Here is a 57,671-nt window from a genome sequence, read left to right as displayed (position 1 = left end):
TTTCGGCCAGGGGACACGTAACACGCCCTGGCAGTGGCGGACCACATGGGGCATGTTCCAGACCGACGGCTACGATGACTTCGTTAAGTGGCTGATGGCACAGGACGAGTTTGAACCAACAGCTGCTGCCGAGATTGCTCAGATCGATGTAGAGAAAATCTACAAGGCGGCTGAGTGGATGGCGAAACCACGTGAAGATGGGTCTCGCCCTAAGACGTCCATCATGATCGAGAAGGGCTTCTACTGGTCCAATAACACTGGTAACACCAATGCGATTTCTTCGCTTGGTATTATCTGTGGCTGTGGTGGTCGTCCGGGTCAGGTTATTGGCCGTGCTGGTGGTCACCAGCGTGGTGGCCTGAAGGGTGGGTCTTACCCACGCAACAAGTCTCCTGAAAAGCTGCCGGGCCGTCGGCGCCGTGCAATGGATACGGACCGGTATCTGATGAGTGGACACACCCGCTTTGCTCATGTGATTGGTAACACTTGGATCCAGTCCATGTGTGGGTCCCAGTCTCTTGCAGCGAAGTTTGAGGAGTTGACTGTTCAGAACCCGCATCAGGTGCGTTCCTACGACAAGCAAGCGATCATCAATACGCTGAAGAAGCGTGTCGATAGCGGTGGCATGGTTGTTGTGAACCAGGACATCTACCTCGTAGATCCGATTGGCGCACGTTTCGCAGACATCGTGTTCCCGGCTGCTGGTTGGGGCGAAGACACATTCACCCGTGCAAACGGTGAGCGTCGTCTGCGGCTGTATCCAAAATTTTACGATGCACCGGGTGAAGCGAAACCGGATTGGTGGATTGTTGCGAACCTTGCGAAGAAGATGGGCTTTAAGGGCTACGATTGGAAGAACTCCAACGAAGTGCTTGAAGAAGCGGCTCGATTCTCCCGTGGCAGCCGCAAAGACTTCTTTATGCTGAAGGTTGCTGCGCAGAAGGAAGGCAAGACACTTCACGAAAAGTTTGCCGAGTTCGGCACGGACGGTATTCAGGGTCCGGTTGTTATGCTTGAAGATGGCACCCTGCAGGGGACCAAGCGTCTGCATGACACAACCCGTGAGCTGTCCGAGACTGGTCCAAGTGGTTCCAATCGCTACAACAAGAAGCTCACTCACTTCAACTCTCAAACGGGTAAGTGCAACATCCAAAAGAGCCCATGGAGCCTGTTCTCCGATTACTGGGCATGGATGAAGCCTAAGGATGATGAGCTTTGGGTGACTTCCGGTCGTATCAACGAGCGTTGGCAGTCCGGTTATGATGACCGCCGTCGTCCTTACATCGTGCAGCGCTGGCCTGAGAACTGGGTTGAAATTCATCCAGATGACGCCAAAGAGCGCGGTATCGAGAACGGTGACTACGTGATGCTCTACTCTGACCGTATTCCGGTGCAGACAGACACCACTGTGGGCATTGAGGGCGATGACTTCACCTTCACCAAACTGATGGAAGCCGGCCATATCGAGTTGACCGAAGCAGCGATTACTGCGGTAGCCATTGTTACCCCGGCGCTGAAGAAGGGTATGCTTTACATGGACTTCCTGCACACTGCACAGCCAGCGAACGCTTTGTCTGGCCGTGTGGTGGACTGGATCAGCGGGAACTACAACTACAAGATGGGTGTTGGCCGGATCAAGAAGATCGGCACAAGCCCATACAAGGATAGTTTCCGGTCCATGTCTTTCGCACGTCGCGATATTGCATAGGAACACACGAGCTGGCGGGGGTTGAACCCCGCCAGTACTTTTCTTTGTCTGTGCCAAGGGGCTTATCCAAGCCGCTTCCAGTTTTAGTTTTTGCGTACTGTTGCCTGAGAACTGGTCTCCACTTTCCGGGAACACGCTTGAGGAGAAGAGCCAATCATGACGGTTTCCACCAGGCATCTGGATCAGGACTTTGTGAGCGAACCAAGCGAAGCGAGCGATAAGCTCGTGAAGATCCTTTGTGAGTTGCTTGCAAATGGCGAAGAGCGAGAAAAGTGTTTATCCGCTCAGATACTGGGGAAATTTGGTACTTCGGCTGCTCAGGCAGCGCTTGCCAGCGCGCTGCGGGATGAGGGTGAAGATGTTCGCAGTGATGCGATTGAGTCTTTGATCCGCGCGGACAAGGGGTTGGATGCTGATGTGCTGTTGTGGAGCCTGCTGAATGATCCTGTGCTGGAGGTGAAGCTTTCTGCGATTGACGGGCTTGCCCTTGTGGGCGGTGCGGTTGCTGAGGAATGGCTGACAAAGCTCGTTAAGGACCGCTGCGAGGATGAGGTGGCGTGGGATGGCTACGGGGCTGAGTGGGATGATTGGCTGGATGTGCAGCGTAAAGCTATTCTGGCGCTGGGCACGCTGAAGTGTGAAGCCTCGGCTGCCGCTTTGCTGGAGGCCGCGCGCGATCCGTTTGGTCAGGAGGTCTGGCCCGAAGTGACTGTGGCGCTTTCCGAGATGGGGGCCGCTGGTTTGCTTGAGCTGGCCACACTCGCAACAGATGCGTCGGCTCGGGTGCGGGAACACACTGCGCGTGCGCTTTCTACTGTACAGGATGAGCGTGTTGGCGAGATTTTGCGCGTTCTGTTTGCGGATGCGGATCCGGATGTGCGTGTTGCTGCTGCGGAAGTGCTGATGGCACGTGGTGAAGAAGCGGATCTGGCTGTGCTGCTTGCTGACAGTGCGCCGCAAATGCGTCGGTTGGCGCTAAAGGCTCTGGGTAAACTCTCGTTCTCAAAACTGGAGAAAGTGGCGTTTGAGGATGAGGAAGACACCTTGCGCGTGATGGCACTTGAGCGGATGGCTGCTGGTGAGATCGCCAAGCCGGAGGCACTGATTGAGCGTATTGAGCGATCCTTGCGTAGTGCAAGCGATGTGTTTGTTGCAGCGCTGATCCCTGTGCTTGCTAAGATCGAGAATGAGACAACGGAGACGTTGCTGACCGAGATTGCGACGCACCGCAAGGAAGAACCTGTTCTGAAAGCCTTCATTGTGCTGCATGGTGAGAAGCCGTGCGTTGAAGGGCTGGCTATCTTGCAAGAGCAGGTGACGAGTGCAGAACAGGAAATCCGTCTTGCTGCACTGAACTCGCTTGCCAAGCTCTCTGACGGGGAAGGGGATATTGCGGACAATGCGGCTGTGCAGTTGGTCTGGGCTGTTTCCGGCAAGCTGATGCCTGAAGCGCATGAGCAGGATATTCTGGACAGTGCAAAGGAGAAGGATCCCTCTGACCTTGGTGATAACGGTAAGGGAGAGGACAAGCCACCGCGCGTTCAGATCGACCGCGAAGGCAACGTGATTGAACCTCAGGCTGCCCCTGTTGAAGCGGTCGCGGAAGAGGAGGTTGTTGTAGAAGAGCGTTCTACTGAGGAGCTGGTGGCCAGTGTGACTGCCGGTGCGGAGCCTGCTGTTGCTGATGAGGTGCCGGACGGGGCGATTGAGCGTGTGGAAGATCTGCCTGACAACGTTGTTGCCTTCCCAGGTTCCACGCTTGGTGCGATCCTGAACACCGATGAGGAAATCGAGAAACTGGCGGAAGAGCCGGTGGAGCTGGGCAAGCAAGACATGCGTTTTCTTGAGCTTGCGAATGATCTAATCGAGAAGAAGCGGGTTGTGCCGGGGCGTCCGGATGATCCGGCATTGGACATTCGGTTGCTGGCTCTGCGCATCTGTGGGGATGCAAAGCGTCCAGAGTTGATTGATGCGCTGATTTCTGCACTGTCTGATCGTCAAATGCAGGTGCGTTTTGCAGCCAGTCAGAGCCTTGTCCATCTGGTTGATAATGGGTTGGAGCTTTCTGAAGAGGCAATCGCGCGTATTCTGGCCTTGCCGCCTGAGAACGATGTTGCTGTGCGTGCGATGCGTGTTGAGCTGCTTGGTACCTCGTACAACCCTGAGGCTGAAGCTGTTGTGATTGCTGCGCTTAATGACAAGACCGATGCTGTTTCTGCCTCAGCTCTGAAAATTTTGGCCGGAAAGCCTGAGGCTAACATCGATGTATGTAGCTATCTGAAGAGCACGCGACGTGGTTTACGTGTAGCCGCGATGGAGCTTGTGAGTGCGGATGCAGATGTGAATGCATTGGGTGAGATCTTCGAGGCTGCGCAGATGGAAAACGGTGTCCTTATTCCGAGGGCTGCGTTGTGCCTGCGCTGCTATGCTCAGGAAAGTGTTCTTGGCGCGTTGGAGCAATGGCTGGATGGAAATCTTTCGCGTAAGCTGGCTGCTCTTGAGGTGTTTAACAAATACTTGGCTTAAGGGTTCTCTTCTGAAGCAAGACGGGGCCTTATCTCGTGGTCTTTATCTGTTGTTGCATACGGTATAAGAAAACCTGCCAGCCTGTGTTGGCAGGTTTTTTGAGACAGGGGACATTATGCGATCAAAGACGCTTTCTACCGGCTACAAGATGCCAATGATCGGCCTTGGGACGGTGGGCTTTGCAGAGGGTGAGACCTATCCTGCGGTTCGTGCAGCGTCGAAGGCTGGGTATCGCCATTTCGATTGTGCGTTCATGTACGGCAATGAAGCTGAGATTGGTCAGGCGATCGCAGATGTGATGAAGGAAGACGGCATCAAGCGCAGTGACCTCTTTATCACCTCCAAGCTTTGGAACAGCTTTCATAAACCTGAGGATGTGAGAGAGGGACTCGAGAAGTCTCTTGCTGACTTGCAGGTGGATTATCTGGACCTCTACCTGATGCATTGGCCGGTGGCTTTGAGGAAAGGTGTGCTGAAGCCTCGAAGTGCTGAGGATTATCTCACGCTGGATGAGGTGCCCCTGATGGATACATGGCGGGCGCTGGAAGACTGTTTTGATGATGGTTCGGTAAACACGATTGGTGTTGCCAATTTTAGTACCCAGAAGCTGGATAGTCTTATTATGGAGGCGAGGGTTGCGCCGGCAGTCAATCAGGTTGAGCTGCATCCCTTCTTCCAGCAGAACGATCTACGCTCCTATTGCCTGCATAACAACATCGCACTGACCGCGTTTTTCCCTCTTGCACGGGGGGTGCCTGCTGACTTGTCTGAGTCAAAGAGGACAGATGTGGTTCTGACCCATCCTGTGATTGAGGAAATTGCCGAGAAGCATGGTGCCACACCAGCTCAGGTAGCTTTGAAATGGTCAATTCAGAACGGTATTATTGTGGTGCCGAAGTCCAGTAATCCAGGACGTTTAGCGGAGAACATCGCTACGCTTGAGTATGATCTTGATGAGCATGACATGGCGCGTATTGCGCAGTTGGATAGGAAGCGCCGTCGGGCGACCGGGGCTTCCAACTATTTCCTGCCTGGGAGCCCTTACACCTGGGAAAATCTCTGGGACGAACCGCGTCCCGAGTAGTGGCATTGTGATCTTAAATCCGGAAGTGCCGCGTGCTGTTGGATGCGGCTCTGTCTGTTCTGCAAGTTTGCAGGTGGGGTCAGAACAGGAGCTGGTTGTACGCCTCTTTCTTTTCCTGCCAGGCTGCGATGCTGAGCATCATCTGGCGTCCCATTTCCAGTCTGGTTTCGAATGTGGCACTTGCGATGTGGGGTGTGAGTGTTGTGAAGGGGGATGTGATCAACTGATCCGGCACGTTGGGTTCATCGGGAAAGACATCAAGCGCGGCTGCGCCAAGTTTTCTGCTTTCAATGGCTGTGATCAGGTCCTGCATGTTGACCAGTGAACCACGGGCGACGTTGATGAGTAAGCCGTTAGGGCCCAGTGCCTCCATGACCTCGAGATCGATCGCGTTTTCTGTCTCAGGACTGCCCGGTGCCGCGACGAGGAATACATCGGTGTCTTTAGCCAATTCCAGAGATGTGGCGCGGCTTTGCTCGTTCTGCATGGGGGCGGCATTGTGGTCGCAATACAAGACGGTCATCCCAAATGTGCCGCCCAGAATCTCCGCAGTCTTTTTGCCTATACGCCCGTAGCCAAAGATGCCAAGTGTCTTGCCGCGCAGGCTGTACCCCATGCCGAGCTTTTGCGTGCGCCAGTCTCCGCTGCGAATAAATCGGTCGCCCTCGGCAATCCGGCGCGAGGAGGCCAGTGCGAGGCCGACGGCATGGTCGGCTACGGCTTCAGTGAGAGCGTCCGGTGTGGTTGTGATGATGATGTTACGCCCACGTGCCTGTGCCAGATCAATCTTGTCGAAGCCAGCCCCATAGACGGCGATGAGCTCAAGGTTTGGCAGGGTCGCCATCAGCTCGCCCGAGAGCCCGAAATCCCCCTTGGTGGCGACAATACGAATATCTGGCAGAACTCGGGCCATAAGAGCATCATTCTGCTGAAGCTCCCAATAACGCGCAACCGAGAAGCGGTTTTCCAGCTGCTCGTTTATTTCGTCGGGCGCATAAGGGGTCAGTTGTAAAACATCAATCATTGAACGGTCATCTGCAGATTGCTTGAGTGCATTCGCCAAGAGTGCCTCAACTTGCAGAAGTTCGCCAGTAGAGAGTTGTTACTCTCCAACAGTTGCCTTTGCCCGTATGCGCTGTAATCCAGCAGGTCTTATGTAAAAGTGAAAATCAGATAAAGCACGCCTACCAGAATGCTGGTTACGATCAAAGTACCGCCAAAGTCGGTTGCTGCACCTTGAATAGTTTTGACAGGAAGTCGACGCATAATATTCCCCCCTATACCGTGTAGAGACTTTGAATCTCTACCTGAAATATTAGTTAGAAGACCTGTAAATAAGTAGACTACATAATGTCGCAGTTACGTAATAGGACACGGTTGTTTGTTTATACAAGACTGTTTGTGTTTGGTTTAACCCTATGAATTTAATGGTTAATTTTAATGGATGTTGTTGTGAGGTCGGGCTGGGTTCGGCTTAGGGTAGCAAGCTTGTTAGGTTAGGGTGGTTGTTGTAAGTCAATAGTATCCAACTGGCTGCAAACAGCTGAGAAAAACAAAAATAATTGGAGTGTGAGCGGTGGCCCGTCCAGCAAACCTCTCGAATGCGGTTTACGACAAGATGAAAGAAGCTGTCGATTCCGGAGAATTCCCTGAAGGGTTAAAGCTTCCCACTGAAAGTGCGCTTTGTGAGCGGTACGGTGTTTCGCGTCCTGTCGTGCGCGGCGCCATGGAGCGCTTGCGAAAAGACGGCTACATCAAAACGGTGCGCGGCTCTGGCAGCTTTGTCATTAAAGAGCACGTCACCCCAACCCCGTTTGCCCCCACACTGGGCAAGTTTGAGATTTCCGGTATTGGCGATGTAATTCAATGCCAAGAAACACGCATGGTGTTTGAAGGCGAGATGGCGGCCCTTGCTGCGGAACGCTGGACGGATGAGGAGATGACGGAGCTGGATGCGGCGCTCGCGCAGATCCACCGCGACGGGTTGGATTCTGTCAGTACGGTTGATGGTGACATGCGGTTCCACTGTGCTGTGATCCGTGCGGCCAAGAATGACTATGCGGCGGCTGTTTATGATCTCATGAAGCCACAGATTTTGGTGGGCATGAACATGAGTAAGGGGCTGTACCCGCTTTTACCGGAGTTTGCTCACCGGCATGGTATTGAAGAGCACAAGGCAATTCGGGATGCGATCAAGGCGCGGGACGCGGAAGCGGCGCGCCGCGAAATGCGCAACCATATCGGCTTCTTTGGTGATCAGTTCAAATAAGGGCGTTCGCTAGTATCTGTGCGAGGGGGCTCCCCCATATCTGCCTGTTAGATGCCGCAGACAGTATGCGTCACTTTGGGGCAGCTGCGTTAGTTTCCAGCGCTCAGAGCTGTTGTTATGATGCAGGAAGATTCGGATGCTTGGAATGGAATGATCTTTAGTTAGCTGACCACTCTCCGATTTATTATGGCAATTTACAATTATCCACCTACGTTTATATTTGTCGACCTTATTGAAAATATTAGGGATTTAAGAGGAGAGATCGTTTGATTGGCTGGTGATGCTGATTGCATGCTGGCGGTAAAATCGGAATGGTGTCCCCTGAGTGGAATAGAGTTTGTGCCAGAGGTTGGAATGTTTCAGGAAATCACTATCGGGTCATTGCCAAAAGGGCAGCGGAACACACTCTGTGATGTTCCGGGTGTCAAGGTTGGGCATGTGACGCTTGCCGATGGAGACTGCCAGACTGGCGTTACTGCAATCACCACGCGCGACGAGAATGCGTTTGAGGTGAGAACGCGTGCTGCCTCCCATGTGTTTAACGGGTTTGGCAAAAGCATCGGGTTGGTGCAGGTGGAGGAACTGGGCGAGCTGGAAACGCCGATCCTGCTGACGAATACGCTTAGCGTTGGTGCGGTGAGTGAAGGATTGATCCGGCACACGCTTGAGCAAACGCCGGAAATCGATTTGATGAAGGCTACGATTAATCCGGTGGTGTTTGAATGCAATGATGCCTTCCTGAATAAGATCAGTGCGTTAAAGGTGAGACCGCATCATGCCGAGGAGGCGATTGATGCCGTGTCGGAAGAGTTTGCGCAAGGTGCTGTTGGTGCCGGACGCGGCATGTCCTGTTATGGGTTGAAGGGCGGTATTGGCAGTGCTTCTCGCCAGGTGAAGGTTGGCAAGCGCGTCTATCATGTGGGTGCGCTGGTGCTTGCCAACATGGGCCGCCTGCCCGATTTGGTTCTGGGTGGCCAACATGTTGGGCCGCAGATTGAACAGCAGTTGGTCAGTGATGAAAGCGGGCCGGAGAAGGGCTCGATCATCATGATTATCGGCAGCGATCTGCCGTTGAGTGAACGGCAGCTGAAGCGGGTTGCCGCGCGCACATCTGTAGGACTTGTACGAACAGGTTCATTTCTTGGTCACGGAAGTGGCGATATAGCTTTGGCATTCACAACCGCGGACCCTGTCGACACAAAGAGCAGAAAACGCACTCATTCGGTGGAACAAGTGGATGAGCGGCGAATTGACAGGGTGTTTAGAGCGGCTGCAGAAGCTACAGAAGAAGCCATTGTCAATTCAATGTTGAATGCGGAACGTGTAACGGGTCGCGATGGCAATACCCGTTATGCACTGGGAGAGTTTGGCGATTTAATGGGGGATGCAAATGAATAAGCAGGAAATCAAGCTCCTTGATGAAGCTTTTGCCTTGCCGGAAGATACTAAGTGGTCCTCTTTTGGAGAAGGCCATGCCAACGAAACATGGTTGGGAGAACTAGACGGCGAGGAGTCTGTTGTGCTTCGTCGTCATAACCCAAACAAGACCGAGGCGCAGATCCTTTCGGAATTCAAATGTCTGGATTTGCTTCAGAATATCGTTGGCTATGAGGTTCCGAAGGCACTTTACGGTGTTAATCAGGAGCGCGTTACTGAAGTGGAGGGTGCGCACTACTCTCTCTTTGAGCTGATTGAAGGTGAGACACCTGCGCTGGATAAGGTTGAGACCTGCAGGCAAGCCGGTCAGGCCTTGGCAAACGTGCACATCAAGCTTTGGGAGGAGCGGGATGTGTTTCGGTTTTCGGAGAACGAGCGTCCGGGTGTGAGCAAACAGACCCTAAAGTCCGGGACAGGCCTGCTGGCGGCGCTTTCCGAGCTGGAAGCCTCCAAGAGCATTGATGCAAAGTACCTGAGCACCGCATATTGGGCGGATGTGGACAGGGCTCTGGATGAGGTGCTGGGTAAGCTTGGAAGCCTGAATGAGACCAAGCATCTGATCCATGGTGATTATGGTCCGGGGAACACTCTGATCAACAAAAGCACTGGCGAGTTGGTTGGCCTTCTGGATTGGGATGAATGCCGCTGGGATTTGCCGGTCTACGATGTGGTTGGTGTCTATCCGTTCCTCTGCGAGATCGACCAGTCTCTGGGTGAGGCCTTTGTTGAGGCTTACTTTGCGGGGCTGAATGGGTCATCTCATCCGCTGGCTTCTCGTGAAAGCGAGACGCGGGATTTGATCGGCGCTGTCCAGTATGTGACGACTTACAAAGAGTTTGAGCTGATGGTGGACAACCATCTAGATGAGCCGGAGTATCTGGCGCAGCTGCTTGAGCAGCTGGCCTGACCATAAAACTCATTCTCTCACGGAGCGTTTTACCCGTGAGAGAAGCTTGGGCCTGCCTCGGACCATTTGATGTTGTTTTTGCCCAGATAGTTCAGGGCTTTCCGAATATCCTCAAAGAGCTGTTCGACAGAATCGTGGGAAACGCCGTGGCGCACCATGATGCGCTGGACGATTGTGTCCTGCATGTCCGCTGGCAGAGGATATGAGGCGATTTGCCATCCGCTCATGCGCACCCGCTCTGACAAATCGTAGAGCGTGTAGTGGGCTTTCTTCGGTTCTTTCAGACGGTAGCACACGCAGGGCAGGGCTCCTTTGCCGTCGTAAAGGACCTCCAGTTCTGGCAGTTTAGAGAGTTTCTTGGCCAGATAGTGCGCGTTTTCTGCGCAGGCCAATTGGATGGCTCTGTAGCCTACGTAACCCAATCTCATGAAATTGTAGTACTGGATGATGATCTGCCCGCCGGGGCGAGAGAAGTTGAGGGCAAACGTGGGCATGTTGCCGCCCAGATAGTCAACGTTGAACACCAGATCAGCTGGCAGCTCTTTCTTATCGCGCCAGATTACCCAGCCAACACCCAGAGGGGCGAGGCCAAATTTGTGGCCGGAAGCGTTGATGGATTTTACGCGGTCAAGGCGGAAATCCCACACCAACTCGGGGTGCAGGAAGGGGGCAACGAAGCCACCGGATGCCGCATCCACATGGACGGGGATGTCTAGTCCGGTTTCGAACTGGATCTTGTCGAGCTCCTGACAGACTTCCTTGACTGGTTCGTACACGCCGGTGAATGTTACGCCAAGGGTTGGGACCACGCAGATTGTGTTCTCATCCACGTAGTCTTTCAACTGCTCGGGCTGCATGTGGAGCGAGCCCTCGGTGAGCGGGATCTGGCGCAGTTCGACGTCGAAGTACTTGGCAAACTTATGCCAGCACACCTGGACGGGGCCGCAGACAATATTGGGTTTATCGTGATGCTTGCCTGCCTTCTTCTGGCGGTCTCTCCACGCCCATTTGAGGGCGAGGCCACCCAGCATGGCAGCTTCTGACGAACCGGTGGTGGAACAGCCAATTGTATCTTCAGCTTCCGGAGAGTTCCAAAGACTGGCGATTATGTGGACGCAACGGGCCTCAATTTCTGCCGTTTGCGGGTATTCATCCTTATCGATCATGTTTTTATCGATGCAATCGGCCATGAGTGTGTGGACTTCGTCTTCCACCCATGTGGTGCAGAACGTGGCGAGGTTCTGTCGTGCGTTGCCGTCCAGGTACAGCTCGTCCCGGACAAGGTTGTATGCTTCTTCCGGGCTCATTCCGGTTTCGGGAATGTGGTCTTTGGCAAGGCCCTGTATAGCGTGTGTTGTGGTGTAAACGTCAGGGCTTTTGCTGGAACTCTTCTTCCACAGTGGCATGGGGTGCTCCGAAATTGATTGGCTGGCGCAACCCTAGCGACAGTGCCTGAATTCCACGTAAGTTTTACAAATTCAATTTGGAGTGTCCTGTTGACCTTTTTAAGAAAACGGGGGCGTTTCAGCTCAGCTTCGTTTATTACTCAAGTTCGTTTGAGGAAGTTATTACAGGTGGTCTGGAATGGATTGGTCTCCCCAACAAGATGATGCCCTGACTGAAGTTGCGCGCTGGATGCGCTCACATGGCCCGCAGGTGTTTCGTTTGTTTGGTTACGCTGGTACCGGCAAGACCACTCTGGCGCGTCATCTGGCAGAAGGGTTTGACGGCGAGGTTGCCTTTGGCGCCTTTACCGGCAAGGCCGCGCATGTGCTGCGGCAGAAGGGCTGTGAAGATGCTTCCACCATCCACTCGTTGATCTACCGCCCCAAGGGCACCAAGAAAGACGATGATGATGAGGATGAAAGCCCGCAGTTTGCAATCAACCGCGATAGCCCTGCGGCAAAGGTTGATCTGATCATCATTGATGAATGTTCGATGGTGGATGAAGAGCTGGGCCGCGATTTGCTTTCCTTTGGCAAGAAGGTGCTGGTGCTGGGTGATCCTGCTCAGCTGCCGCCTGTGCGTGGGGGTGGCTTCTTCACGGAGGCAGAGCCGGATCTCATGCTCACCGAAGTTCACCGGCAGGCGAAAGACAATCCGATCGTGCGTATGTCCATGGATATTCGTGACGGTCAGGAGTTGGATTTCGGCCAGTATGGCGACAGCTCCGTGATTTCGCGCCGGGACATCGACAAGGAACGCATCCTTGCCTCTGATCAGGTGCTGGTAGGGACCAACAAGACGCGCCGGCTCTATAACAGCCGTATCCGCGACCTTAAGGGTATCACGACGCAGATGCCTTCTGTTGGCGATAAGCTGGTCTGCCTGCGCAACGATAAAACCAAGGGCCTGCTGAATGGTGGCTTGTGGGAGGTTTCCCGCCTGCGTCCGCCACGCGGTAACACGCTGCGCTTTGATGTAATGTCAGAGGATGATCTCTCCAAGAAGGCGATTAGGGTGAAGGTGCTGCCTGCGATGTTTGAGGAAGGTAGCGAGCAACTCCCTTATGCCATCCGCCGCCGCGCCGACGAGTTCGACTACGGCTATGCCCTGACCGTACATAAATCTCAGGGTTCTCAGTGGGATGACGTGGTGCTCTTCGACGAGAGCTGGGCCTTCCGCGAGCACAAGACACGATGGCTGTATACGGCTGTAACCCGTGCCGCGCAGAAGATTACGGTTGTTCGGTGACGGGAGCCTGTCTCCGGCTTTAAGCTGCAGAAGTCAGGGTGCTTTGGGCCCATAGTAGCTGCAATCGGTGCACACGTATTCGCAAGTGCGGTATGGCGATTGGTGACTATACCTGCCATTCGCCTGAGTGTAGGGCTCTCAATGTTTTACGTTCATCCTAGTTCTGATTGTGCGTGTTTCCAACAGACCTGAGGTGTAGACGGTAACCCATTAAAGCGCGGTCAAGGTATCCTATTGAAACAAAGCCGTCGTTCAAATCAGGTTTCCTTATGGAGTTTGGTTCCAGTGTACCGTCTTATCAATCCAGCTTCTCGAACTCCTGATTCATTTTTGCCGGAAACAATAGCTGATCCATCACCGTGCTTTGGTCGATATAGTTTTGGAAGTGCACCGCACAGTTTGTTCCGTCAGACAGGAGCACCGCATATTGGGCAGGGTCTTCATAACATGCCTGTTGGCCACTGCGCCCACGCAAAAATGGCTCAACTCGGTGCTGGTTACCGGAAATCGTGGCGCATGGGTAACCGCCCCAGCTACCCGCTGAAGTTATATGGCAATGACCGGCTACTATCTGGATGATTTCTGCTTTACTATCATGTAATACAGCCAATAACTTTTCCGGCTCCGACAGCCGGTAGGTGTCTACGGGCATTTGCAAAGCACATGGATTGTGATGCAATAAAATGATTACCTTCAGGCCTGCCGACTTGGCTTCAGCTAGGCGCTCCACCACCCAGGTGAGGCGTTTGTCGCAAAATCCGCCACGTGTCTTTCCCGGTTCGGAGCTATCGAGCATTAGGACACGATGTCCCTTGATATCCTCATAGCCTTCGATGAATCCATTTTCATCCTGCATAGGCTCCTTAGCACAACGTATATAGACATCGCGATCATCATGATTTCCTAATAGAACTCTCTGGGGCAGGTCGATCCGTGAGCGCAGGTTATCAAAGAGCTCATACGCCTTGACATCGGATTTCTCCGTAAGATCCCCTGCAAAGACACACAGGTCTGCATCCATGTGAAATGCCTGGACACTATCAAGCGCTGCATCAAAGCGGGGTGCTGTGTCCAATCCTCGTTTCACCTCGCCCCTTGGTAATAGGTGAATATCACTCATCACGATGAGCTTCAAAAGACGGTCACTATAAGTACTCATTGAGGAGTCCATTTCTGAAATGTCGAAATATCACTTATATATTTCAAATATTTAGTCTGGTGCAAGCTAGATTAATGAGCTAGTATCGAGATCTTCAATGGGCTCTGCAAACCCACCTCGCGTCCTGCTAATGTAATCACATAGATCCATGAGAAGCCGCCTATTAAGGTACATAGAATATCCTTTTCGCTGATAGCTCCAACCTTTGATAGAACAGATCAAACCGCAGCTCATGCCCCTCCCCGATAGGTTCATGATTTGAATGACACTGTATTTTAGTTTTGGTCAAACGGAGATGAGATATTACTTATATTGGTATCTTGAGTGAGTAACGTAATATTGCTTTGCAAGATAAAGTTCCTGAGCGTACGGGAGTCTCCGTTTTCGTAATTATTTATTATAAATTATAAAAATACTGAAGTAATTGGCAAGCCAATCTCTATATTATATTAAAGATAATTCTAATTAACAGTATTGAATAAGATTTATTGGCTTTGATTTGAGCGGAATTACTGCGTCATATACTAGCCTTTTTTGTAACTTAGCTGGTTCTTTGAGATAACTACCATGGATAACGGGCTAACGAAGAGGTCCGAATCCTTCTGCTTTGTGAGCAAGACTAAATAAAATCCAGGCAGGGAAGCATCTCCGCTTCCCATCAAAAACTAAGAAAAACAATGGATGCCACGAGGACTTCTTATTCTCCAAAACGGGGAAAGGTTGCGGGCTTTCTGAACTCGGAAAAGCTTGTCTGGCCCATCTCCATGTTTGGAACAGCCGTTGGTGCGGGCATATTGTTCTTGCCTATTCAGGCGGGGCTACAGGGAATTTGGCCGCTGATTATTATCGCCGTCCTTGCAGCTCCTTTAACTTATTACCCCCATTTAGCCTTTGGTCGCTTTGCCTTATCCTCGATAAACAAAGCTGCTGATTTCTCTGGCGTGCTGCAAGAGCATTTCGGTGCCAAAGTAAGTTTAGTGATTACCCTGTTTTATTTCTTTTCTTTGTACCCATACATATTGGTCTATGGCCCCTCCATGACCAATACGATTGACGATATTCTGGTAACACAATTGGGAAGCAGCCCCTTAGTCCGCTGGCAGCTTTCAGGCATAATCCTGCTTATAATGTTTGCTCCAACTTTCTTTGGCCTCAGGTATGTTCTGGAGGCCTTTAAGGTTTTGGTTTTCCCGCTCATTCTGGTTCTATTCGGTATCTCTATTTACCTCATTCCGCAGTGGTCCTTATCTGCGGTAGAGATTGGAAGTATGCCTAGCGCTGGAACTATCGTGGATCAGGTTTATAGGACGCTGCCGATAATGGTGTTCGCTTTATTTTATGCTCCGGCGATCCCGATAATGGCGTATGTGCTGCGGCATACCCACGGAGATAAGGCGGAGGAAGTATCTGATCGAACGCTGAAATTCTCCTCGATAATGCTGTTTGCATTTATGATGTTTTTCGTCCTGAGCTGCGTGCTAGCGACTTCACCCGAACAACTCGCTTTGGCAAAATCGCAAAATATTACCATTCTCAGCTTTCTCGCAAATACCCTCGATTTACCTGTTATTTCAGTGGTCGGCCCAATTATTACTATCACGGCAATTTATTCCTCGTTCCTCGCCTTCTATCTTGGCTCAAAGGAAGCCTTGACCGGGCTTTTGAAAGTGGGATCACCAGAGGTGGTCAATCTTGTTGGAGAGAGGAAAATCAGTGCTGTCTTGTTTGTTTTCTTCTTTGGAACAATATGGCTCGCGGCAATCATTGAACTGCCCTTAATTGGTGTAATTGGGGATCTGTTTGCGCCTTTCATTGCTATCATTTTATTCCTGCTGCCGATGTATGCCATTAGAACTGTCCCAGCCTTGGCCAAATACAGAGGTGCGCTGTCCAACATCTTCGTAACCATTGCCGGGCTTGTTACGGTTTCGGCGATCCTGAGGAACTTCTTTTAAACTGAAGCTGTGGGCGTTTTCCTTCACCACGCCGCGCTATTTCCTCATAATCTTTCCCTGTGCGTATTCCTCTATCGCACCTAGTTTTGCCCGCATTGCAGACCTACTGTGAGTACTCTGTTTTAACATAATCAAGAGTGCTGAATGTCTGATCTGACCTCTGTTGCTTCTTCCTCCGCTTCTGCAAAAGCGGGTGCGGTGCCTGCGGATATTGCATTGCGGATTTCCCAGCGAATTGCTGGAGAGATTGGCTGTGCGCCGGGGCAGGTGAATTCTGCGGTGCAGTTGCTGGATGACGGGTCTACGGTTCCGTTTATTGCGCGTTACCGCAAAGAGGCGACAGGTGGGTTGGACGATACGCAGCTGCGTACGTTGGAAGAGCGCCTGATCTATATGCGTGAGATGGAAGATCGCCGCAAAGCGATTGTGAAATCTATCGAGGAGCAGGGCAAGCTTACCGACGAGCTGGCAAAGCAGATTGCTGGTGCGGATAACAAAGCGACACTTGAAGACCTCTATCTGCCTTACAAAAAGAAACGCCGCACCAAGGCGCAGATTGCCCGTGAGGCTGGCATTGAGCTATTGGCGGATTTGCTGCTGGGTGATCCAAACAAGACACCTGAAAGCGCAGCTGCCAGTTTTATCGATGCGGAGAAGGGCTTTGCGGATACCAAGGCTGTTCTGGATGGCGCACGCCAGATCTTGATGGAGCGGTTCTCGGAAAATGCTCAGCTGGTTGGTAAACTGCGGAACTATGTGGCCCGTCAGGGGGCTGTGAAAGCGGAAGTTGTTGCTGGCAAGGAGCAGGAAGGGGCGAAGTTCTCTGACTATTTTGGCTATTCCGAGAACTGGAAGAACATTCCAAGTCACCGCGCGCTGGCGCTGTTGCGTGGGCGGAACGAGGGCGTTCTGGCGCTGGACCTTAAGGTGGATGAGGATGACGTTTCCGCCGTTAAGCCGGTTGAGCAGATGATTGCAGATGCGGCTGGGATTGAGAATAAGGGCCGTCCTGCTGATAAGTGGCTTTCTGATGTGTGTCGTTGGACATGGAAAGTGAAGATTGGCCTTCACGTTGAGCTGGATTTGATGAGCGAGCTGCGTGACAAGGCGGAAGAAGAGGCCATCAAAGTCTTCGCTCGGAATCTGAAGGATTTGTTGCTGGCGGCGCCTGCTGGCCCGCGTGCAACGCTGGGTCTGGATCCGGGTATTCGGACCGGCGTGAAGGTGGCTGTAGTGGATGCGACCGGCAAGCTGGTGGATACGGCGACGATCTACCCCTTCCAGCCACGCAATGACATTCAGGGCTCGCTTGCGACACTGCGGGCTTTGGTAGCCAAGCATGGTGTGAGCCTGATTGCGATTGGCAATGGGACTGCCAGCCGTGAGACGGATCGCCTAGCGGCGGATCTGCTCAAGGACATTCCGGCTGAGCATCGCCCGACTAAGGTGATGGTGAATGAGGCGGGTGCGTCGGTTTACTCTGCCTCTGCACTGGCGGCGAAGGAAATGCCGGACATTGATGTGTCGCTGCGCGGGGCGGCATCCATTGCGCGGCGCTTGCAGGATCCGTTGGCGGAACTGGTGAAGATTGAGCCGAAGTCAATTGGCGTCGGGCAGTATCAGCATGATGTGAACCAGACCAAGCTGGTGCGTTCGCTGGAAGGTGTGGTGGAAGATGCGGTGAACGCGGTTGGGGTTGACCTCAACACCGCATCAGCACCGTTGCTTGCACATATCTCCGGCCTGACGGAGAGCCTTGCGAAGGCGGTGGTTGAGTATCGGGACACGGTTGGTGTGTTCAAGAACCGCAAACAGTTGCTGAAGGTTTCCCGGCTTGGGCCAAAGGCATTTGAGCAGTGTGCGGGGTTCCTGCGAATTGCGGATGGTGACAATCCGCTGGATGCGTCCTCTGTTCACCCAGAAGCGTATCCTCTGGCTAAAAAAATCATTAAGGCGTGTGGGCGTGATATCCGTGAGATCATGGGTTCCAATATGCTTGGCTCTTTGGACCCGAAAGAGTTCACCGATGAGAAGTTTGGTCTGCCGACTGTGAAGGACATCTTCTCCGAGCTTGAAAAGCCGGGGCGTGATCCACGGCCTGAGTTCAAGACCGCCTCCTTCCAGGATGGTGTTGAGACCATGCAGGATCTTAAGCCCGGTATGATGCTGGAAGGGACGGTTACCAACGTGACCAACTTCGGTGCCTTCGTGGATATCGGCGTGCATCAGGACGGTCTAGTGCATGTGTCCCAGCTGGCGGATCGCTTTGTGGATGATCCGCATACGGTGGTGAAGGCGGGTGATATTGTGAAGGTGCGGGTTGTTGAGGTGGACATTGCCCGCAAACGCATTGGTCTGACCATGCGCAAGGACAGTGCGGATGCGCGCGAAAGTGCGCGGGAACGTCAGGCAGATCGTGGTGGCAACCGCAATCAGGGTGGTCGTCCGGGTGGCGGCAATCGCTCGAATGGCGGAAACCGTGGTGGTGGTCCTCGTGGTAGCAAGAAGCCAGCGGATACCAGCTCTGGTTCAAACAATGCGATGGCGGCGGCATTGGCAGCGGCGTTTAACAAGCCGAAGCGATAAGCTCGTATCCGATACAATTTCAGGGAGTTCGCCAGTCGTGCTGGCGGGCTCCTTTTTGTTTTCAGGCACCACATTAAGAGACTGGTAGGTCTTACCGAGACAACTGATTGTGTTTTGCTGCCAAACTGGCCAACAATCAAGCTGCATAGGGTTCTTTTCAGGAAGCTTTGGATGAGCAGCTTTTCCAGATCAGCGCGTGAAAAACGCATTTTCTTTCAGGCTGAAGATAAGGCGCGGCGTTGTATTGATCTGGTTATGGATCTTCCCGATAGCATTATCGAGAGCATCTTTATCGAGTTTGATGCAGCGCGCATTGCGCGGCAGGCGCGGCAGGCTGATGAGAATGTGCAGGCGTTCCACCGCGATCTTCCGCTTCACGGTGTGACTGTTTCTATTAAGGACATGGTTGATGAGCAAGGCGTAGTGACCAGCGCCGGCGCTGCCTTCCTGCGGGAGCGGTCGCCGGCCTGTGAGGATGCCAAGATTGTTTCTCAGTTGCGTGCTGCGGGGGCTGTGCCGTTTGGACGAACCAATTTGAGTGAGATGTCCTATACCGGCCTTGGGATAAACCCGCATTATGGGACGCCGCCGAACGTGAGTGATCCGCTGCGCATTCCCGGCGGTTCTAGTTCCGGTGGGGCGGTGAGTGTTGGGCTGGGTTTGTGCGATGCTGCGATTGGCACCGACACAGGTGGGTCAGTTCGTATTCCGGCAGCGCTTAACGGGCTTTATGGCTTTAAGCCAACGCGTGCGAGCATTTCAACCAGAGGACTTTTCTCGCTTTCTCCATCGTTTGACACGCTTGGTCCGATTGCGCGTTCGCTTGATATGTGCGCACGGATGTATGCGGTGCTTTCCGGCCAATGCCCGGCACCTCGCCGGATTAAGAGCCTTGATGGATTGCATGTGGGGCTTGTGGCTTCCCCAATGGCTGTCGGTCTGGATACGCAGGTCAGTGTGGATTTTGACCGGTCACTTCAGGCCATTCGGGATGCGGGCGGTATTATTGCGCCGGTCTCAGAGCCGGTTCTGTCGCATAGTGCAACCTTTTTCGGCACCATTTTTGGCTATGAGACCATGGCTCTGATTGGTGGCTATCTGGAAGGCCTTCGAGAGACGTGTGATCCTTATGTGCTTGACTGTATTCTTAAATCTGCGGAGGTAACCAGTAAAGACGTAGAGGAAGCCCGTTCTAAACGGGCAGAGGCCATACGTGCGTTCAAAGAGATGGCCTGCAAGTTCGATGTTTTGATTGCACCGACCGTTCCCGTCGTTGCGCCTCTATTTGATGATGCGCGTGATAATCCAGGTAAATTTGGTCCCCGCCTTTCGCAAAACACCAGTGCCGTGAACTGGGTAGATGGATGTGCTGCGACCATTCCGATGAACGCGCATGGCACGCCGGGAACAGGATTGATGTTGTTTGGACAGGCCGGAACGGATTGGCATGTGCTTGAAATGGCCAGCCTCATTGACAAGGTGATCTCTCCTGCGCGACTAAAGCACTGATAAACGCAGGAGAAGAGCCGCTGTGACCAGCGCAAAGAAGATTATTATTTACATTGATGCCGATGCTTGCCCCGTTAAAGACGAGGTTTACAAGGTTGCTGACCGCTATCGCCTGAAGGTGTTTGTAGTCGCCAACAGTTTCATCAATACGCCTCGGGATATGGATATTGAGCGGGTGATTGTGCCGGAAGGCCCTGATGTTGCTGATGACTGGATTGCAGACCGGGCTGTGCCGGGTGACATTGTTGTCACGCAGGATATCCCGCTGGCTGACCGGGTGGTGAAAGCAGGGGCGATCGCGCTGTCTCCAAAAGGAAAAGTGTTTGACGAGGCATCCATCGGAATGGCCTTGGCAACGCGTAACCTGATGGAAGACCTACGCAGCTTCGGTGAGCAGACCTCCGGTCCGCGACCATTCTCCCCCAAAGACCGTTCTCAGTTTCTGCAGAAGATCGACCAGATTATCCAACAGCTGAAACGTCAGGGATTTGCCGTGTAGCGTTTGGGATATCGGAGCACTGACGTGGTGCTGGTGTTCCGGGGTGTAAGTCAGTCAGGTTGCGCTGTGCAGCTCTGGATCCCGCATCGCGTTGCGCTTGTGCGGGATGACGGGGAGGGTGAGTGTGTAAAAAACTTATCCCCCTTGTGTTTTCTGGGCTTATCTTGGTTTTCGTGCCCACGCAATCGGGCAGGGGTGGACCGTCCATCCCTCGGCGTGGGTGGGGTTGGGCTACCGGCGCGAGGTAACGTATTGTGTCGGGAGGTCCGGTGAAGCGTCCCCTTTTGAGACCGCAGTGGTATAGGGGAAATGAGATCGTTCCGAAGGGCGTCCGGCGGTGGCAGGAAACTGCCAATGGCACAGCAATGTGTCAGTCACGTCTGTTCGAGAAGGAACCCGCGCGTTCATGATAAAAGACCCGGGCGAGGCGAGTAGCTGATGCCGAAGAAACTAATTTAACAAGTAGCGCAGGCAGAGCCTGTTCGCCTTGCTCCACCCGTCTTACGGGATTACCGCTTCAACACTGCATGGGAGACCATGTGGTGGTATTTGTGTTTGTTGAAACGGGACGTGTACCATAAAAAAACGGGCCCGAAGGCCCGTTTCAAATTCTGGTATGTGAGGCTTATTCGCCGCCGCGGTTGTCGCGGAAGCTTTTGCCGCCACCGGGTTTGCCCTCGCCGCGTCCACGACCACGACCTTCGCCACCACGGTAGCCACCGCCACCGCCGCCTTCACGACGACCACGGCCACGACCACCTTCGCCGCGTCCGCCTTCACCACGGTAACCGCCGCCACCGCCGCTACGGTGATTGCGTCTGCCACCCGGACGACCGCTGCTGCTGCGTTCTGGATTACCTTCAATACGGGTGATGGTGATTGATTTTTCACCAGTGCCGTTTTCTTTGACGGTTTCCAAGAAGGCATCTGCGAGTTTTGCGTCGAGCTCGAAGCGGCTGTCTGCATCAAAGATGCGGATGGAGCCGATGTCTTTCTTGGTGATGTGACCTGCACGGCAGATCATTGGCAGCAACCAACGTGGTTCAGCGTTGTGCTTGCGACCGACGTTGAGGCGGAACCAAACACCATTGTCGAAGTTCTTGCGTGGCTGGCGCTCTTTATCTTCGTTGAAGTTGGCGCTGGATGCCAGCAGTTCTTCCGGTGCAGGCAGACCCTGATGGATCTGACGCATGTAAGCTGCTGCGATCTGTTCTGGAGAGAACTTCTCGAGAAGCTCTTTCACCATATCCAGATCTTCTTCGCTCGGTGCTTCCTGCAGATCGGAGGACGCAAGGATGCGCTCGCGGTCTTTGTCGCGGATCTGCTGTGCAGTCGGAGCTGGGCCCCACTCTGCCTTCACCTTTGCAAAGCTCAGGAGGCGGGATGCAGTGCGACGGCGGGTGTGTGGGACAACCAGCGTACACACGCCTTTACGGCCTGCGCGACCAGTACGGCCAGAACGGTGCAGCAATGTTTCTGCGTTGTTTGGCAGGTCTGCGTGGATCACCAGATCCAGGTTTGGCAAGTCGATACCGCGTGCTGCGACGTCGGTCGCCACACAAACGCGGGCACGGCCATTACGCATGGCACCGAGGGCGTGGTTACGTTCGGCCTGACTCAGCTCACCGGACAGGGCAACCACTGCGAAGCCACGGTTGCCGAGGCGTGCGGAGAGGTGTTTGACCATCTCGCGGGTGCCGCAGAAAATGATGGTGTTCTGTGCTTCGTAGAAACGCAGGACGTTGATGATCGCGTTTTCGCGGTCGTTGGGAGCGACCTGCATGGCGCGATATTCAATATCGGTATGCTGCTCGCGGTTGGTGACTGTTGAAATGCGCTGTGCATCACGCTGGAAGCGCTTTGCAAGGTTTTCAATCTGCTGAGGAACGGTTGCGGAGAACAGCAGAGTGCGGCGTTCTTTCGGTGCTGCACCAAGAATAAATTCGAGGTCTTCACGGAAGCCGAGATCCAGCATCTCATCTGCTTCGTCGAGGACGATTGTGCGCAGTGAGGAGGTGTCAAAGGAGCCACGTTCGATATGGTCACGCAGGCGGCCTGGGGTGCCAACTACGATGTGTGCGCCTGCAGAAAGGTTGCGGCGTTCGCGGCGCATATCCATGCCACCAACACAGGTGGTGATACGCGCGCCAGCTTCGCCGTACAGCCATTCCAGCTCTCTGGAGACCTGGATCGCCAGTTCGCGGGTTGGCGCAACACACAATGCAAGAGGTTCGTTTGCCCGGCCCATACGATCTGCGTCACCCAGCAGTTCCGGCGCGATTGCGATGCCGAATGCAACTGTTTTACCAGAGCCTGTCTGAGCAGAAACCAAAAGGTCTTTGCCTTTCAGGTCTTCGTTGAGTACGGCGGTCTGGACCGGAGTGAGAGACGTGTATTCGCGCTTTTCTAGTGCGGTAGAAAGCGCCGGGGCAACCCCTTCAGGTATCGTCATGTAGTATTTCTTTCGAGGAGGGTCATTATCTGTAAAGCAAGAGCTTTGTTGCCCTACCCATCGCTTCCGCTCACTCATGGGGTCATGAGGCGGCAAATGGCAAGCGAGCTCTTTGTCTTCGTGGGCCTTGTAGTCTGCCTTGGTGGAAAGGTCAACGAAATAACAAAAATAGATATGAAAGGTACATGTAAGTTTGCAGTGTCTCACAGCCAGAAGCTTTGCAAGATTGGTGAGACTATCGGTTTTGGAGAGACATGTATCACTGTTTACGTGAACGGAAATTGGATGTTTGTCTTTTAGGTGCTGTCGAGGAATAGAGGGCTTTGACTATTAAAGTCAGCAGGAGGCGGGCTTTACTGCTTTGAATATTTGCCTTTTTTGTGGTGCGGAACTAAAGAGAGGCAAAAATCAAGCGGAGGCGAAATGGACCAGCTCTCAAACTTCATTGGTGTAATGCCTTCTTGGGTCGGCGTGATCTTTCTGGTTGTCTTTGTCTTGAGTGGCCGTCTGTTTCGGGATGCCTGGAAGGGGCAAGGGGCGAGATGGAAGTTGCGATGCTGGGTGTTCGGACTGATTGCTCTCATCAGTTTTTTGCTGATGGTTCTTGGCGTTTTCGACTTTGGTTGGGCGAGCAAATAACTTTATGGTTGCGGAAAACTAGTTTTAAGACCCTTGGGTTATCCTAGAGCTCACCTGGCAGAAGCCTGCCGGGTGCAACCTATAGGAGCCAAGAGAATGTTTGGGAAGCCATCATTGTTCAGACGAGGTGTTACAGCCAAGCTGTTTGGGCTGGCGTTCGGGCTCTTGTGCCTCTACCTCATCAGCTGGTTAAATCTGAATGTTTCCTTTGTGGTCCAGTTCGGATTGCTTCTGTGGTGCGTGACGCTTGGTGGTTTGGTCGCCCTAATCGGTCTGATCAATTATCACCCCTTGCTCAAGGCCAGTATGCCGAGCTGGTTCTCCGGTGGTTATGTCTGCGGATGGATGAACTTACTGCTGTGGCTGATTAGTGGAGACAGCTTGACGTCGATTGGGCAGGGGATCTTTCCAACGCTTGGAAGTCTGTTCCTCGGCATTGGGTTTGTTGTGATTGGCGTTCTGTTCGGAATTATTGCCGGGTTCTTTGCTAAGCTGTTTGGCGGTGAAGGGCCTGATGCGGCGCGCGACTACAGCAAGAACCCATAGCAGGCATGAAAAAGGGGCCTTGCGGCCCCTTAAAATATCTTGAAATGGTGCATTGTTAAGCTGCGCTGTGCTCTTCGATTGGCTGCTTGGATTTGCAAGGCTGCAGCTTTTCGCGAAGCGGGCTGTTCGGGTCAATTTCACGCTTACAGACGACGCAGTGGTCTGCACCTTCAATGGCGTTCAGGCCGCCACAGCTGCCAGTGATTGGCTTGTTTCTGAAAACGGCCCCAATTGCCATTCCTGCTACAATCAGGATCAGCATGATAAACGCGATGATGAAAGTTGCCATTTCGATATTCCGTTATTTCTCTGTCGACTGCTCGAATTTTCTAAATGCGCTGGACGACCGGGTAATGAAGTGGTCGCCTTCGCGCACAATGAAGAATGCGGCAATCCCTTCACGCTCCGCCAGAGCCATGCCTCGCTTGTCACCCATTGCCAGGAGAGCTGTTGCCAGACCATCAGAACGCATTGCATTGTCAGCAATTACGGTCACTGATGCAAGCTTGTGCGTGACCGGGCGTCCGGATGCAGCATCAATAATGTGTGAGAAGCGTACGCCGTCGACTTCCTTGTAAATGCGGTAGTCGCCGGAGGTTGCCATGCCCTTGCCGCTTACCCGGACAACGTGTTGAACGGTACGGGCACCAGAGTCCGGCTTTTCGATGCCGACGACCCAAGGTTCGTCTTTAGCGTTGTTGCCGCTGGTGACCAGATCGCCGCCGATTTCGACCAGATACTCGTCGATGCCGTTGTCTGCCAGAACAGAGGCGACCTTATCGATGCCGAAGCCTTTTGCGATTGCGGAGAGGTTGACAGTGGTGTCTGTGTTGACCTTGCGCAGTGCCGGTGGATCAGTCTCAAACTCGAGCATGGTGCTCATGCCGACGGAGTCCAGCGCGTTGCGGATCTCAAGTGGGCTTGGCTGCGGAGGAGTGTCCTGCTTGGTTCCAAAGCCCCACAGCTCGATGAGGGGGGCGAGGGTTACGTCGAAGTAGCCGTTGGTCAGGTTATGAATGCGCAGGGACTCCTGCATCACGATGCTGAAGTCGCGGGAAATCGGCGTCCATTCTGTGCTGGTGGAACGGTTGAAGCGGCTGATTTCCGACTCTTTATCCCAGTTGGACATCGCCTTGTTTACACCAACAAGAGCTTCGTCAACTTGCTGCTGCAATTCCTGCTCTGTTACAGAGGACGACCCTTTGATGGCTTTGACATTGTATGTTGTGCCCATGGTCTTGCCGTGAAGGATAATCTCCTCTCGGCTTTGGTCATTGGGTACACATGCTGTGACAAAGATGAGTGCGAGAGCTGTAATGAGGAAGCGCATTTCGGCCTCAGAGTTTTTTTCATTTCCCTGCGTAATCGGCCTATTCTAGTTTTGTGTCAAGTTAAATAGAGTTTGATACTGTGCCAGCTAAGATCAGAGATAGATGAAAACGAAGAAAATGGTACGTAGAACTGCGTGTATGTGAAAAGTTAGGGGAAAACTTATTTGAGAAAAATATTTCGCTAAACAGCATTGTTGCCGTTACGTCAATATTGCGAATCCCTATTGAAATTTGCGGTATATCAGGGTATTGGCCCGCATAAATCCGTAGGAATAGCTGACCGATCCGCACTTTAGTGGTATGCGAGCGGTTACTCCAAACCGGAGCCATGGATGAGTGATGTTCAGCAATGCTCGGGCTTTGTTGCTGAAACAGCGATCTGTGGGGGGATTTATCTCGGTTCGACTTTTCAAAGTCAATAATCCGCGTGCGCGGCATTTTGTACATAGCAGAATGACTTAGCAGCATTTACCCGCAGATATCCCGCAAACATCTATTGGTTGCCCTAAAGAAGCCTGACAGGGTAAGGGATGAAGATTACAAAAGGATTGGATCTACCGATCACCGGTGCTCCGAACCAGGAGATCCACAAGGGTCAGACGGTTCGTCGTGTTGCCGTGAATGGTGGGGATTACAATGGGTTGAAGCCACGGATGCTGGTTGCTGAAGGCGACCGCGTCGTAAAGGGTCAACCTCTTTTCAACGACAAAAGTTCTCCAGAAATCAACTATGTTGCTCCGGGTGCTGGTGTTGTTGAAGCAGTCAATCGTGGTGCACGGCGCGTTCTGGAAACCATCGTCATTAAACTGGATGACGGCAATGAAGAACAGATCGCTTTCTCAAAGTTTGAAAACAGCGCTTTGGCAACTCTGGACGCATCTGTCGTTCGTGAGCAGCTTGCCAAGTCTGGTCTTTGGACAAGTTTCCGTACCCGCCCATACTCCAAGGTTCCCGTTTTTGAAACGCAGCCGCGTTCCATTTTCGTAACTGCGATGGACACCAACCCGCTTGCAGCGGATGCTGGTGTGATCATCAATGCGAATGCTGGCGCGTTTGAAGCTGGGCTTCAGGTTGTTTCCAAACTTACCGACGGCCGCACATTCGTGTGCCATGCTCCGAAAGATAATCTTCCGGGTGCAGGCGTTGCTGGTGTGCAGATGGAAAGCTTTGAAGGTAAGCACCCAGCGGGTAACGCGGGTACTCACATTCACTTCCTCGACCCGGTTAACGAAAACAAGACAGTCTGGACCATCGGTTATCAGGATGTCATCGCAATCGGTAACCTGTTCCTGACAGGTGAGCTGGACGTTTCCCGCGTTGTGTCTGTTGCAGGGCCGCTGGCTTCCAAGCCGCGTCTTGTTACAACACGCGTTGGTGCGGATCTGACTGATCTGCTGGCTGGTGAAGTTCAGCCGGGTGTTCCGGCCCGTGTGGTTTCCGGTTCCATCCTCTCCGGCACGATTGCCGCTGAGCAGTTTGCCTTCCTCGGTCGTTACCACACTCAGGTGACGCTGATGGAAGAAGACCACAAGCAAGATGTCGTTGGCTGGGTTCGCCCGTTCATGACCAAGTGGTCCAACCTGAATGTGCATCCTTCCGGTTTCTTCCGCAGCAAGCTGAAGTTCCCGTTTGGTACCAACAAGAACGGTTCCATCCGTGCGATCGTTCCATTGGGTACCTATGAGAAGGTGATGCCGCTTGATGTTCTTCCAACCCAGCTGCTCCGCGCCCTTGTGGTGCTGGACACTGACATGGCGCAGAAGCTTGGCGCTCTGGAGCTGGACGAAGAAGATTTGGCGCTGTGCACCTTCATCTGCCATTCCAAGAATGAATACGGAGCTGCGCTGCGTGCAAATCTTGATAAGATCGAGAAAGAGGGCTAACCCGTGAGTTTGCGCGATAAGTTTGATCGTGTTGCGCCGCTCTTTGAAAAGGGTGGCAAATACGAAAAGTTTTACGCCGTCTACGAGATGGTGGACACTTTCATCTACACACCAAAAACAGTGACCAGCGTTGCGCCGCACGCTCGTGACCACGCAGACCTTAAGCGTGTCATGACCTATGTTGTGCTGGCGACGATCCCTGCGATCCTGTTTGGTATGTACAACACCGGCCTGCAGACAAACGCTGCACTGGCTTCCATGGGTATCACCGAGCCAGCAGGCTGGAGAGCGTTCATCCTCTCGCTGCTGGGTATTGGTTTCAACCCTGACAGCATCTTCGCCAATATGGCGCATGGTGCATTGTACTTCCTGCCGATCTACATCGTAACGCTTGCCGTTGGCGGTGTCTTCGAGGTGCTGTTCGCCATTGTGCGTGGCCACGAAGTGAACGAAGGCTTCTTCGTTTCTTCCATGCTGTACACGCTGATCCTACCCGCTTCGACGCCGCTATGGCAGGTTGGTCTGGGGATCGCGTTTGGTGTGGTCATCGGTAAAGAAGTGTTTGGCGGTACAGGCAAAAACTTCCTGAACCCGGCGCTTGTTGGTCGTGCGTTCCTCTACTTCGCTTATCCGGCAGCGATGTCTGGTGACACGGTGTGGACGCCAGTTGACGGCTTCTCCGGTGCGACTGCACTTGGTGTTGCTGCTGCGGACGGCATGCAGGGTCTGGCCAACAACGGTATCACATGGATGAGCTCCTTCATCGGCACCATTCCAGGTTCCTTTGGTGAGACCTCTACGATTGCAATTGCCATTGGCGGTGTGTTCCTCGTGAGCACCGGTATCGCGAACTACCGACTTATTCTTGGTTGTTTGGGCGGTATGATCGGCTTCACCTTGTTGCTGAACCTGATTGGCTCTGACACCAACCCGATGTTTGCAATGCCTTGGTACTGGCACCTTGTCACTGGCGGCTTCATGTTCGGTCTGGTGTTTATGGTGACCGAGCCTGTGACAGCTGCGATGACCAATCCGGGCCGTTACATCTACGCTGCATTGATTGGTGTGATGTGTATTCTCATCCGCGTTATCAACCCGGCCTTCCCTGAAGGTATGATGTTGGCAATCTTGTTCGGGAATATCTTCTCTCCGCTGATCGACTACTTCGTTGTGAAGGCGAACATCACACGGAGGATGAAGCGCCATGCCTAATGCTGAAAACACAACAGCTCCAAAAGGTCTGTGGGCGCGCTTCAATGCGATGCCTCTGGACTCCGCTCCGCGCACCATCACAGTTGCTGTAGCGCTGTGTCTGGTCTGTTCCATGATTGTTTCTGGTGCTGCGGTGATGTTGAAGCCTCAGCAGGAGATCAACAAGACACTGGATAAGAAGACCAACATCCTGAAGGTTGCTGGCCTTTACACAGACGGTGTTGACGTTGAGAAGGCGTTCAGCGCTTTTGAACCGCGTCTTGTTGATGTGGCAGCTGGCAAGTTCTCCAATGCCGCTGATCCTGAGACTTACGATCAGCAAGCTGCTGCTAAAGATCCGGCTCGTTCCATTGCTCTGGTCAATGATCCGGCTTCCATCAAACGTCAGGCAAAGCTGGCTTCGGTTTATCTGCTTCGTGATGATGCAGATCAGATCGAGCGCATAATCCTGCCGATCCATGGTTACGGTCTGTGGTCCACGCTTTATGGCTTCATCGCTCTGAATGCGGACGGCAACGAGATTTATGGTCTGCGTTTCTACTCTCACGGTGAGACCCCGGGTCTTGGCGCGGAAGTGGATAATCCGAAATGGATGGCGCAGTGGCCAGGTAAGCTGGTTTACGGCGAAGACGGTTCTGTTGACATTGGTGTCGACAAAGCTGTTCCAGCAGGCATTGATGGCTCCAAGTACCACATTGATGCGATTGCGGGTGCGACACTGACCTCCCGTGGTGTCGATAACCTCGTCAAATTCTGGATGGGTGATCAGGGCTTCAAGACCTTCCTCGACAATCTGAAAAAAGGAGAGGCGTAATGGCTGGCAAAGACTTCTCCATGCTCAAAGACCCGTTGGTCGATAACAACCCGATCACGCTTCAGGTTCTGGGCATTTGTTCCGCGCTTGCGGTAACCTCTTCACTGAAGGTTGCGCTGGTGATGGCGATTGCGGTGACGCTTGTGACAGCGTTCTCCAACTTCTTCATCTCTCTTCTGCGCAACCAGATTCCGTCTTCTATCCGCATTATCGTGCAGATGGTGATTATTGCGTCTCTCGTTATTCTGGTTGATCAGGTTCTGAAGGCGTATCTCTACGAGATCTCCAAGACACTTTCCGTGTTTGTTGGTCTGATCATCACCAACTGTATCGTGATGGGTCGTGCGGAAGCTTACGCGATGAAGAACCCACCAATCCCATCCTTCCTTGATGGTGTTGGTAACGGTCTGGGTTACTCCCTGATCCTGCTGCTGGTTGGTGTTGTTCGTGAGCTGTTCGGCTCAGGTTCCCTGTTTGGTGTGCAAGTCTTAGAGACCGTGAACAACGGTGGCTGGTATGTGCCAAACGGTCTGCTGCTGCTGCCACCGTCTGCGTTCTTCGTGATTGGCCTTCTGATCTGGGGGTTCCGTACGTGGAAACCTGCGCAGGTTGAGAAGCGCGAGTATAAAATTATGGAATCTGAGGGAGCTCACTGATTATGGAAGGGCTTCTTTCCCTCGCCGTAAAGGCGATCTTTATCGAAAACCTTGCGCTCTCCTTCTTCCTTGGAATGTGTACATTCCTTGCGGTTTCCAAGAAGGTTGAGACTGCGCTTGGTCTGGGTATCTCCGTTGTTGTTGTGCAGGGCCTGACCGTGCCAATCAACAACATCCTTTACACCACTTTGCTTAATGACGGTGCGTTGGCATGGGCAGGTCTTGAAGGCACTGACCTGCGCTTTCTTGGTCTGATCTCCTACATCGGTGTTATCGCTGCTGTGGTGCAGATCCTTGAGATGTTCCTCGATCGTTATGTGCCTGCGCTTTACAACGCGCTGGGTATCTTCCTGCCGCTGATCACGGTGAACTGCGCGATCATGGGTGGTTCTTTGTTCATGGTAGAGCGTGACTACAATCTGGCAGAATCTTCCGTTTACGGTATTTCTTCCGGTATTGGTTGGGCGCTGGCGATTACTGCGATGGCTGGTGTGCGTGAAAAGCTGAAGTACTCTGATGTTCCTGATGGGCTGCAGGGTCTTGGCATCACCTTCATCACTGCTGGTCTGATGGCCATGGGCTTCATGGCATTCTCAGGCGTGAAGCTGTAAGGGGGACGAGTAGATGCAAGACTTTACCTGGGGCATTACGCTCTTTACTCTGATCGTGCTTGCGCTGGTGATCGTCATTCTTATGGCACGCAGCAAGCTGGTTGCTTCCGGCGACGTTAACATCGAAATCAACGGTGAGAAGACCATTTCCGTTCCGGCGGGTGGCAAGCTTCTCAACGTGCTGGCGGATCAGAAGATCTTCGTTCCTTCCGCCTGTGGTGGCGGTGGTACCTGTGCTCAGTGCCGCGTGAAAGTGCACGAGGGTGGTGGTTCCATTCTGGCGACCGAGGAAAGCCATATCACTAAGCGTGAAGCACGCTGTGGTGATCGTCTTTCCTGTCAGGTTGCTGTAAAGCAGGACATGAAGATCGAAGTTCCTGAAGAAGTGTTCGGCGTGAAAAAGTGGGAGTGTACTGTTCGCTCCAACGAGAACGTTGCAACTTTCATTAAGGCGCTGGTTCTGGACCTGCCTGAAGGCGAAGATGTGAACTTCCGTGCTGGTGGTTACATTCAGATTGAAGCTCCGGCTCACAAGCTGAAATACACCGACTTCGACATTGAAGAACAGTACCGTGAGGACTGGGACAAGTTCAATCTGTGGCAGTATGAGTCCGTTGTGGACGAGCCAGTTGAACGTGCTTATTCCATGGCGAACTACCCGGACGAAAAAGGCATGATCATGCTGAACGTTCGTGTTGCTTCTCCACCTCCGGGCACCTCAGGCATTCCAGCCGGTAAGATGTCTTCTTACATCTTCAACCTGAAGCCGGGTGACAAGGTGACTATTTCCGGTCCGTTTGGTGAGTTCTTTGCTCGCGAAACCGACAAGGAAATGGTGTTTGTCGGTGGTGGTGCTGGTATGGCGCCTATGCGCTCACACATCTTCGATCAGCTGAAGCGTCTTGAGAACCGTGATCGTAAGATTACCTTCTGGTACGGCGCTCGTTCCAAGAAAGAGATGTTCTTTGTTGAGGACTTCGACCAGCTGGCGAAAGAGTTCCCGAACTTCACATGGCATGTGGCGCTTTCCGATCCTCAGCCAGATGATGACTGGGACGGCTACACCGGGTTCATTCACAATGTGCTCTACAACGAGTACCTGAAGGACCATGCTTCGCCAGAAGACTGCGAATACTACATGTGTGGTCCTCCAATCATGAACCAGTCCGTGATCAACATGTTGGTTGATCTGGGCGTGGAACGTGAAGACATCATGCTGGACGACTTCGGCGGTTAAGCGCTGAGATAGTTGAGAGAATTGAAAGACCCGGTGTCGAGAGGCATCGGGTTTTTTGTTGGCCTAGGACGAGGGTGTGCGACACTTGCTGAGCGGAGTTCTTCTTGATTTCAGTGGGTGAAATCCGGGTTTGTTCCTTCGGATCTCTGTGTTTAATGTTTTGTACGTCAAAGTCGTGAATGCCTCAGGGAGGCGAGATGCGTCGCAAAACGTTTAGTGTCTGGGCTGGAGCCTTTTCGTTCCTGTTCTATTACTGTCTGTTCTTGGCTCTGCTGGCGATCATTGGAAAACTGCTGACCCAGTCCGGTATGGATATTCAGATAAGAGGAATGGGTACGGTAGTTTCCATACTTGCTGCAGGATTTACAGTAAACCGGATTGTTGAAAAGACGTTCCAGCGGCCCAAAGGGTGGCGCTTGTTTACCTTATCGCTGCTTTGTGCCTTGTCTGCTGCTTTGGTGGAGGCGATGGTTTTTATGTTCCAATATGCTGAGTTCAAGCGTCTGGTCGGCAGCCGGGCGGACGAGGTACTCGAGATTGCTATATTGGGTGGAACTATCTTGGGTGTTATTAAGTTCTTTGTAATCTGGCTGGCGCTTTGGGGGTTAGGTGCGGTGTATCTCCGGCGTATGAGAAAAGATCCCGATAATCACTTTCATGATGGAACTGATGGTCTTGAAGGGTATAAAACAAAACGCATTAAGGAACGGGTCGAACCAGATTTTTAAAGACGAGATGTATAATTCTAAGTCCTTTGAAGTTCTCGAATACGAACTCCTAGATCCCGCTATTCGAGGATCACGGCAAGAACTTGAACAGCTCCTACATCCAGACTTCATCGAGATCGGGGCGAGTGGTCGAGTGTATGACCGCTTGGAGATTGTTGAGGCGCTTCTGGTTGACGCTGATGATTATCCGCCGAGGACGATTGCGGACTTTCAACTCCGAAAGTTGAGCGAGAATCTGGTTCAGGTGTTTTATCGGATCATCGAAAACGACACGCGCCGGACGTCCATCTGGAAGCTTGGGAGTGGGCAGTGGTCTATGATTTATCATCAAGGGACGCGGAAAGAAGCCTGAGGCAAGCAGTGGCATCCGTCGTTTATCTGCTGCCGCTCTGCTTTCACTAAAATCCGAGTGTTTGCGTGCGCGGCGGCTAAATGGTTTTGAGCTTAGATTGCAGGCCTGTAAATTTCACTAAGTTGAGTGTCCAGATGTCTCTTTTAACCACGCTTGAGAACCTCGAAAATCAGTTATGGGAGCACTTTGTCTGGGGGAACCGGCAACAGCTTGAGTTGTTGTTGCATGATGAGTTTGTCGAGATTGGTGGGAGCGGTCATTTTACAGATCGTGCGCGGGTTATGGCTGAGCTGGCTCCCAAGCCTGTGGGGTATCCGAGGCGGACCATCAAGGGATACCACTGCCGTAGGCTGAGTGACGTTCTGATTCAGGTGTTCTATGAGGTTGTCGAGGACGACACGCGCCGGACCTCCATTTGGCGGTTGGCAGATGATCGATGGCAGTTGATTTACCATCAGGGCACGCAGAAGGCTTCCTGAGGAAAGGAGCCACGACTGATGCTTACGTGCGGCAATTCCGGACTGATCTGAGGTGAGTTTTGGCGGGAACGCACTAAGCGGTGGTGCTTTGATAGCTGAATTTCTGCCGATACTGACCGGGGCTAAGACCTGTAATTTTGATGAAAACGCGGCGACATGCGGTTGGGTCTTCGTAGCCTACGTCCCATGCTATCTCGTTGAATGAACGTTTGGATTGTTCCAGTTGCTGACGGGCTTCGGCTATGCGCAGTTGTTGCAGGTAAGCATTGGGCGTATGGCCTGTTGCGACTTCAAAGCGGCGGAGGAATGTTCTGCCCGTCAGTCCGGCTTTTTCAGCCATTTGCGGAACTGTTAGCTTTTGCTTGTAGGCGGTCTGGAGCCAATGTTGTGTCTTGAGAATGGCTTGATCGCCGTGTGAAAGATTTGGGTAGAAGCGGCGATAGTTCTTTTGTTCCCGTCCAGCAGGATCAATCAGGAACCTGCGAGCAACTTCCAGCATAGTGGTATGGCCCGCAAAATGATCGATGAGGCGCAAGCCCAGATCTGTCCATGCCATGATGCCACCAGCGGTGATAATATCGCCTTCATCGACAATCATTTTGTCTGTGTCGAGTTTCACCTGCGGGAATTTTTTCGCGAAATCTTCTGTGATTGCCCAGTGGGTCGTCGCGGGTCTGTTATCCAGTATGCCCGTTTCTGCCAGCAACATTGCACCAACGCAGATTGAGCAAAGGATGGCCCCGCTTTTGTGTTGTTGTTTCAGCCATTGGGTGACGGAGGCAGGGATTGTTGGATGATCGCTGACAAGGCTTGGTGGAAGGATCACTGCTGAGAATGTAGCAGGTTCCACAGGTGCGATTAGGTCGTCCTGAAGCATGATCGCTTGAAGGCTGTTTTTGTCGTTCTTGCTTGCTGCCTCGAACATGTCGATGAGGCCATAAACCGCAGATTGCTGTGCGCCTGTGTACGACACGATCCCGATGCGGTGATGCTGCTTCGAGTTACTCATTTGGCAATTATAGCATGTTTTATGTCGCAAATGCCAATCGAGTGGTTTGGGTGCGTTGAATAAGTTTATTGGCGACAAGAACAAACTTATGGAGATACAGATGTCCAAGTCCGCACTGGTTATCGTTGATGTTCAAAATGACTACTTTCCTGGTGGAGCGTGGGAACTGAATGGGCAGGTTGAGGCCGCACAGAACGTTAAACGTTTGCTCGAAGATAGTCGCAGCAAGGGTACGCCTATCGTACATATTCAGCACGTGGTTGAGGCTGGAGATGCGCCGTTTTTCAACGTAGGTACTGAAGGTGTGAAAATCCACGAGAGTGTTTTGCCGCAGGATGGTGAACCGCTTGTGACGAAACAGTTCGCGAATAGTTTTCTGGAAACCAATCTGAAAGAACTGCTTGATGAGCAGGGTATTGAGCATCTGGTTGTTGTGGGTTCCATGTCTCACAACTGTATTGATGCGACAGTCCGTGCAGCAGTTGATCTGGGCTATACCGCTACAATCATTGAGGATGCCTGTGCGACATTGGATATGAAGCACAATGGTGAAGTGGTTCCAGCTAAATATGTCCATGGTGCCTTCATGGCGGCGCTTGCATTTGCTTATGGCAAAGTAATCAGCACAGAGGAACATCTAGCTGGCTAGAACCGTTGGTATAATGCTTTCAGAAGCCAGTAAACGCAGCTGGCTTCTGTTCCGGGGGGAAGGGAAGAGATGGATGCCTGTGCAACGGAAGTCCTTGAGTTCAAGGGTGTGGTTGTTTCTGCTAGCCACGTTCAAAGCGCGATGATGGCCTCACTTAGATTTGCTCACAGCAATGTGATTGTGACTGACGAGTTTCTGCAGAGCAGGGCCGGGGTCTGATCAACGTATTGAGTGTGCACTTGTCTTGGCAGTTGCATTGGAGATGCCGGTGCAGAGGGCGCATCTGTTTGGTTGCATATGCTTAGAATTTGTAATGAATACGACTGTTTCTGGCCCGGTTCAGTCAACCACTCTCAATTAGAGTATCTCCGATAATTGCCTGCCACCGGAGGGGTTGAACGAAAAATGACGACAACTGCGCTGCTCATAATTGACTGTCAAAATGATTTCTTCCCAGGTGGGAAATGTGAGCTGGAGGGGCAGTTGGAAGCTGCAACCAATATCCAGATGTTACTTGAAAAAGCGCGCGATCAGGCCCAAACCATCGTGCATGTTCGGCATCACTTCAAAGAGGAAGATGCTCCGTTTACCGTGGAAGGTACGCCCGGCGCTGAGATCCATGAGATGGTGAAGCCGCTGGGAGATGAGCCTGTGGTGACGAAGTACACCTCCAACATCTTTCTTAACAACAACCTCAAGCAAATTCTGGATGAGGAGGAGGTGGAACAGCTGGTGATCTGCGGTTCTATGAGTAAGGACTGCATCGCGGCGGCAGCACATGCCACGACCGAGCTTGGGTATCCGATTACCATTATTTATGATGCGTGTGCGACGCGGGAACCGGGGTCTAGCGACACGTCTTCACCGCGGGAGTTTGTTCAGGCCGCGATTATGGCATCGCTTTCCTTTGTCTGCAGTAATATCGTTTCAACCAAAGAGTATCTGGAGCGGGCTTCAGTCGCCTAGCTGCCGACCCTAATCTTCTTCAGGCCCATCCAGAATGGTCCAATGGCGAGCAACATGAATGTTGCCGCCAGCAGGAAAGGTGCGCCGGGGTAGTAAAGATCTGTCCCATCTGCGGTAAAGCGGGTGAACAGCTGTGTCATTGCCAATGTGGAAAGCACCAGCGTCAGTCCAATGATGCTGGTGAGCGCGCCTTGAAGGCGGCCTTGTTTGTCCTGCGAGACATGATGGCTCATTAGTGCGATCATGGCAGGCGGGATCATGGCGCCCAGAGCGGCTGGTGGCAGCAGCAGAATGACTGTTAGTGTGTTGGGCGCGAACGCAAAACCGAGTAGCGAAATTACTGCGAAGAAGAAGCCATAGAGCACTGTTTTGGCTTCGCCCTTGCGTGGGATGATCCAGCGAATAAGACCACCTTTCACAGTGGAGAAGCCGAGGCCTACGATGGCAAGCGAGAGGCCGACCTGAGCTGTTGTCCAGTGGAAGGCTTCAATGGTGTAGTATGGCCAGATTGCCGGATAAACGAAGTTTGCCATCTCAAACAGGAAGAGGGCGATAAAGAACCACATCAGGACCGGTGTCTGGGCGATATCCAGAGCTGCGCCGACGGGGTTGGCGCGGCGCCAGCGGATCGCTCTTCTGGCTGATTTGGGCAGTGTTTCAGGCAGATAAAACAGTCCGTAGGCGAAGGTTATGGCGATCAGGAGTCCTGCAACATAGAACGGAACGCGGACACCGAAGAGCGCCAGTGAGCCGCCGATAACAGGCCCGATCACAAAGCCAAAGCCGATGGAGGCGCCGACCATGCCGAAGCGGGTTGCGCGTTTGCCGTTACCGGAGATATCCGAGATGGCAGCATAGGCTGTGGCGTAAGTCGCGCTGGCGATTCCGGCTAGTAATCTGCCGATAAACAGGACCCAGAGAGAGCCTGCGAAGGTCATGATCAGGTAGTCGACTGTCAGGACGGCGAGAGAGATTAAGAGGACTGGACGGCGCCCAAACCTGTCAGAGATAGCGCCGACTGCGGGGCCGAAGAGAAACTGCATGGCGGCATAGCTTGCAGCGATGTAGCCGCCCCACAGAGCTGCGTTTGCGATGGTGGTTTGGCTGAGCTGTGCGACCAGTGCGGGGGTTACCGGAATGATTAACCCAGCACCGATCGCATTTAGCAAAACAGTCCCTGCAATGAAGACAAGGGTATGAAAATCCTGTTTTGACCTGATGGATTGGAGTGCCGGCAGCATTCATTACTCGTTTTTTCGTTAAATGCTATGTAACAAAGGAACCCAGCAAGTAAAGAAAAAACTCAGCATTTGTGCATATGCCGCAGGTCAAAAAAAGTGCTTGAAGTCTTATTTACGCCATGGTGGTGTTTCTTTGGCGAAGAAAGCAGAAATGCCTGCCTGTGCTTCAGAAGTTTCCCATCTGTCCGCTAGGGCATTTGCGGTGTAGTCGATCTGATTTTCTACCGGCATGCGCGCCAAGCTCTGGCAAAGTGCTTTTGCGTCGGCCACGGCACCCGGTGCGCAGTTCAGATAAACTTCTGCCTCTTTTTGCGTTACTTTCACCAGGTCTTCTGCTGTTGTCACCACTGATACAAGACCAAGGTGGTGGGCTCGTGTAGCGCCAAACGGGCGTGCGTTCATAAAGACCTGCCGTGCATTGCCTTCGCCAAGTCGGCGAACCACATAGGGGCCGATGGTTGCGGGGATCAGGCCGAGGCGGGTTTCTGTGAGTGCGAACTTGGTGTTATCAGCTGCGACCACAAGATCACACACGCTGAGCATGCCAACGCCGCCGCCATAGGCAGGGCCATGAACGCGGGCGATCAGTGGTTTCTTCAGGTTGTCCAGTCGCTTGAGCATGCCTGCCAGACGGTTGGCTTCCTGCATCTTGCCGATGCGGTCTTTCTCAGCCTGTGCCTGCATCCACTTGAGGTCACCGCCAGCGCAGAAGGTATCGCCGTCTGCGGCCAGGATGACGGCGCGGGTTTGTTCGCAGTTATCCAGCTCGTCGGCTGCTGATGTGAGTTCGTCCATCATCTGGGCGCTCATGGCGTTGTGCTTCTCAGAGCGTGCCAGCCAGAGCGTGGTGATGCCGTTTTCTGCCTTTTCGATGCGGATGGTCTGATAGGTCATGCGGCTGCGGCCTCTTTGATGGAGAGAATGAACTCTTGCGTTTCTTCCAGCTTCTCGATGTCAAGGCCGGTGTCGTAGTCGAGCAGTTTTGCCATTTTAGCGACGGCCAGCGTGCTGACATTGCCTTTAGCACCAGGTGCATAAGGGCAGCCGCCCAGACCGCCGATGGCTGAATCGAAGGTGCGCAGGCCCATCTTGATGCTGGACATGATGTTGGCGAGTGCCAGATCTCTGGTGTCGTGGAAGTGGCCTGCAAGTTGCTGTGCCGGAACGACTTTTAGGACCGCATCAAGCATCGCTTCGGTGGTTTCCGGCGCAGCGGCTCCAATGGTGTCGCCGAGGGAGACCTCGTAGCAGCCCATTTGCAGCAGGCGCTCGGAGACCTTGGCTACGTTTTCTGGTGGTGTCGCGCCATCGTATGGGCACTCAACCACGCAGGAGACGTAGCCGCGAACCGGAATGCCGTCGGCTTTTGCTGCTTCCACAATCGGGGCGAAGCGCTCGAAGCTTTCTGCGATGGAGCAGTTGATGTTTTTTTGCGAAAAGCCTTCGGAGGCGGAGGCAAAAACTGCAACTTCGTCGGCGCCGGATGCTTTGGCGCGCTCGTAGCCTTTGATGTTTGGGGTTAGCGCGGTGTAGCGGATGCCGGGTTTGCGGGTGATGCCTGCAAAGACTTCCGCAGCATCGGCCATTTGCGGCACCCATTTGGGGGACACAAAGCTGGAGGTTTCGATCTTTTCAAACCCGCACTCGGAGAGGCGGTTGATCAGTTCGATCTTGTTTGCAGTCGGGATCAATGCTTTTTCGTTCTGCAGGCCGTCGCGCGGGCCCATTTCAAAAATAGTGAGTTTCTTGCTCATTGCTGATCAAGCCTCCTCGTCTATAGCGCGGGCGCGAAGTTCTCTGCGGATTACCTTACCGGTTGTTGTCATTGGCAGGGCTTCGACAAATTCGAGTTCTCGGGGATATTCATGGGCAGCCAAACGCTGCTTCACAAACTGGGAGAGTTCTTTGGCCAGCTCATTAGATGGCTCAACACCTTCCTTCAGCACAATGTAGGCTTTGACGATCTCGGTGCGCAGTTTGTCCGGCTTGCCGATGACGCCTGCCATGGCGACCCTGTCGTGTTTCAGTAGGCAGTCTTCAATCTCGCCGGGGCCTATACGGTAGCCGGATGAGGTGATGACGTCATCATCGCGGCCAACAAACTGGATCCAGCCATCCTGATCCATCACGCCTTTGTCGCCTGTGATGAGGAAGTCGCCGGAGAACTTGTTTCTGGTGGCTTCCGGGTTGTTCCAGTATTTCAGGAACATGACCGGGTTTGGTGTACGAACGGCGATGTTGCCGAGTTGCCCTGCTTCCAGAATGGTGCCGTTGTCGTCCACGATCTGCACATCGAAGCCCGGAACGGCTTTGCCGGTGACGCCGGGGCGGGTTTCCATCAGCTCGGAGCAGGTGGATACCACCAGATTGCACTCGGTCTGGCCGTAGAACTCATTGATTGTCAGACCAAAGGTCTCGCGGCCCCATTGGATGAGTTCAGCGCCAAGAGCTTCGCCGCCGCTGCCGATGGAGCGGAGGGAGAAGTTCCAACGTTCTTTCGGATTCTCCACGGTACGCATCATCTTTAGCGCCGTTGGCGGGATGAAGGCGTTGCGGATGTTGTGGTCCTGCATCAGCTGGAACGCTGCTTCGCCGCTGAATTTCTTGAAGCGGCAGGCAACGACGGGTATGCCGTGGTGCAGGCTTGGCAGGAGTACGTCGATCAGACCACCGATCCATGCCCAATCTGCTGGCGTCCAGAAGCGGTCACCTTCTTTGGGGAACATGTTGTGCGGCATCTCTACGCCGGGCAAGTGGCCGAGCAGGGTGCGGTGGGCGTGCAGGGCGCCTTTGGGCTGGCCGGTGGTGCCGGAGGTGTAGATGATGATGGCGGGGTCTTCGGCTTTGGTCTTCACTGGGGTGAAGTCCTCGCTCTGCCCTGCCATTTCAGCGTGAAGCGAGCGGGTGCCGAAGCCTGTGCCTTCGATGTTCAGGATAAGTTCAAGCTCTGGCAGTCTTTTGCGGATTTTCGCAAGCTTTTCTGCCCCTGCATTGTTGGTGATGAGGGCTTTTGCGCCGGAGTTTTGCAGGCGGTATTCCAGTGCTTCTTCGCCAAACAGCGAGAACAGTGGAATGGAGATGCCGCCGAGTTTGTGTATGGCGATGTGGGAGAAGGCTGTTTCTGGTGCTTGTGGCAGCAGGATACCGACTCGGTCGCCGCGTGTAATACCTTGAGAAACAAGCAGATTGGCCAGCTGATTGCTGAATTTCTTAAGGTCGCCAAAGGTGTAGGTGGTTGTCGGTCCATCTTCTTCGGCAAAAATGAGTGCTTCGCGGGCGGCATCTTTGGCCGCCCACTTGTCACAGATATCTACGCCAATGTTGAAGAACTCCGGGATGTCCCACTGAAATTTTTCTCGGAGCTCTTCATAGGTTTTCGCAGATGGCAACAACGTTTAATCCTCCTCCTCAAGAGTGAGGAGAATAACACCTTCTTCTACCTGGTCACCTGCGGAGGCCATCACTTCCGCCACGACTCCATCACGTGGTGCTTTGAGAGAGTGTTCCATTTTCATGGCTTCGGTGACAATCAGTGTGTCGCCTTCGCTCACCTTATCACCCGGCTTGCAGTTTACTGCGCGCACAAGGCCCGGCATTGGCGAGGTGATCGCATTGCCAGAGGCTGCGCTGTCGTCCTGTTCTGCCAGTTGGTCCGGCAGATCGAAGCGCCAAGTCACCCCATCGCAGAAAAGGGTGAGGTTGCCGTTTTCGGCGAAGAAGTCAGCTGACGTGATCTGACCGGAGAAATCCACGCGCATGTGGTTGTTGTCTACCGACAGGATCTGCAGGCTGAAGTCTTCACCATCAACTGTAACAGTCAGGCTGCCATCGTGATGACGGCTGGCGACGACTTCGGTCACATCCCCGCGCCATGAAAGGTGCGAATACTGCTTTGCCGCCGTCCAATGACGCCAACCTGTCAGGCTCGCCCAAGGATCAATCTTAACCACTGCAGTTTCGGATGCGAAACCCAGCTCGATGAGAGCAGCCATTGCGAGGGCGTGTTTGGTTGGTGCGGTTGGCTTGGTGAGTGTTGCCAGATCGCGGTCGATAAGGCCGGTGTCCATTTCGCCTTTTACAAAGGTGTCGTGGTTACACAGCCGGTGAAGGAAAGTGATGTTCGTGGTGCAGCCGACTGCGTGGCTCTTTTCCAGTGCCAGAGACAACTTGGTCAGAGCTGCTTCACGGGTTTCGCCATGGCAGATCACTTTTGCGATCATTGGATCGTAGTAGGGGGTGATCGTATCACCTTTGCGGACACCGCTGTCGATGCGGGCGAAGAGTTCCGGCAGTTTCAGCTCGTTCAGTGTTCCGGTTGCTGGCAGGAAGCCTGCCTCTGCATCCTCTGCATAGATACGTGCTTCGAAGGCATGGCCGGAAATGGTGAGCTCGTCCTGCATCAAAGGCAATGTGCCGCCAGCTGCGACGGAGAGCTGCCAGTTGACCAGATCCTGACCGGTGATGGCCTCGGTGACCGGATGTTCCACCTGAAGGCGGGTGTTCATTTCCATGAACCAGAAGCGGTCCGGACGCAGGCCTTTGGAGCCATCAACGATGAATTCAACAGTGCCAGCACCTTCATAGCCCACGGCTTGGGCTGCTTTGACGGCGGCCTCACCCATGGCATTGCGCATTTCATTGCTCATACCGGGGGCAGGGGCTTCTTCGATCACCTTCTGGTGGCGACGCTGCAAGGAGCAGTCACGCTCGAACAGGTGAACGGCATTGCCATGGCCATCACAGAAGACCTGCACTTCGATGTGGCGCGGTGAGAGGATGTACTTCTCAATTAGCACACGCGGATCGCCAAAGCTGGACTGGCCTTCGCGTTGTGCGCCTTCCAAAGCCTCAAAGAAGTTGGTTGGATCATCCACGCGGCGCATGCCTTTGCCACCGCCACCTGCGCGAGCTTTGATGAGCACCGGATAGCCGATCTTGTCGGATTCGGCTTTCAGGAACTCAGCGTCCTGATTGTCACCGTGATAGCCCGGCACCACAGGTACGCCGGATTCTTCCATGAGCTTCTTCGCAGCATCCTTTAGCCCCATGGCACGGATGGCGTCGGCAGGAGGGCCAATGAAGACAAGGCCAGCAGCTTCAACTGCTTCTACAAACTCAGGATTTTCCGAAAGGAACCCGTAGCCCGGGTGGATCGCGTCTGCGCCGCTGGTTTTAGCGGCGTTGAGCAGCTCAGGAATGTTGAGGTAGCTTTCTGCCACTGGCGCAGGGCCAAGGCGGTAGGCTTCATCTGCCATTTGCACGTGGTGGGCGTCGCGGTCAGCGTCCGAGTAGACCGCAACGACTTTGATGCCGAGGGCTTTGGCGGATTGTGCAACACGGCAAGCAATTTCACCGCGGTTTGCGATAAGGATTTTCTTGAACATACCAAGCCCCCTTACATGCGGAAGACGCCGAATGGCGTGTCTTCGATTGGTGCGTTGAGGCTTGCCGCGATGGACAGGGCCAGGACGTCGCGGGTTTTGCGCGGGTCGACAATGCCATCATCCCAGAGGCGTGCGGAGGCATAGAGCGGGTGGCCTTGCTCTTCAAACTGATCGATTATCGGCTGCTTGAAGGTGGCTTCCTCTTCAGCTGACCATGTGCCGCCTTTGCGCTCGATGCCGTCGCGGCGCACGGTTGCCAGTACGCCAGCTGCCTGAGGGCCGCCCATGACGGAAATACGGGAGCTTGGCCATGTCCAGAGCATGCGCGGTGAGTAGGCGCGGCCACACATGCCATAGTTGCCAGCGCCGAAGGAGCCGCCAATGAGCATGGTGATTTTGGGAACCTTAGCACACGCCACTGCGGTGACGAGCTTGGCGCCGTCCTTTGCGATGCCGCCTGCCTCATACTTCTGGCCGACCATGAAGCCGGTGATGTTTTGCAGGAAGACCAACGGGATTTTACGCTGGCAGCATAGCTCAACAAAGTGGGCGCCTTTCAGCGCCGCTTCTGAGAACAGGATGCCGTTGTTGGCGATGATGCCGACGGGCATGCCGTGAATGTGAGCAAAACCGGTGACGAGGGTGGTGCCGTAGCGGGCCTTGAACTCGTCGAAGCGGGAGCCGTCCACCACACGGGCGATGACTTCGCGCACGTCGTATGGTGTTTTCAGGTCTGCTGGCACAACGCCGAGAATTTCTTCCGGATCGTAGAGCGGATCTTCCGGTGTTTGCAGCAGGAGCTGGTCTGGTTTACGGCGGTTGAGGTTCGACACGGCCTGACGGGCCAGTGCGAGCGCATGGGCATCGTCACGGGCCAAGTGGTCTGCCACACCGGAGAGGCGGGTGTGAACATCCCCGCCGCCCAGATCTTCTGCAGAGACCACTTCGCCCGTGGCGGCCTTCACCAGTGGAGGACCGGCGAGGAAGATGGTGCCTTGCTCTTTTACGATGATGGTTTCATCACACATGGCAGGTACATAAGCGCCGCCAGCGGTACAGGAACCCATGACCACCGCGATCTGCGGAATGCCTTTTGCAGACATATTGGCCTGATTGTAGAAGATGCGGCCAAAGTGCTCTTTGTCCGGGAAAACTTCATCCTGCTGGGGCAGGTTGGCGCCGCCAGAGTCCACCAAGTAAATGCATGTGAGATTGTTCTCCATGGCAACTTCTTGGGCACGCAGGTGTTTTTTGACCGTCAGCGGGTAATAGGTGCCGCCCTTCACGGTGGCATCATTTGCAACGATCATGCACTCAATGCCATTGACCCGACCGATGCCGGTGACAATGCCAGCGGAAGGTGAGGCGTTGTCATACATGTTATGGGCTGCGAACTGACCGACTTCCAGAAACGGGGAACCGGGGTCGATCAGACGGGCAACACGTTCGCGCGGGAGGATCTTCCCACGGGATACGTGCCGCTCGCGCGGGCCTTCGCCGCCGCCTAAAAGGGCTTGCTGGCTTGCGGCGCGGACCTCGTCCATTGCAGCGAGGTGCTGGGCGCGGTTGTTTTTGTAGCTTTCCGAACCCGTTGCAGCCTGAGACTTGATAACTGCCATTATTTGGTTTCCTGGAAGAGCTCACGACCAATCAGCATGCGGCGGATCTCTGAAGTGCCGGCGCCGATTTCATAGAGTTTTGCATCACGCAGCAGGCGGCCGGTTGGGTACTCGTTGATGTAACCATTGCCACCGAGGGACTGGATTGCTTCCAGCGCCAGCTTGGTTGCGTTTTCTGCGGAATAGAGGATGCAGCCAGCGGCGTCCTTACGGGTGGTTTCGCCACGGTCACACGATGCGGCAACTGCGTACACGTAGGAGCGGGACGCGTTCATGAGGGTGTACATGTCAGCGAGTTTGCCCTGCATCAGCTGGAACTCGCCGATGGACTTGCCGAATTGCTTACGCTCGTGGATGTAAGGCACGACGATGTCCATGGCCGCTGCCATGATGCCCAGAGGGCCGCCGGAGAGAACAACGCGCTCGTAGTCCAGGCCGGACATCAGCACGTTGACGCCTTTGCCTTCTTCACCAAGGACGTTTTCATAGGGTACTTCGCAGTCTTCAAAGACCAGCTCACAGGTGTTGGAGCCGCGCATGCCGAGCTTGTCCAGCTTTTGCGCCGTGGAGAAGCCCTTCATGCCTTTTTCGATGATGAAGGCCGTCATGCCTTTTGAGCCAGCATCCGGATCGGTCTTGGCGTAGACGACGAGAGTGGAGGCGTCCGGGCCGTTTGTGATCCACATTTTGTTGCCATTGAGCACGTAGCGGTCGTTGCGCTTTTCGGCTCGCAGCTTCATGGAAACAACGTCGGAGCCAGCGCCCGGTTCGGACATGGCCAGAGAGCCAACATGCTCACCGGAACACAGCTTTGGCAGGTACTTGGCTTTCTGCTCAGGTGTGCCGTGGCGGTTGATCTGGTTCACGCACAGGTTGGAGTGGGCGCCGTAGGACAGGCCGACGGATGCGGAGGCGCGGGAGATTTCCTCAACCGCAACAACGTGGGCGAGATAGCCCATGCCGGTGCCACCGTATTCCGGGTCTGCTGTCATACCCAGCACGCCGAGGTCGCCCATCTCTTTCCAAAGATCGTTGGGAAACTCGTTGGTTTCGTCAATCTCGGCGGCGCGCGGCGCGAGCTTGTCTTGTGCCCAACGGCGAACGGTTTCGCGCAGAGCGTCAATATCTTCACCAAGACCAAAATTCATTACAGCGTCAAACACCGCGCTTCCTCCTGCTTCCGAAGTTCTTGGACCCACACTCTTGATGGAGCTTCCCAGTGGATCATAATTTAATTAAACGAACGTTCGTTTGATTAATAGCAGGGCATGGGCTAGTATGCAATAACCCTTAGGGCGCATTTCCAGTAGCGTGTTTACTTCCGAAGATTGCAAGGCATTCGTCGGAGGAGCGCCGCCAGCTAATGTGTCCTGTGTAGACTTACAAAAGGCTCAGATCGTGGCACGAACCAAAGGCTCCGTCGGCGCAGACACAAAAACTGCGATTTATGCAGCAGCGAAAAAGCTGATTGAGGCCAAGGGCTTTGAGGCAATGACCCTTCGCCAGCTTGCCGCCGAGGTTGGTGTGCAGGCGGGTTCTGTCTATCGCTATGTGGAGAGCAAGGATGAGCTGCTTCAGGCGCTGATGAATCAGCATATGATCAGCCTGATTGAGAATTGGGAGAAGCTGGAGGGCAAGGGGGAGGACCCTGTCTCCCGTCTGAAGGCGTTTGTTGCCTTTCACATTCGCTACCACATTGAACGCCGCGCGGATGTTGTGATCGCAAATCTGGAGCTGCGGTCACTTGGTGAAGAATACCGTGCTGACGTGGTGACCAAGCGCAGCCAGTACGAGGCCAATCTGCGGCGTATTCTGTCTGATGGTGTTAAGGCAGGGGTGTTTCCCAAGGTGGATCTGGAAGTCGCGGCTTTCGCCATCATCGCAATGCTAACCGGCGTCTGCTTCTGGTATCGTCCCGATGGGCGTCTTAGTATCGATGAGATTATCGACGTGCACCAGAAGCTGGTGTTGCAGGGTGTTGTGGGTTGAGGGGCTGTTGTTGTGGTTGATCTGATTAAGCTAATTGCAGCTTTGGGCGCAGGGTATCTGCTGGGTAGCATCAGCACTGCGGTGCTGGTTGGGAAAGCCTATGGCAAGGATATCCGTGAGTATGGCAGTAAGTCTGCCGGGCTCACCAATACGCTACGCGTGCTGGGTAAACCGGCGGCGCTGTTTGTCCTTGCTGGAGATATCCTTAAGGGCGTGGTTGCCTGTTTGGTTGGCTTGTATCTTGGCGTTTATGCTGGGTCCGGTGCTACGGTGGACAGTGTGAGCATGTTGATTGCGGGGGCAGGTGCGATTGTTGGGCACAATTGGCCGGTTTTCTTCGGGTTCCGAGGGGGAAAGGGCGTTCTGACAGCCGCTGCCGTGCTTTTCATGTTGGACCCAATTATTGCACTGAGCTGCCTCGGGTCTTTTGCCGCTATTGTTGCTGTGACCCGTTTTGTCTCTCTCGGCTCTATCTGCGCAGCTCTACTGTTCGTCGTGCTTTCCTTTGTTCCGGTGTTCAGCCACACGATCTACTTCCAGATTTTCGCGCTGGTTATGGCGTTTATGGTGGTTGCCAAACATCGCGCTAACATCGGCAGACTGCTTTCAGGGACTGAGAACAAGCTGAGCTTTTAAGGTTCAAGAACGCTCACCGCAGCGGCACCATCCTGTTCTTCTATCGAGAGCTTTGATGATTGAGGTGTTGGTCATTGCTTTTCGTGGAGCGGGTCCAGAATGTCGTCCTTACACCAGCTTGAGATGGATCTCAGCGTTTAGGGTGTTGGAGACGGTGCAGGTTTCTTTGGCGGCTTTGATCAGGGCTTCTGCTTGCTCGCGGTCTTTATAGTCGGGGAGAGCGATTTCCAGATGGAAGCTGTCAAAGCGGATGGGCAGGGAGGATGCTCTGTCGGCGTTGACGGTGATATTGACCCTGCCAAGTGTGACTTTGCGGTGCCGTGCTGCCATCTCCAAAGAAATTGCCATACAGGATGCGAGTGCTGACATGATCAGGTCTGACGGGGCAGAGAACTCGGCTGAGTCTCCGTCACCGGCTGCGTATTCATGCCCGAATTGATTGGAAACGCTGAACTGCGCAGGCTCCAGGGAAGCGACCTTCAGTGGGCCATAGGACTTGGGTTTCAACTTGATCGTCATATCGGCTTCTCGCAGGTCGTCACTGTCGTAAACTCCACTGCTGTATACGAGCAAGCAGCACCTGAGGTAAACCGGTGCTGTTTTGGACAGGCAGAGATACCGCTCTTCGTGACCGACAAGATGCATGCATTATAGAACTGTAACTTGAGTGGGAGTAGCGGTTATGAGTGAATTTTCTTTATGATTTCATAGGTTAAAGTGGTCTGGTTTGCATGTATTTTGTATGTATTGGTTAGATATTTCTATGATGTAACTAACTTGTGATCTAGTGTTATCTTTGTTTTTGGAGTTTCTAGAAGAAAATATTATCTGCTTTAGTTGATATCTGAAAAAATTACTATTTAATTCCCGCTGGGGCAGACGCAAGATTTGCCTGATTCGGGTGGGTGTATGCAACGTGTGTATGATGAAGTGGTGCGGCGGCTTTATGCCCGTGTCGCGCTCGGCGAGGATATTGGGGGAGCGGTTGAACCGATGCTCTCATCCTTTCGCGAGAGCATGTTTTGCTACAAGGTCCTTTCGCTAAAACCTTTTAAATACCACCACTTATCCTTTTTCAATGCCGGAGACGAGGCGGAAGCGGATATGGTTGAGGCGGGGGAGAGTAATCCTCTGCCCGAGCTAGCTCAGTTCATGCCAATGCACAGCGTGGTGAATACTGAACAGCTCATTAGCCCTGATGAGTTTCGTGACACGGATTTCTATGGGAGTGTTTTAGGAAAATACGGCGATTTTGACCGTTTGCGGGGGTTCATGATCCACCGGCAAGGGGTGGAGATTGCGACGGCTTCGTTTGCTATTCCCTCCGACTTTCCGGCTGATTCTGCTGAACAGCTCAATAAGGCTCTTGAGGTGGTCAGGCCGCACTTTCAGAACGCGTTCTCGGTGGCGCTGCATCTGGAGAAAAGGCGGGGTGTGACGCAGGCCCATGCCTTCTGGCTGGATCGGATTCCAAGTGCCGCGTTTATTCTGGATCAGGGGCAACATGTTGCCTTTGCCAACAAGTCCGCAGAGGCGTTGTTTGCCGACAAAAAGAGCTTTTTTGTAGATTCTCGCGGTGAGGTGACCTCGCACTTTAGCGGACATCGCAAGATTTTTGAGTATGCGATTGCCAAGTGCCGCGCCTTTGGCAAGCCGTTGGGGCCGTTGGTTCTGGAGGGTGATTTGGCGCCCAACCCGTTTGTTGTTGTAATGCCGATTAATGTGTTTGCGGAAACGCCTGCCTATCTGGCCCCCTTTGTGCGCGGAGTGCAGCCGCTTCTTTGCATCCTCATGGATCCGGGGGATCAGCCTTTGGCGCCTCTGGAGATCCTGCAGAATTATTTCGGGATTTCCAAACGGGAGGCGGAGCTGCTTCAACATCTGGTGCGTGGGGCCTCTATGGCAGAGACCTCGGATGCATTGGAAATCAGCTACAACACTGCGCGCAATCATATGGCCCGTATTGCGGATAAGGCCTCCGTCCACTCACAAAGTGAGCTGGTGCGGCTGGCAAGTGACCTTGCAGCACGGGTGCCACGGCAGGAAACGCCTTAGGTGCTCGGGCAGGCCTTATAGATTGAGGTGCTTTTGCATGGCCGGAGCGTCCATCTGTGCTGCCAGAAATTCTCCGAAGCGTTTTAGATGATTTGCTCTTGGATCACTGTTTCTGAACTGCAAGGAGATGGTGCGTCCGAATTTTCCATCAGAAATTGGATGGGTGGTGACCAAGCCGCCGAAGAGATCGGGACCATTTACGGATAGAGCTGGCAGGAGAGCAGCGCCGTCACCAAGGGCGACCATCTGGCGAAGCATTTCCAGACTGCTTGCCATGCGCTGACCGGGGTCATCTATCAAATGGCACAGGGCGATTGTCTGACTGCGCATGCAGTGCTCTTCCGTGAGTAGGACGAGCTTGGTGTTTTTGATCTTTGACCACGAAACCGGTGCGCCTTGCTCAAGGCCCTCCGTTGAGGGGCTGGCAAAAAAGTAGGGCTCGAAGAACAGCTCAACCATTCCACAGTTGCTTGAATTTGGTTCCGTTGCCAACACCATGATGTCCAGCTTTCGGTCTGTAAGCATTTGTTCCAGAACACTTGTTGGTTCTTCAATGAGTGAGAGGTGTAGTTTTGGATACGCGTTTTTGATGGACTTGAGCACGAGCGGCAGAAGATAGGGTCCCAGCGTGGGGATGACCCCAAGGCGCAGTTCTCCTTCCATAGGGGATGTCAGGCTGGAGGAGAGCTCAAGAAGTTCGCGAGCTTCGTTCAGAATTGTTTCGGCTTTGGCCAGAAAGATCCGGCCATTTTCGGTGACAGAAATGCTCTTGCCCTGACGCTCGAATATGGGAAATCCGATGCGGGCTTCGAGTTTCTGGATCTGAGAACTGATGGCGGGTTGAGACACGCCGCAGAGCGCAGCGGCTCGCCCAAAGTGTCCCTCATTGGCGATTGTCTGCGTGTATTCCAAATCCCGAAGGGAGAGCCCTCTTAAGGAAGCCATCTTACCTCTCATAGATTTTTCTTATCGTATTGATAAAAACAATAACTTTTACATTGGAAAAACGCAAGCGTAGAAAGGACCTACTGAATTTGAGGAGACCCCCTATGACTGACAAACGCAGATTGACAACTTCCTTTGGTGCACCGGTGCCGGACAATCAGAACATCATGACTGCAGGAGCGCGCGGTCCGGCTTTGCTCCAAGACGTGTGGTTTCTTGAGAAAATGGCGCATTTTGATCGGGAGGTCATTCCTGAGCGCCGCATGCATGCCAAGGGGTCTGCTGCATACGGGACGTTTACGGTCACCCACGACATTACGAAGTACACCCGCGCTAAGTTGTTTTCCGAGGTTGGCAAAAAGACTGAGACCTTCCTGCGGTTTTCTACAGTAGCCGGTGAGCGCGGCGCGGCAGATGCCGAGCGTGACATCCGTGGCTTTGCTCTGAAGTTCTATACTGAAGAGGGAAACTGGGATCTGGTGGGCAACAACACTCCGGTGTTTTTCCTCCGCGACCCGCTGAAGTTTCCGGATCTGAACCATGCGGTGAAACGCGACCCTCGTACCAATATGCGCAGTGCTGACAATAATTGGGATTTCTGGACCAATCTGCCGGAGGCTCTGCATCAGGTGACCATCGTGATGTCAGATCGAGGCATTCCGGCAACCTACCGCCATATGGATGGATTTGGCAGTCACACCTTCAGCTTTATCAATGCTGATAATGAGCGTTTCTGGGTGAAGTTCCACTTCAAAACCAAGCAGGGGATCAAGAACTTAACCGACGAGGAAGCGGCGCAGATTGTTGCTGGTGATCGTGAGAGCCATCAGCGGGATCTTTATGAAAGCATCGAGAACGGTGATTTCCCGAAATGGACGCTGTTTGTTCAGATTATGCCGGAAAAGGATGCTGGCAGTTACCACATCAACCCGTTTGATCTGACCAAAGTCTGGCCGCATGCTGATTATCCGCTGATTGAAGTGGGTGAGCTGGAGTTGAACCGGAACCCGGACAACTATCATGCTGAAGTTGAGCAATCTGCCTTTGCTCCGTCCTCCGTTGTGCCCGGTATCAGCTTCTCTCCAGACAAAATGCTTCAGGGGCGCTTGTTCTCTTATGGTGACACTCAGCGCTATCGGTTGGGCGTGAACCATTCGCAAATTCCGGTGAATGCGCCGCGTTGTCCGTTCCATTCCTATCACCGCGATGGAGCGATGCGGGTTGATGGCAATTCTGGTTCGCGCATCGGATATGAGCCGAACATGCATGGGGAATGGCAGGAGCAGCCTGACTTTTCTGAACCGCCGCTCTCGATTGAGGGTACGGCAGATCACTGGAACCATCGTGAAGACGATGACTATTACTCCCAGCCGCGTGCCTTGTTCCGCCTGATGAGCCCGGAGCAGCAGCAGGTTCTATTTGAGAACACGGCCCGTTCCGTTGGTGGTGCGCGGATTGAGATACAACACCGCCATATCCGGAACTGCTACAAGGCGGACCCTGCGTATGGGCAGGGTGTTGCGACCGCTCTTGGGCTGGATCTGGCGGATCTTGCTGAGCTGGAACTGGCCGAAGCCTAAAAGCGCTAATAACAAAAATAACAACCAGCCTGCCGAACTCTCCTGGTAGGCAACTGGCCCGGATGGCTCATGCCTTCCGGGTCGCTTTGTTTCAAATCGCAGTGATGTACGCGCTTATTGTTGACAGCACTTCACCAATAACTATGACTTGATTGACAAAATTTCACAGTAGTTTGGTCGGGGAGGGCTGGGCTGCTGTTAAAGGTGCATACAGCCGGAATAAGATGCCTTGCTAGGCGGACCGGCTGAGGGAGGGAGTTACATGCGTCTGTTTTCCTATAAGAACAGAGCGGTTCATCTTGGGCCGTATCCTTCTGAACGCTTGAAGCGGATGCAGGGCGCCGCCGATCTGGAGCGGGTGCCCAAGGTCAAGCCGACGGTTTATTCTCAAGCAGACAATCCGGAGATCCTGAGTAACTCAATGGCGTCGTTCAGCGCTGTCATGGATGCGATCCGGGATGGGGCGCACAACGCCAAGCTCTCCGAGATCCCAGATGATCCGCAGGAGCGCGCCAACCACCTTAAGGCCGCTGGGTACTTCTTTGATGCGACGATGATGGGGACCTGTGATCTGGTTCCCGAGCATTTTCTGGCGCAACCGCTGCGCAATCCTGATCTGGATAAGCTGGCGAAAGATCTGCAGACTTTCCAACCCAAGACGCTGGCGGCCGGTATTGATGTGACTATGGCGGATGTGCGCGATAGTGCGGCTGCGATCCCCGGACCTGTGACCCATCACGGCTCAGCGCTTGTTGTGTTGATGGAACATCCGCGCGAGCCCAGGATGAATGAGCCGGGTGGGGACTGGATCGCGGGCACTTGCGAGCAGCGCTCTGCCATTCGCGCCGCGGAGGTTGCCGTGGTTCTGGCCAACTATTTGCGGCTGCTGGGTGTTGAGGCGCGTGCGCATACAACGAGCAGCGCGGATGTGGACTTGAACCGGCTCGCTGTGTCTGCCGGGCTGGTGGAGGTGCTCGAGAAGGACGGCGAGGCGGTTGTCTCTAACCCGTATGTCGGCCGCGAGTTTACGTTGGCTGCTGTGACCACCACGCTTGAGCTGGCGCCCGATCAGCCACTTGCGCCGCGTACTCTCTCTGATACCTGGAGTTCTCACGGCCCGGCTTGGCAGTTGGGTATGGGCACGTTTAAGAATGCCTTCAATCGCAAGCCGTTTGAGAACCGTGACTACCATATGGGGGCGTTTCCGTTTGAGAAGATCAAGCGGGTCGAAGAGACGACGACCTTTATCGATGAGCCTCGCGTGCCGCGCGTTCCTAAACGTACGGACATGTTTGCGCGTGCTCTGTTTGGCGATATGGGGAAGCCGCTTCAAGAGGCTGCCAAGAATGGCGGTTATCTTGCCAAGAACCCGATGGGATACTGCGCCCGCCGCGCACTTGCCGCGTTGATCCTGCTGCAAGACGGCGACACTGCGCCAGAGGTCTCCGTAACTGCGAAGGACGCAGATAAGAATGCGGCAAATGTGAAGTCGGCACTCTATTTCCTCGGTGCGGATGCGGTCGGGCTGTCCCGCTGTCCCGATTACGCGTACTACTCTCATGACGCGCGCGGCGAGCCGATTACGCCGTACCACAAGAATGCGATTTCTATTCTGGTGGATCAGGGCCATGAGACCATGGAGGGTGCCAGTGGGGATGATTGGATTTCCGGTGCCCAGTCTATGCGGGCGTATTTGCGCACCTCTATCATTGGCGGCATTGTTGCTGAGCAAATCCGCCGTCTGGGTTATCCGGCTCGTTGCCACTCTGTTGTTGACGGCGAGGTTTTGCAGCCGCCGTTGCTGCTGCTTTCCGGTCTTGGTGAGGTGAGCCGGATTGGTGAGGTTATTTTGAACCCTTATCTTGGTCCACGCCTGAAGTCCGGCGTGGTGACGACGGATATGCCTTTCACCTACGACAAGCCAATCGACTTCGGTTTGCAGCGCTTTTGCGAGAGTTGCAACAAGTGCGCGCGCGAGTGCCCGTCTGGCGCGATCACTGCTGGGCCAAAGCGTATGTTCAACGGCTACGAAATCTGGAAGTCGGACTCAGAAAAGTGTGCGCGTTACCGGGTTTCGCAACCTGCGGGATCGTTGTGTGGCCGCTGCATGAAAACGTGTCCGTGGAACCTTGAGGGGATCTTTAGTGAAGCGCCGTTCCGTTGGACAGCAATGAAGATGCCCTCTTCTGCCAAATTTCTTGCCAAGCTGGATGACAAACTTGGCAATGGGTCCATCAACCCGGTCAAAAAGTGGTGGTGGGATTTGGTTGCCAGTGGCGATGGCCATTACGTGATTGCAGAGGAGACCAATGCGCGTGAGTTGCAGCTGGATCTTGATCTAAAATACGAAGACCAGACACTGGCGGTTTACCCCGCTAATCTTGCGCCACACCCGTGGCCGTTCCCGTTCATGATGGATCGGGAGGCGGGGATCAAAGCCTATCAGGCTATGATTTCTGCAGATGAGTATAAGGCGCGGCTTGCTTCTGGATCCAACGATCTGGCTCCAGTCTATAAGGTGAGCGCGAGTTCATCGCCTGTTTTGGCGGTTCGCCTTTCCAAGGTGAAGGCCGAGGCGGAGGGCGTTTCACGCTACGAGTTTATGCTGGATGACGGCTCACCTTTGCCGGTGTTTGAGGCAGGCGCGCATATTGATGTGGTGGTGGCGCCTGAGTTTTTGCGCCAGTATTCGCTGGCGGGCGATCCGGCCGATAGCAGCAAGTATGTAATAGGTGTTTTGGAAGAAAAAGAAGGACGAGGCGGCTCCGCCTTGATGCACCGGATCTTCCATGAAGGGCGTCGGGTCTTCATTTCCAAACCAATCAACCACTTCCCGCTGCATGAAGGGGCCAAGAAAACACTGCTCTTTGGTGGTGGGATTGGCGTGACGCCCATGATCGCCATGGCGCATCGTTTGCATGCGCTAGGGAAGCCTTTTGAGCTGCATTATTGCTTCCGTCACCGTCACAAAGCCGGTTTTATTGAAGAAATTCAGGGTGCACCATGGGCCGATAGGGCTTTCATCCATTGTTCAAGTGAGGGAACACGCGCGGATCTGGATTCTATTCTCGCACTCTATGAAGAGGGGTACCACGTTTACACCTGTGGCCCGGATGTCTTCATGGATGGGGTGCTGGATACAGCTGCTGCACATGGCTGGGCAGAGGAGAGCCTCCATAAAGAGTATTTCTCGGTTCCAGATCAGGGCGACTACATCAACAAAAGCTTCTTTGTGAAGTTGTCCTCGACCGGTGAGCGAATTGAAATTCCGCAAGATTTGAGCATTGCGGATGTGCTTAACAAGAAGGGGATTGCAGTTCCGACCAAGTGTTCTGACGGCATTTGTGGAGTGTGCACTGCCAGGTACAGTGGCGGAGAGGTGGACCATCGCGATTTTGTGCTGAGCGGAAAAGCGAAGGAAGACACTCTGGTACTGTGCTGCTCGCGCGCAAAGGATGAAGGAGGGGAACTCCAACTGGACTTATAGGTGAATTCTTTGCGGCGTTTTCTTTGGGTTTTCGGTTTGGAGACTCACGAAAGAATATTAGTATTTTGATTGGAAATTCTGCTGTTATCTCGATCCTGCATCCGTCATCAGGCCTGTCTTGGCTGAACTCGAATGGCTCGGGACTTCAGGTGGAATACGGGGCATTTAAATGGCAATGAATAGACGGAGTATGCTGAAAATGGCAGTTGGAAGCATAACCTTGGCTGCTGGGGCCGGCGCAGCTCAGGCTCAGGGGCAATTTACCACCGCTGGTGATCTTGCTGAAAAGCTGGAGCTGGGTATCCGATCCGGACTATTGACGGATCTGCACGGTGTTATGATTGCACATGGCGACAAAGTGGTTTTTGAGCAGTTTTTTGAAGGGCCAGATTTTGCTTGGGCAGATGATCTGGGCACCGTGAGATTTCAAGGTGACACGCTGCATGATTTGCGGTCTGTTACCAAGAGCATCACGAGCCTGCTTTACGGGATTGCATTGAGCATGGGCAAGGTGCCTGCTCCTGATGCGCCGTTGCTGGATGCCTTCCCTGATTATGCACATTTGAAAGAAGACCCGCAACGTGCGAGCTGGACTGTCGGCAATGCACTTAACATGACGCTTGGCACGGAGTGGAACGAAGACCTTCCTTATTACGATCCGCGCAACAGCGAGATCATGATGGAAAACGCTCCTGACAGGTACCGCTTTATTCTGGAGCGCCCGATTATTGAGCAGCCGGGTGTGCGCTGGCATTACAACGGAGGCTGCACCGCTCTGCTGGGCTATTTGATTGCGAAAGGGACCGGGCAAGATCTGGAAGAGTTTGCAAAAGAGCACTTATTTACGCCGCTGGGAATCTCGCAGTTTCATTGGATGCGTGGTTCGGATGGTGTGCCGTCTCCCGCATCAGGCCTGCGCCTCACTGCGGAGGGGCTGACCCGTATCGGCCAGATGGTTGCGGCTGAGGGCAAATGGAACGAGCAGCAGGTTGTGCCACAAGAATGGCTGGCGACCTATCTGAAACCGCAGGTGCGGACCGCCTTCGGGTCTCAGTACAGCAATTCATGGTATTGGGCCGAGCACTTTGTGCCAGCCGCAAACCAAGCCTTTCCGGTTATCTCTGGTGCTGGCAATGGTGGACAACGGCTCTTCGTTATTCCGGCATTGGATGTGGTGATCACTGTTTTTGCAGGTGCCTACAGTCGTCCTGATCAATGGATCACACCACAGCTGGTGCTGGAGCGTATTGCTCTGCCCAATCTGCTGAAGCTTTAAGACCAGACAAGACCCGGTAGCATGTTCTGTCGCCGGGTACTTCCTTTGGCCAATTCCGCTGCAAGACAACACTGAGATATCGTTGCGTGGTTACTGGGAGGGGACATGGCTAAGGTACTTTATGAGAAAGATGGCCGCATTGCGCGTATCACACTGAACAGACCAGAGGTGATGAATGCCATCGATATGGATATTCCGCATGAGCTGGCAGCCTGTGTGGCGCGGGCTAACTCGGATGAGACCGTGCATATTATTGTGCTGGGCGGCAACGGACCTGCCTTTTGTGCAGGCTATGACCTAACGGCCTATGCTGAGACCGAGGGCAGCAATCCTGGTGTTCAGGAAATGCCATGGGATCCCATGAAGGACTATGCCTTCATGAAGCAGAATACCGATCTGTTTATGTCATTATGGCGCAGCTACCGGCCTGTGATTGCAAAAGTGCATGGCCATGCAGTTGCGGGTGGCTCGGACATTGCCCTTTGTTCCGATCTGATCGTCATGGCCGAAGATGCTCATATCGGTTACATGCCCGTTCGCGTTTGGGGATGCCCAACGACCGCGATGTGGGTTTACCGGCTTGGTGCAGAGCGGGCGAAACGCATGTTGTTGACCGGCGACAAGATTGATGGCCGCGAGGCGGAGCGTATTGGGTTGATCCATAAGGCAGTACCATCTGACCAACTTGATGATGAGGTCGAGAGGCTCGCCGAGCGAATGGCCGGGATCCCCGTCAATCAGCTGATGATGCAAAAGCTCATGATCAACCAAGCGATCGAGTCCATGGGGCTACATCAGACCCAGATGATCGCCACGCTTTTCGATGGCATCACACGGCACAGTCCGGAAGGCATGAATTTCAAGCAACGCGCGGAAGATGTGTCCTGGAAGCAGGCCGTTCGTGAACGTGATCAAGGCACCTTTGACTGGACCGCCAACCGGCCAATGAATGCGCCTCTATAGAAAACGGCATGTGGTCCGGCCCAGGTCTTCAGGAAATCTCAGAGGGGGAAGCCCGATAGGAGCGGGTTCTGGTGTGCCTTCCTACATATATAGTGTAAGCGCTCGCTGCTTCATGGGTACCTGCGTGAGTGTTTGTTCGCGCATTTGCTGATGCGGGGGATAGATTTGCGTTGGGTGATGATAAGTTTTGATAGGTGCAGACTTTGCTTGTTCGAACAAGTTCTGGTTTTGGTAGCGGGCGAGGGGAATAAGATGCTGCTGGCGGTTTCTGTTAGGAATTGCTGTTGAATGGCGCTGTCCGTTCGCCTCACTACATATGAACGCAAGCTAACGGGTCTCAGCTCACAAATAACGCAAACCGACGCAAACGAGCTCAGGGGCGTTTGCGGGGTCGACACGTAGTCCTCTGAAGTATCAGAGCAGGCGTTTGGAGTGGTCTTTCGCGGGTTGGCTCTGTCTTGGGTTTGGTTTGTATAAGTTTTGGTGTTTTCGCTATGTCTGTGCAAATTTTGGTTTTGTTAATTATTGGGCCTGATTTGTTTTGTGATTGGCTTGTTTCTGGGGTTTTTGGGTGGTTTGTTGAGGCTGGTTGGTTGATA

At 53.6% G+C, this 57,671-nt stretch carries 48 protein-coding genes (1 of these 48 running past the window's edge); 32 read left to right on the top strand and 16 right to left on the bottom strand.

Going from position 1 to position 57,671, the window contains the following annotated elements; translation table 11 throughout:
• From IE076_RS21800 to IE076_RS21790, 3 genes are all read left to right on the top strand, one after another.
• A protein-coding gene (locus tag IE076_RS21800; RefSeq protein WP_189438904.1) for an arsenate reductase (azurin) large subunit crosses the window boundary here: on the top strand, positions 1-1,708 show its 3' portion. The gene continues 968 nt to the left of window position 1, outside the view; the window shows 1,708 of its 2,676 coding nt (coding positions 969-2,676); the start codon falls outside the window, past its left edge; it ends in the stop codon at positions 1,706-1,708.
• A gap of 156 nt (positions 1,709-1,864) precedes the next feature.
• Positions 1,865-4,234, top strand: coding sequence for a HEAT repeat domain-containing protein (locus IE076_RS21795; protein WP_189438903.1), 2,370 nt, complete (start codon positions 1,865-1,867; stop codon positions 4,232-4,234).
• Positions 4,235-4,349: 115 nt separating this feature from the next.
• The gene (locus tag IE076_RS21790; RefSeq protein WP_189438902.1) at positions 4,350-5,318 is read left to right on the top strand and encodes an aldo/keto reductase; all 969 of its coding nucleotides are present in this window, start codon (positions 4,350-4,352) and stop codon (positions 5,316-5,318) included.
• 79 nt (positions 5,319-5,397) lie between these two features.
• Here IE076_RS21790 and IE076_RS21785 read toward each other — a convergent pair whose 3' ends face one another.
• Complete coding sequence (locus IE076_RS21785; protein WP_209009396.1) at positions 5,398-6,381, bottom strand: 2-hydroxyacid dehydrogenase; 984 nt, start codon at positions 6,379-6,381, stop codon at positions 5,398-5,400.
• A 513-nt stretch (positions 6,382-6,894) separates the two neighbouring features.
• On the opposite strand from IE076_RS21785, the gene IE076_RS21780 reads away from it, so the two are divergent.
• The 3 genes from IE076_RS21780 to IE076_RS21770 all read left to right on the top strand — a co-directional run bounded on the left by IE076_RS21780 (position 6,895) and on the right by IE076_RS21770 (position 9,931).
• Positions 6,895-7,587: a FadR/GntR family transcriptional regulator gene (locus IE076_RS21780; RefSeq protein ID WP_189438901.1), complete on the top strand. Its 693-nt coding sequence runs from the start codon at positions 6,895-6,897 to the stop codon at positions 7,585-7,587.
• A 354-nt stretch (positions 7,588-7,941) separates the two neighbouring features.
• Complete coding sequence (locus IE076_RS21775) at positions 7,942-8,985, top strand: DmpA family aminopeptidase (RefSeq protein ID WP_189438900.1); 1,044 nt, start codon at positions 7,942-7,944, stop codon at positions 8,983-8,985.
• On the top strand, positions 8,978-9,931 hold the full coding sequence (locus tag IE076_RS21770; RefSeq protein ID WP_189438899.1) for a phosphotransferase enzyme family protein: 954 nt from the start codon (positions 8,978-8,980) through the stop codon (positions 9,929-9,931). Before IE076_RS21775 ends, IE076_RS21770 begins: the two co-directional genes overlap by 8 nt.
• A gap of 29 nt (positions 9,932-9,960) precedes the next feature.
• On the opposite strand, the gene gad is transcribed toward IE076_RS21770, so the two are convergent.
• Positions 9,961-11,337 (bottom strand): glutamate decarboxylase, encoded by a 1,377-nt coding sequence (gene gad, locus IE076_RS21765; RefSeq protein ID WP_189438898.1) that lies wholly within the window; start codon positions 11,335-11,337, stop codon positions 9,961-9,963.
• A 178-nt stretch (positions 11,338-11,515) separates the two neighbouring features.
• Between gad and IE076_RS21760 the strand changes: the two genes are divergently transcribed.
• Positions 11,516-12,625 (top strand): ATP-dependent DNA helicase, encoded by a 1,110-nt coding sequence (locus IE076_RS21760; RefSeq protein WP_189438897.1) that lies wholly within the window; start codon positions 11,516-11,518, stop codon positions 12,623-12,625.
• A 298-nt stretch (positions 12,626-12,923) separates the two neighbouring features.
• On the opposite strand, the gene IE076_RS21755 is transcribed toward IE076_RS21760, so the two are convergent.
• Positions 12,924-13,784, bottom strand: coding sequence for a metallophosphoesterase (locus IE076_RS21755; protein ID WP_189438896.1), 861 nt, complete (start codon positions 13,782-13,784; stop codon positions 12,924-12,926).
• A 677-nt stretch (positions 13,785-14,461) separates the two neighbouring features.
• Between IE076_RS21755 and IE076_RS21750 the strand changes: the two genes are divergently transcribed.
• The 4 genes from IE076_RS21750 (at position 14,462) to IE076_RS21735 (ending at position 20,333) form a co-directional block, all read left to right on the top strand.
• Complete coding sequence (locus IE076_RS21750; protein WP_189438895.1) at positions 14,462-15,739, top strand: SLC5/6 family protein; 1,278 nt, start codon at positions 14,462-14,464, stop codon at positions 15,737-15,739.
• 144 nt (positions 15,740-15,883) lie between these two features.
• The gene (locus IE076_RS21745) at positions 15,884-18,325 is read left to right on the top strand and encodes a Tex family protein (RefSeq protein ID WP_209009394.1); all 2,442 of its coding nucleotides are present in this window, start codon (positions 15,884-15,886) and stop codon (positions 18,323-18,325) included.
• A gap of 171 nt (positions 18,326-18,496) precedes the next feature.
• On the top strand, positions 18,497-19,834 hold the full coding sequence (locus IE076_RS21740; RefSeq protein WP_209009392.1) for an amidase: 1,338 nt from the start codon (positions 18,497-18,499) through the stop codon (positions 19,832-19,834).
• A gap of 22 nt (positions 19,835-19,856) precedes the next feature.
• Complete coding sequence (locus IE076_RS21735) at positions 19,857-20,333, top strand: YaiI/YqxD family protein (protein WP_189438894.1); 477 nt, start codon at positions 19,857-19,859, stop codon at positions 20,331-20,333.
• Positions 20,334-20,958: 625 nt separating this feature from the next.
• Here the strand turns inward: IE076_RS21735 and IE076_RS21730 are convergent.
• On the bottom strand, positions 20,959-22,785 hold the full coding sequence (locus tag IE076_RS21730; RefSeq protein ID WP_189438893.1) for a DEAD/DEAH box helicase: 1,827 nt from the start codon (positions 22,783-22,785) through the stop codon (positions 20,959-20,961).
• A 423-nt stretch (positions 22,786-23,208) separates the two neighbouring features.
• On the opposite strand from IE076_RS21730, the gene IE076_RS21725 reads away from it, so the two are divergent.
• Entirely contained in the window at positions 23,209-23,424 is a 216-nt protein-coding gene (locus IE076_RS21725) for a hypothetical protein (protein WP_189438892.1), read from the top strand.
• Positions 23,425-23,520: 96 nt separating this feature from the next.
• Positions 23,521-23,970 carry a hypothetical protein gene (locus tag IE076_RS21720; protein ID WP_189438891.1) on the top strand — a complete coding sequence of 150 codons (450 nt, stop codon included), beginning with the start codon at positions 23,521-23,523 and terminating at the stop codon, positions 23,968-23,970.
• 55 nt (positions 23,971-24,025) lie between these two features.
• Here IE076_RS21720 and nqrM read toward each other — a convergent pair whose 3' ends face one another.
• Entirely contained in the window at positions 24,026-24,259 is a 234-nt protein-coding gene (nqrM, locus tag IE076_RS21715; protein ID WP_189438890.1) for a (Na+)-NQR maturation NqrM, read from the bottom strand.
• A gap of 12 nt (positions 24,260-24,271) precedes the next feature.
• Entirely contained in the window at positions 24,272-25,300 is a 1,029-nt protein-coding gene (locus tag IE076_RS21710) for an FAD:protein FMN transferase (RefSeq protein ID WP_189438889.1), read from the bottom strand.
• Positions 25,301-25,831: 531 nt separating this feature from the next.
• On the opposite strand from IE076_RS21710, the gene IE076_RS21705 reads away from it, so the two are divergent.
• The 9 genes from IE076_RS21705 (at position 25,832) to IE076_RS21665 (ending at position 33,273) form a co-directional block, all read left to right on the top strand.
• Positions 25,832-27,184 carry a Na(+)-translocating NADH-quinone reductase subunit A gene (locus tag IE076_RS21705; RefSeq protein ID WP_189438888.1) on the top strand — a complete coding sequence of 451 codons (1,353 nt, stop codon included), beginning with the start codon at positions 25,832-25,834 and terminating at the stop codon, positions 27,182-27,184.
• A gap of 3 nt (positions 27,185-27,187) precedes the next feature.
• Positions 27,188-28,396: an NADH:ubiquinone reductase (Na(+)-transporting) subunit B gene (locus IE076_RS21700; protein WP_189438887.1), complete on the top strand. Its 1,209-nt coding sequence runs from the start codon at positions 27,188-27,190 to the stop codon at positions 28,394-28,396.
• The gene (locus tag IE076_RS21695) at positions 28,389-29,210 is read left to right on the top strand and encodes a Na(+)-translocating NADH-quinone reductase subunit C (protein WP_189438886.1); all 822 of its coding nucleotides are present in this window, start codon (positions 28,389-28,391) and stop codon (positions 29,208-29,210) included. Before IE076_RS21700 ends, IE076_RS21695 begins: the two co-directional genes overlap by 8 nt.
• Positions 29,210-29,866, top strand: coding sequence for an NADH:ubiquinone reductase (Na(+)-transporting) subunit D (locus IE076_RS21690; RefSeq protein ID WP_189438885.1), 657 nt, complete (start codon positions 29,210-29,212; stop codon positions 29,864-29,866). The genes IE076_RS21695 and IE076_RS21690 overlap by 1 nt, the downstream gene beginning before the upstream one ends.
• A gap of 2 nt (positions 29,867-29,868) precedes the next feature.
• Entirely contained in the window at positions 29,869-30,477 is a 609-nt protein-coding gene (gene nqrE / locus IE076_RS21685; protein ID WP_189438884.1) for an NADH:ubiquinone reductase (Na(+)-transporting) subunit E, read from the top strand.
• A gap of 13 nt (positions 30,478-30,490) precedes the next feature.
• Positions 30,491-31,714: an NADH:ubiquinone reductase (Na(+)-transporting) subunit F gene (nqrF, locus tag IE076_RS21680; protein ID WP_189438883.1), complete on the top strand. Its 1,224-nt coding sequence runs from the start codon at positions 30,491-30,493 to the stop codon at positions 31,712-31,714.
• 197 nt (positions 31,715-31,911) lie between these two features.
• Positions 31,912-32,442: a hypothetical protein gene (locus IE076_RS21675; protein WP_189438882.1), complete on the top strand. Its 531-nt coding sequence runs from the start codon at positions 31,912-31,914 to the stop codon at positions 32,440-32,442.
• Between the two features lie 7 nt (positions 32,443-32,449).
• Positions 32,450-32,794 (top strand): nuclear transport factor 2 family protein, encoded by a 345-nt coding sequence (locus IE076_RS21670; protein ID WP_189438881.1) that lies wholly within the window; start codon positions 32,450-32,452, stop codon positions 32,792-32,794.
• A gap of 134 nt (positions 32,795-32,928) precedes the next feature.
• Positions 32,929-33,273 carry a nuclear transport factor 2 family protein gene (locus tag IE076_RS21665; RefSeq protein ID WP_189438880.1) on the top strand — a complete coding sequence of 115 codons (345 nt, stop codon included), beginning with the start codon at positions 32,929-32,931 and terminating at the stop codon, positions 33,271-33,273.
• Between the two features lie 73 nt (positions 33,274-33,346).
• On the opposite strand, the gene IE076_RS21660 is transcribed toward IE076_RS21665, so the two are convergent.
• Positions 33,347-34,282, bottom strand: coding sequence for a GlxA family transcriptional regulator (locus tag IE076_RS21660; protein ID WP_189438879.1), 936 nt, complete (start codon positions 34,280-34,282; stop codon positions 33,347-33,349).
• A gap of 100 nt (positions 34,283-34,382) precedes the next feature.
• Here IE076_RS21660 and IE076_RS21655 point away from each other — a divergent pair, with 100 nt between their 5' ends.
• The 3 genes from IE076_RS21655 (at position 34,383) to IE076_RS21645 (ending at position 35,897) form a co-directional block, all read left to right on the top strand.
• Positions 34,383-34,931, top strand: a complete 549-nt coding sequence (locus IE076_RS21655) for a cysteine hydrolase family protein (protein WP_189438878.1) — start codon at positions 34,383-34,385, stop codon at positions 34,929-34,931.
• A 69-nt stretch (positions 34,932-35,000) separates the two neighbouring features.
• Positions 35,001-35,150: a hypothetical protein gene (locus IE076_RS21650; protein WP_209009390.1), complete on the top strand. Its 150-nt coding sequence runs from the start codon at positions 35,001-35,003 to the stop codon at positions 35,148-35,150.
• Positions 35,151-35,336: 186 nt separating this feature from the next.
• Complete coding sequence (locus tag IE076_RS21645; RefSeq protein ID WP_189438877.1) at positions 35,337-35,897, top strand: isochorismatase family protein; 561 nt, start codon at positions 35,337-35,339, stop codon at positions 35,895-35,897.
• Here the strand turns inward: IE076_RS21645 and IE076_RS21640 are convergent.
• The 7 genes from IE076_RS21640 to IE076_RS21610 all read right to left on the bottom strand — a co-directional run bounded on the left by IE076_RS21640 (position 35,894) and on the right by IE076_RS21610 (position 45,289).
• Entirely contained in the window at positions 35,894-37,138 is a 1,245-nt protein-coding gene (locus IE076_RS21640; RefSeq protein ID WP_189438876.1) for an MFS transporter, read from the bottom strand. The two genes, IE076_RS21645 and IE076_RS21640, sit on opposite strands and share 4 nt — an antisense overlap.
• 108 nt (positions 37,139-37,246) lie before the next feature.
• The gene (locus IE076_RS21635; protein WP_189438875.1) at positions 37,247-38,032 is read right to left on the bottom strand and encodes a crotonase/enoyl-CoA hydratase family protein; all 786 of its coding nucleotides are present in this window, start codon (positions 38,030-38,032) and stop codon (positions 37,247-37,249) included.
• Positions 38,029-38,892, bottom strand: a complete 864-nt coding sequence (locus tag IE076_RS21630; RefSeq protein WP_189438874.1) for a hydroxymethylglutaryl-CoA lyase — start codon at positions 38,890-38,892, stop codon at positions 38,029-38,031. The genes IE076_RS21635 and IE076_RS21630 overlap by 4 nt, the downstream gene beginning before the upstream one ends.
• A gap of 6 nt (positions 38,893-38,898) precedes the next feature.
• Positions 38,899-40,530, bottom strand: coding sequence for an acyl-CoA synthetase (locus tag IE076_RS21625; RefSeq protein ID WP_189438873.1), 1,632 nt, complete (start codon positions 40,528-40,530; stop codon positions 38,899-38,901).
• A 3-nt stretch (positions 40,531-40,533) separates the two neighbouring features.
• Positions 40,534-42,522: an acetyl-CoA carboxylase biotin carboxylase subunit gene (locus IE076_RS21620; RefSeq protein ID WP_189438872.1), complete on the bottom strand. Its 1,989-nt coding sequence runs from the start codon at positions 42,520-42,522 to the stop codon at positions 40,534-40,536.
• Positions 42,523-42,533: 11 nt separating this feature from the next.
• The gene (locus IE076_RS21615; protein WP_189438871.1) at positions 42,534-44,141 is read right to left on the bottom strand and encodes a carboxyl transferase domain-containing protein; all 1,608 of its coding nucleotides are present in this window, start codon (positions 44,139-44,141) and stop codon (positions 42,534-42,536) included.
• Entirely contained in the window at positions 44,141-45,289 is a 1,149-nt protein-coding gene (locus tag IE076_RS21610) for an isovaleryl-CoA dehydrogenase (protein WP_189438940.1), read from the bottom strand. Before IE076_RS21610 ends, IE076_RS21615 begins: the two co-directional genes overlap by 1 nt.
• Positions 45,290-45,539: 250 nt before the next feature.
• On the opposite strand from IE076_RS21610, the gene IE076_RS21605 reads away from it, so the two are divergent.
• Positions 45,540-46,130, top strand: coding sequence for a TetR/AcrR family transcriptional regulator (locus tag IE076_RS21605; RefSeq protein ID WP_189438870.1), 591 nt, complete (start codon positions 45,540-45,542; stop codon positions 46,128-46,130).
• Between the two features lie 12 nt (positions 46,131-46,142).
• Positions 46,143-46,766 (top strand): glycerol-3-phosphate 1-O-acyltransferase PlsY, encoded by a 624-nt coding sequence (plsY, locus tag IE076_RS21600; RefSeq protein WP_189438869.1) that lies wholly within the window; start codon positions 46,143-46,145, stop codon positions 46,764-46,766.
• A 108-nt stretch (positions 46,767-46,874) separates the two neighbouring features.
• On the opposite strand, the gene IE076_RS21595 is transcribed toward plsY, so the two are convergent.
• Positions 46,875-47,285, bottom strand: a complete 411-nt coding sequence (locus IE076_RS21595) for an OsmC family protein (RefSeq protein WP_189438868.1) — start codon at positions 47,283-47,285, stop codon at positions 46,875-46,877.
• 390 nt (positions 47,286-47,675) lie between these two features.
• Here IE076_RS21595 and IE076_RS21590 point away from each other — a divergent pair, with 390 nt between their 5' ends.
• Positions 47,676-48,821 carry a helix-turn-helix transcriptional regulator gene (locus tag IE076_RS21590; RefSeq protein WP_189438867.1) on the top strand — a complete coding sequence of 382 codons (1,146 nt, stop codon included), beginning with the start codon at positions 47,676-47,678 and terminating at the stop codon, positions 48,819-48,821.
• Positions 48,822-48,836: 15 nt separating this feature from the next.
• Here IE076_RS21590 and IE076_RS21585 read toward each other — a convergent pair whose 3' ends face one another.
• Positions 48,837-49,766 carry a hydrogen peroxide-inducible genes activator gene (locus tag IE076_RS21585; RefSeq protein ID WP_189438866.1) on the bottom strand — a complete coding sequence of 310 codons (930 nt, stop codon included), beginning with the start codon at positions 49,764-49,766 and terminating at the stop codon, positions 48,837-48,839.
• Between the two features lie 104 nt (positions 49,767-49,870).
• Here IE076_RS21585 and IE076_RS21580 point away from each other — a divergent pair, with 104 nt between their 5' ends.
• The 4 genes from IE076_RS21580 (at position 49,871) to IE076_RS21565 (ending at position 57,072) form a co-directional block, all read left to right on the top strand.
• On the top strand, positions 49,871-51,346 hold the full coding sequence (locus IE076_RS21580; protein ID WP_189438865.1) for a catalase: 1,476 nt from the start codon (positions 49,871-49,873) through the stop codon (positions 51,344-51,346).
• Positions 51,347-51,608: 262 nt separating this feature from the next.
• Positions 51,609-54,833, top strand: coding sequence for a 2Fe-2S iron-sulfur cluster-binding protein (locus tag IE076_RS21575; protein WP_189438864.1), 3,225 nt, complete (start codon positions 51,609-51,611; stop codon positions 54,831-54,833).
• Between the two features lie 199 nt (positions 54,834-55,032).
• Positions 55,033-56,109 carry a serine hydrolase domain-containing protein gene (locus IE076_RS21570; RefSeq protein WP_209009388.1) on the top strand — a complete coding sequence of 359 codons (1,077 nt, stop codon included), beginning with the start codon at positions 55,033-55,035 and terminating at the stop codon, positions 56,107-56,109.
• A gap of 105 nt (positions 56,110-56,214) precedes the next feature.
• The gene (locus IE076_RS21565; RefSeq protein WP_189438863.1) at positions 56,215-57,072 is read left to right on the top strand and encodes a crotonase/enoyl-CoA hydratase family protein; all 858 of its coding nucleotides are present in this window, start codon (positions 56,215-56,217) and stop codon (positions 57,070-57,072) included.
• Positions 57,073-57,671 lie beyond the last annotated feature (599 nt).

Origin of the sequence: Pseudovibrio japonicus (assembly GCF_014651595.1) — a bacterium.
Lineage (GTDB): Bacteria > Pseudomonadota > Alphaproteobacteria > Rhizobiales > Stappiaceae > Pseudovibrio > Pseudovibrio japonicus.
The sequence above is the reverse complement of the archived record's forward strand: the minus strand, read 5'-3'. Positions and strand labels throughout refer to the sequence as shown.

Coding starts and splice junctions, on each gene's coding strand:
- IE076_RS21655 (WP_189438878.1), top strand. CDS start 34,383: ATGTCCAAGTCCGCACTGGTTATCGTTGATGTTCAAAATGACTACTTT.
- IE076_RS21660 (WP_189438879.1), bottom strand. CDS start 34,282: ATGAGTAACTCGAAGCAGCATCACCGCATCGGGATCGTGTCGTACACA.
- IE076_RS21745 (WP_209009394.1), top strand. CDS start 15,884: ATGTCTGATCTGACCTCTGTTGCTTCTTCCTCCGCTTCTGCAAAAGCG.
- IE076_RS21590 (WP_189438867.1), top strand. CDS start 47,676: ATGCAACGTGTGTATGATGAAGTGGTGCGGCGGCTTTATGCCCGTGTC.
- IE076_RS21615 (WP_189438871.1), bottom strand. CDS start 44,141: ATGGCAGTTATCAAGTCTCAGGCTGCAACGGGTTCGGAAAGCTACAAA.
- IE076_RS21610 (WP_189438940.1), bottom strand. CDS start 45,289: ATGAATTTTGGTCTTGGTGAAGATATTGACGCTCTGCGCGAAACCGTT.
- IE076_RS21670 (WP_189438881.1), top strand. CDS start 32,450: ATGTATAATTCTAAGTCCTTTGAAGTTCTCGAATACGAACTCCTAGAT.
- IE076_RS21705 (WP_189438888.1), top strand. CDS start 25,832: ATGAAGATTACAAAAGGATTGGATCTACCGATCACCGGTGCTCCGAAC.
- IE076_RS21635 (WP_189438875.1), bottom strand. CDS start 38,032: ATGACCTATCAGACCATCCGCATCGAAAAGGCAGAAAACGGCATCACC.
- IE076_RS21570 (WP_209009388.1), top strand. CDS start 55,033: ATGGCAGTTGGAAGCATAACCTTGGCTGCTGGGGCCGGCGCAGCTCAG.
- nqrE (WP_189438884.1), top strand. CDS start 29,869: ATGGAAGGGCTTCTTTCCCTCGCCGTAAAGGCGATCTTTATCGAAAAC.
- IE076_RS21665 (WP_189438880.1), top strand. CDS start 32,929: ATGTCTCTTTTAACCACGCTTGAGAACCTCGAAAATCAGTTATGGGAG.
- IE076_RS21750 (WP_189438895.1), top strand. CDS start 14,462: ATGGATGCCACGAGGACTTCTTATTCTCCAAAACGGGGAAAGGTTGCG.
- IE076_RS21640 (WP_189438876.1), bottom strand. CDS start 37,138: ATGCTGCCGGCACTCCAATCCATCAGGTCAAAACAGGATTTTCATACC.
- gad (WP_189438898.1), bottom strand. CDS start 11,337: ATGCCACTGTGGAAGAAGAGTTCCAGCAAAAGCCCTGACGTTTACACC.
- IE076_RS21630 (WP_189438874.1), bottom strand. CDS start 38,892: ATGAGCAAGAAACTCACTATTTTTGAAATGGGCCCGCGCGACGGCCTG.
- IE076_RS21620 (WP_189438872.1), bottom strand. CDS start 42,522: ATGTTCAAGAAAATCCTTATCGCAAACCGCGGTGAAATTGCTTGCCGT.
- IE076_RS21720 (WP_189438891.1), top strand. CDS start 23,521: ATGTTTGGGAAGCCATCATTGTTCAGACGAGGTGTTACAGCCAAGCTG.
- IE076_RS21730 (WP_189438893.1), bottom strand. CDS start 22,785: ATGACGATACCTGAAGGGGTTGCCCCGGCGCTTTCTACCGCACTAGAA.
- IE076_RS21710 (WP_189438889.1), bottom strand. CDS start 25,300: ATGCGCTTCCTCATTACAGCTCTCGCACTCATCTTTGTCACAGCATGT.
- IE076_RS21690 (WP_189438885.1), top strand. CDS start 29,210: ATGGCTGGCAAAGACTTCTCCATGCTCAAAGACCCGTTGGTCGATAAC.
- IE076_RS21725 (WP_189438892.1), top strand. CDS start 23,209: ATGGACCAGCTCTCAAACTTCATTGGTGTAATGCCTTCTTGGGTCGGC.
- IE076_RS21675 (WP_189438882.1), top strand. CDS start 31,912: ATGCGTCGCAAAACGTTTAGTGTCTGGGCTGGAGCCTTTTCGTTCCTG.
- IE076_RS21755 (WP_189438896.1), bottom strand. CDS start 13,784: ATGAGTACTTATAGTGACCGTCTTTTGAAGCTCATCGTGATGAGTGAT.
- IE076_RS21575 (WP_189438864.1), top strand. CDS start 51,609: ATGCGTCTGTTTTCCTATAAGAACAGAGCGGTTCATCTTGGGCCGTAT.
- IE076_RS21650 (WP_209009390.1), top strand. CDS start 35,001: ATGGATGCCTGTGCAACGGAAGTCCTTGAGTTCAAGGGTGTGGTTGTT.
- IE076_RS21585 (WP_189438866.1), bottom strand. CDS start 49,766: ATGGCTTCCTTAAGAGGGCTCTCCCTTCGGGATTTGGAATACACGCAG.
- IE076_RS21740 (WP_209009392.1), top strand. CDS start 18,497: ATGAGCAGCTTTTCCAGATCAGCGCGTGAAAAACGCATTTTCTTTCAG.
- IE076_RS21580 (WP_189438865.1), top strand. CDS start 49,871: ATGACTGACAAACGCAGATTGACAACTTCCTTTGGTGCACCGGTGCCG.
- IE076_RS21595 (WP_189438868.1), bottom strand. CDS start 47,285: ATGACGATCAAGTTGAAACCCAAGTCCTATGGCCCACTGAAGGTCGCT.
- nqrF (WP_189438883.1), top strand. CDS start 30,491: ATGCAAGACTTTACCTGGGGCATTACGCTCTTTACTCTGATCGTGCTT.
- IE076_RS21565 (WP_189438863.1), top strand. CDS start 56,215: ATGGCTAAGGTACTTTATGAGAAAGATGGCCGCATTGCGCGTATCACA.
- IE076_RS21790 (WP_189438902.1), top strand. CDS start 4,350: ATGCGATCAAAGACGCTTTCTACCGGCTACAAGATGCCAATGATCGGC.
- IE076_RS21775 (WP_189438900.1), top strand. CDS start 7,942: ATGTTTCAGGAAATCACTATCGGGTCATTGCCAAAAGGGCAGCGGAAC.
- IE076_RS21795 (WP_189438903.1), top strand. CDS start 1,865: ATGACGGTTTCCACCAGGCATCTGGATCAGGACTTTGTGAGCGAACCA.
- IE076_RS21760 (WP_189438897.1), top strand. CDS start 11,516: ATGGATTGGTCTCCCCAACAAGATGATGCCCTGACTGAAGTTGCGCGC.
- IE076_RS21695 (WP_189438886.1), top strand. CDS start 28,389: ATGCCTAATGCTGAAAACACAACAGCTCCAAAAGGTCTGTGGGCGCGC.
- nqrM (WP_189438890.1), bottom strand. CDS start 24,259: ATGGCAACTTTCATCATCGCGTTTATCATGCTGATCCTGATTGTAGCA.
- IE076_RS21770 (WP_189438899.1), top strand. CDS start 8,978: ATGAATAAGCAGGAAATCAAGCTCCTTGATGAAGCTTTTGCCTTGCCG.
- IE076_RS21645 (WP_189438877.1), top strand. CDS start 35,337: ATGACGACAACTGCGCTGCTCATAATTGACTGTCAAAATGATTTCTTC.